The 56,977-nt window shown below is 41.3% G+C and carries 57 protein-coding genes and 1 other RNA gene (2 of these 58 running past the window's edge); 27 read left to right on the top strand and 31 right to left on the bottom strand.

Going from position 1 to position 56,977, the window contains the following annotated elements:
* Positions 1-527: the 5' portion of a site-specific tyrosine recombinase XerD gene (gene xerD, locus ACFOWS_RS03200; protein WP_379762522.1), read on the bottom strand. 370 nt of this gene lie to the left of the window's left edge; the window shows 527 of its 897 coding nt (coding positions 1-527); it begins with the start codon at positions 525-527; the stop codon falls past the left edge of the window.
* A gap of 204 nt (positions 528-731) precedes the next feature.
* On the opposite strand from xerD, the gene ACFOWS_RS03195 reads away from it, so the two are divergent.
* The 3 genes from ACFOWS_RS03195 to aroQ all read left to right on the top strand — a co-directional run bounded on the left by ACFOWS_RS03195 (position 732) and on the right by aroQ (position 2,351).
* Entirely contained in the window at positions 732-1,253 is a 522-nt protein-coding gene (locus ACFOWS_RS03195) for a hypothetical protein (protein ID WP_379762520.1), read from the top strand.
* Between the two features lie 148 nt (positions 1,254-1,401).
* The gene (locus ACFOWS_RS03190) at positions 1,402-1,863 is read left to right on the top strand and encodes a hypothetical protein (RefSeq protein WP_379762518.1); all 462 of its coding nucleotides are present in this window, start codon (positions 1,402-1,404) and stop codon (positions 1,861-1,863) included.
* A 71-nt stretch (positions 1,864-1,934) separates the two neighbouring features.
* Entirely contained in the window at positions 1,935-2,351 is a 417-nt protein-coding gene (aroQ, locus tag ACFOWS_RS03185; RefSeq protein WP_379762516.1) for a type II 3-dehydroquinate dehydratase, read from the top strand.
* On the opposite strand, the gene ACFOWS_RS03180 is transcribed toward aroQ, so the two are convergent.
* The 6 genes from ACFOWS_RS03180 to ACFOWS_RS03155 all read right to left on the bottom strand — a co-directional run bounded on the left by ACFOWS_RS03180 (position 2,343) and on the right by ACFOWS_RS03155 (position 6,317).
* Entirely contained in the window at positions 2,343-2,624 is a 282-nt protein-coding gene (locus tag ACFOWS_RS03180; protein WP_379762514.1) for a DUF3817 domain-containing protein, read from the bottom strand. The two genes, aroQ and ACFOWS_RS03180, sit on opposite strands and share 9 nt — an antisense overlap.
* Before the next feature lie 11 nt (positions 2,625-2,635).
* Positions 2,636-4,027, bottom strand: a complete 1,392-nt coding sequence (gene lpdA, locus ACFOWS_RS03175) for a dihydrolipoyl dehydrogenase (protein ID WP_379762512.1) — start codon at positions 4,025-4,027, stop codon at positions 2,636-2,638.
* Between the two features lie 120 nt (positions 4,028-4,147).
* Positions 4,148-4,684 (bottom strand): DUF1572 family protein, encoded by a 537-nt coding sequence (locus tag ACFOWS_RS03170; protein WP_379762510.1) that lies wholly within the window; start codon positions 4,682-4,684, stop codon positions 4,148-4,150.
* Positions 4,681-5,091 carry a peptide-methionine (R)-S-oxide reductase MsrB gene (msrB, locus tag ACFOWS_RS03165; protein ID WP_379762508.1) on the bottom strand — a complete coding sequence of 137 codons (411 nt, stop codon included), beginning with the start codon at positions 5,089-5,091 and terminating at the stop codon, positions 4,681-4,683. The genes ACFOWS_RS03170 and msrB (ACFOWS_RS03165) overlap by 4 nt, the downstream gene beginning before the upstream one ends.
* Positions 5,092-5,104: 13 nt before the next feature.
* On the bottom strand, positions 5,105-5,596 hold the full coding sequence (msrB, locus tag ACFOWS_RS03160) for a peptide-methionine (R)-S-oxide reductase MsrB (RefSeq protein ID WP_379762506.1): 492 nt from the start codon (positions 5,594-5,596) through the stop codon (positions 5,105-5,107).
* Between the two features lie 115 nt (positions 5,597-5,711).
* Entirely contained in the window at positions 5,712-6,317 is a 606-nt protein-coding gene (locus ACFOWS_RS03155) for a collagen-like protein (protein ID WP_379762504.1), read from the bottom strand.
* Between the two features lie 132 nt (positions 6,318-6,449).
* On the opposite strand from ACFOWS_RS03155, the gene glgB reads away from it, so the two are divergent.
* The 4 genes from glgB to ACFOWS_RS03135 all read left to right on the top strand — a co-directional run bounded on the left by glgB (position 6,450) and on the right by ACFOWS_RS03135 (position 13,136).
* Positions 6,450-8,345 (top strand): 1,4-alpha-glucan branching protein GlgB, encoded by a 1,896-nt coding sequence (gene glgB, locus ACFOWS_RS03150; RefSeq protein WP_379762503.1) that lies wholly within the window; start codon positions 6,450-6,452, stop codon positions 8,343-8,345.
* Between the two features lie 96 nt (positions 8,346-8,441).
* The gene (locus ACFOWS_RS03145) at positions 8,442-10,841 is read left to right on the top strand and encodes a glycoside hydrolase family 31 protein (protein WP_379762502.1); all 2,400 of its coding nucleotides are present in this window, start codon (positions 8,442-8,444) and stop codon (positions 10,839-10,841) included.
* A gap of 42 nt (positions 10,842-10,883) precedes the next feature.
* Complete coding sequence (locus ACFOWS_RS03140) at positions 10,884-11,693, top strand: M48 family metallopeptidase (protein ID WP_379762501.1); 810 nt, start codon at positions 10,884-10,886, stop codon at positions 11,691-11,693.
* Positions 11,694-11,813: 120 nt separating this feature from the next.
* Positions 11,814-13,136: an MFS transporter gene (locus tag ACFOWS_RS03135; RefSeq protein ID WP_379762500.1), complete on the top strand. Its 1,323-nt coding sequence runs from the start codon at positions 11,814-11,816 to the stop codon at positions 13,134-13,136.
* A gap of 69 nt (positions 13,137-13,205) precedes the next feature.
* Here the strand turns inward: ACFOWS_RS03135 and ACFOWS_RS03130 are convergent, their stop codons facing one another.
* From ACFOWS_RS03130 to ACFOWS_RS03115, 4 genes are read right to left on the bottom strand one after another with little or no spacing between them, the layout of a single operon-like run.
* Positions 13,206-13,931, bottom strand: coding sequence for a head GIN domain-containing protein (locus ACFOWS_RS03130; RefSeq protein WP_366590987.1), 726 nt, complete (start codon positions 13,929-13,931; stop codon positions 13,206-13,208).
* Between the two features lie 32 nt (positions 13,932-13,963).
* Positions 13,964-15,055: a hypothetical protein gene (locus tag ACFOWS_RS03125; protein ID WP_379762602.1), complete on the bottom strand. Its 1,092-nt coding sequence runs from the start codon at positions 15,053-15,055 to the stop codon at positions 13,964-13,966.
* The gene (locus ACFOWS_RS03120) at positions 15,036-15,596 is read right to left on the bottom strand and encodes a hypothetical protein (RefSeq protein WP_379762498.1); all 561 of its coding nucleotides are present in this window, start codon (positions 15,594-15,596) and stop codon (positions 15,036-15,038) included. Before ACFOWS_RS03120 ends, ACFOWS_RS03125 begins: the two co-directional genes overlap by 20 nt.
* Before the next feature lie 2 nt (positions 15,597-15,598).
* Positions 15,599-16,156, bottom strand: coding sequence for an RNA polymerase sigma factor (locus ACFOWS_RS03115; RefSeq protein ID WP_379762497.1), 558 nt, complete (start codon positions 16,154-16,156; stop codon positions 15,599-15,601).
* Positions 16,157-16,373: 217 nt separating this feature from the next.
* Here ACFOWS_RS03115 and lon point away from each other — a divergent pair, with 217 nt between their 5' ends.
* The gene (gene lon / locus ACFOWS_RS03110) at positions 16,374-18,824 is read left to right on the top strand and encodes an endopeptidase La (RefSeq protein ID WP_379762496.1); all 2,451 of its coding nucleotides are present in this window, start codon (positions 16,374-16,376) and stop codon (positions 18,822-18,824) included.
* A 116-nt stretch (positions 18,825-18,940) separates the two neighbouring features.
* The gene (gene cmk / locus ACFOWS_RS03105) at positions 18,941-19,633 is read left to right on the top strand and encodes a (d)CMP kinase (RefSeq protein ID WP_379762494.1); all 693 of its coding nucleotides are present in this window, start codon (positions 18,941-18,943) and stop codon (positions 19,631-19,633) included.
* 37 nt (positions 19,634-19,670) lie between these two features.
* Here cmk and ACFOWS_RS03100 read toward each other — a convergent pair whose 3' ends face one another.
* The 3 genes from ACFOWS_RS03100 to ACFOWS_RS03090 form a co-directional block, all read right to left on the bottom strand.
* Positions 19,671-20,246 (bottom strand): hypothetical protein, encoded by a 576-nt coding sequence (locus ACFOWS_RS03100; RefSeq protein WP_379762493.1) that lies wholly within the window; start codon positions 20,244-20,246, stop codon positions 19,671-19,673.
* A 319-nt stretch (positions 20,247-20,565) separates the two neighbouring features.
* Positions 20,566-21,717 carry a serine hydrolase domain-containing protein gene (locus ACFOWS_RS03095; protein ID WP_379762492.1) on the bottom strand — a complete coding sequence of 384 codons (1,152 nt, stop codon included), beginning with the start codon at positions 21,715-21,717 and terminating at the stop codon, positions 20,566-20,568.
* Between the two features lie 275 nt (positions 21,718-21,992).
* The gene (locus ACFOWS_RS03090; RefSeq protein ID WP_379762491.1) at positions 21,993-22,283 is read right to left on the bottom strand and encodes a hypothetical protein; all 291 of its coding nucleotides are present in this window, start codon (positions 22,281-22,283) and stop codon (positions 21,993-21,995) included.
* 349 nt (positions 22,284-22,632) lie between these two features.
* Between ACFOWS_RS03090 and ACFOWS_RS03085 the strand changes: the two genes are divergently transcribed.
* Positions 22,633-23,004: a thiol-disulfide oxidoreductase DCC family protein gene (locus tag ACFOWS_RS03085; protein WP_379762490.1), complete on the top strand. Its 372-nt coding sequence runs from the start codon at positions 22,633-22,635 to the stop codon at positions 23,002-23,004.
* 109 nt (positions 23,005-23,113) lie between these two features.
* On the opposite strand, the gene ACFOWS_RS03080 is transcribed toward ACFOWS_RS03085, so the two are convergent.
* Both ACFOWS_RS03080 and ACFOWS_RS03075 read right to left on the bottom strand, forming a co-directional pair.
* Positions 23,114-23,641 (bottom strand): hypothetical protein, encoded by a 528-nt coding sequence (locus ACFOWS_RS03080; RefSeq protein ID WP_379762488.1) that lies wholly within the window; start codon positions 23,639-23,641, stop codon positions 23,114-23,116.
* Between the two features lie 237 nt (positions 23,642-23,878).
* A complete protein-coding gene (locus ACFOWS_RS03075) occupies positions 23,879-24,259 on the bottom strand; it encodes a LysM peptidoglycan-binding domain-containing protein (protein ID WP_366590997.1) in 381 nt (126 codons plus the stop codon).
* Between the two features lie 260 nt (positions 24,260-24,519).
* Between ACFOWS_RS03075 and rpsA the strand changes: the two genes are divergently transcribed.
* From rpsA to ACFOWS_RS03030, 9 genes are all read left to right on the top strand, one after another.
* Positions 24,520-26,358 (top strand): 30S ribosomal protein S1, encoded by a 1,839-nt coding sequence (rpsA, locus tag ACFOWS_RS03070; protein ID WP_379762487.1) that lies wholly within the window; start codon positions 24,520-24,522, stop codon positions 26,356-26,358.
* 117 nt (positions 26,359-26,475) lie between these two features.
* Positions 26,476-27,012 carry a bifunctional pyr operon transcriptional regulator/uracil phosphoribosyltransferase PyrR gene (gene pyrR / locus ACFOWS_RS03065; protein WP_366590999.1) on the top strand — a complete coding sequence of 179 codons (537 nt, stop codon included), beginning with the start codon at positions 26,476-26,478 and terminating at the stop codon, positions 27,010-27,012.
* 6 nt (positions 27,013-27,018) lie between these two features.
* On the top strand, positions 27,019-27,945 hold the full coding sequence (locus ACFOWS_RS03060; RefSeq protein ID WP_366591000.1) for an aspartate carbamoyltransferase catalytic subunit: 927 nt from the start codon (positions 27,019-27,021) through the stop codon (positions 27,943-27,945).
* Position 27,946: 1 nt separating this feature from the next.
* Positions 27,947-28,279 (top strand): ribonuclease Z, encoded by a 333-nt coding sequence (locus ACFOWS_RS03055; protein ID WP_366591001.1) that lies wholly within the window; start codon positions 27,947-27,949, stop codon positions 28,277-28,279.
* Positions 28,280-28,412: 133 nt separating this feature from the next.
* A complete protein-coding gene (locus ACFOWS_RS03050; RefSeq protein ID WP_379762486.1) occupies positions 28,413-29,318 on the top strand; it encodes a ribonuclease Z in 906 nt (301 codons plus the stop codon).
* Positions 29,319-29,501: 183 nt separating this feature from the next.
* Positions 29,502-30,149 (top strand): pyridoxamine 5'-phosphate oxidase, encoded by a 648-nt coding sequence (gene pdxH / locus ACFOWS_RS03045; RefSeq protein WP_379762485.1) that lies wholly within the window; start codon positions 29,502-29,504, stop codon positions 30,147-30,149.
* A gap of 10 nt (positions 30,150-30,159) precedes the next feature.
* Entirely contained in the window at positions 30,160-30,648 is a 489-nt protein-coding gene (locus ACFOWS_RS03040) for a SixA phosphatase family protein (protein ID WP_379762483.1), read from the top strand.
* Positions 30,649-32,724, top strand: a complete 2,076-nt coding sequence (ppk1, locus tag ACFOWS_RS03035) for a polyphosphate kinase 1 (RefSeq protein ID WP_379762482.1) — start codon at positions 30,649-30,651, stop codon at positions 32,722-32,724.
* Positions 32,725-32,735: 11 nt separating this feature from the next.
* Entirely contained in the window at positions 32,736-33,617 is an 882-nt protein-coding gene (locus tag ACFOWS_RS03030) for a Ppx/GppA phosphatase family protein (RefSeq protein ID WP_379762481.1), read from the top strand.
* Here the strand turns inward: ACFOWS_RS03030 and miaE are convergent, their stop codons facing one another.
* Both miaE and ACFOWS_RS03020 read right to left on the bottom strand, forming a co-directional pair.
* The gene (miaE, locus tag ACFOWS_RS03025; RefSeq protein WP_366591007.1) at positions 33,618-34,199 is read right to left on the bottom strand and encodes a tRNA-(ms[2]io[6]A)-hydroxylase; all 582 of its coding nucleotides are present in this window, start codon (positions 34,197-34,199) and stop codon (positions 33,618-33,620) included. It abuts the gene before it with no gap.
* A gap of 53 nt (positions 34,200-34,252) precedes the next feature.
* On the bottom strand, positions 34,253-35,992 hold the full coding sequence (locus ACFOWS_RS03020) for a DNA polymerase III subunit gamma/tau (protein ID WP_379762480.1): 1,740 nt from the start codon (positions 35,990-35,992) through the stop codon (positions 34,253-34,255).
* 109 nt (positions 35,993-36,101) lie between these two features.
* Between ACFOWS_RS03020 and rnpB the strand changes: the two genes are divergently transcribed.
* An RNA gene (rnpB, locus tag ACFOWS_RS03015) (RNase P RNA component class A) lies at positions 36,102-36,395 on the top strand.
* On the opposite strand, the gene ACFOWS_RS03010 is transcribed toward rnpB, so the two are convergent.
* From ACFOWS_RS03010 to ACFOWS_RS03000, 3 genes are read right to left on the bottom strand one after another with little or no spacing between them, the layout of a single operon-like run.
* Positions 36,391-36,924, bottom strand: coding sequence for an RsmD family RNA methyltransferase (locus tag ACFOWS_RS03010; protein ID WP_379762479.1), 534 nt, complete (start codon positions 36,922-36,924; stop codon positions 36,391-36,393). The two genes, rnpB and ACFOWS_RS03010, sit on opposite strands and share 5 nt — an antisense overlap.
* On the bottom strand, positions 36,924-37,757 hold the full coding sequence (locus tag ACFOWS_RS03005) for a DUF3822 family protein (RefSeq protein ID WP_379762478.1): 834 nt from the start codon (positions 37,755-37,757) through the stop codon (positions 36,924-36,926). Before ACFOWS_RS03005 ends, ACFOWS_RS03010 begins: the two co-directional genes overlap by 1 nt.
* Complete coding sequence (locus tag ACFOWS_RS03000) at positions 37,738-38,472, bottom strand: hypothetical protein (protein ID WP_379762477.1); 735 nt, start codon at positions 38,470-38,472, stop codon at positions 37,738-37,740. Before ACFOWS_RS03000 ends, ACFOWS_RS03005 begins: the two co-directional genes overlap by 20 nt.
* Positions 38,473-38,580: 108 nt before the next feature.
* On the opposite strand from ACFOWS_RS03000, the gene ACFOWS_RS02995 reads away from it, so the two are divergent.
* The 6 genes from ACFOWS_RS02995 to ACFOWS_RS02970 are packed head-to-tail and all read left to right on the top strand — an operon-like array spanning position 38,581 to position 43,761.
* Positions 38,581-40,014, top strand: coding sequence for an ATP-dependent DNA helicase (locus ACFOWS_RS02995; RefSeq protein WP_379762476.1), 1,434 nt, complete (start codon positions 38,581-38,583; stop codon positions 40,012-40,014).
* A gap of 30 nt (positions 40,015-40,044) precedes the next feature.
* The gene (locus ACFOWS_RS02990) at positions 40,045-40,614 is read left to right on the top strand and encodes a DUF4126 domain-containing protein (RefSeq protein ID WP_379762601.1); all 570 of its coding nucleotides are present in this window, start codon (positions 40,045-40,047) and stop codon (positions 40,612-40,614) included.
* Between the two features lie 37 nt (positions 40,615-40,651).
* Positions 40,652-41,365, top strand: coding sequence for a 3-deoxy-manno-octulosonate cytidylyltransferase (gene kdsB, locus ACFOWS_RS02985; RefSeq protein WP_379762475.1), 714 nt, complete (start codon positions 40,652-40,654; stop codon positions 41,363-41,365).
* Entirely contained in the window at positions 41,356-42,063 is a 708-nt protein-coding gene (locus tag ACFOWS_RS02980; RefSeq protein WP_366591013.1) for an HAD family hydrolase, read from the top strand. Before kdsB ends, ACFOWS_RS02980 begins: the two co-directional genes overlap by 10 nt.
* Positions 42,060-43,187, top strand: coding sequence for an iron-containing alcohol dehydrogenase family protein (locus ACFOWS_RS02975; protein WP_379762474.1), 1,128 nt, complete (start codon positions 42,060-42,062; stop codon positions 43,185-43,187). The genes ACFOWS_RS02980 and ACFOWS_RS02975 overlap by 4 nt, the downstream gene beginning before the upstream one ends.
* 37 nt (positions 43,188-43,224) lie before the next feature.
* Complete coding sequence (locus ACFOWS_RS02970) at positions 43,225-43,761, top strand: 1-acyl-sn-glycerol-3-phosphate acyltransferase (RefSeq protein WP_379762473.1); 537 nt, start codon at positions 43,225-43,227, stop codon at positions 43,759-43,761.
* 154 nt (positions 43,762-43,915) lie between these two features.
* Here the strand turns inward: ACFOWS_RS02970 and ACFOWS_RS02965 are convergent, their stop codons facing one another.
* The 7 genes from ACFOWS_RS02965 to thrA form a co-directional block, all read right to left on the bottom strand.
* Positions 43,916-44,626 (bottom strand): YebC/PmpR family DNA-binding transcriptional regulator, encoded by a 711-nt coding sequence (locus ACFOWS_RS02965; protein WP_366591015.1) that lies wholly within the window; start codon positions 44,624-44,626, stop codon positions 43,916-43,918.
* Positions 44,627-44,705: 79 nt separating this feature from the next.
* On the bottom strand, positions 44,706-44,990 hold the full coding sequence (locus ACFOWS_RS02960; RefSeq protein WP_379762472.1) for a 4a-hydroxytetrahydrobiopterin dehydratase: 285 nt from the start codon (positions 44,988-44,990) through the stop codon (positions 44,706-44,708).
* A 65-nt stretch (positions 44,991-45,055) separates the two neighbouring features.
* Positions 45,056-45,880, bottom strand: a complete 825-nt coding sequence (locus tag ACFOWS_RS02955; protein WP_379762471.1) for a sugar nucleotide-binding protein — start codon at positions 45,878-45,880, stop codon at positions 45,056-45,058.
* Between the two features lie 6 nt (positions 45,881-45,886).
* Positions 45,887-46,975, bottom strand: coding sequence for a glycine cleavage system aminomethyltransferase GcvT (gcvT, locus tag ACFOWS_RS02950; protein ID WP_379762470.1), 1,089 nt, complete (start codon positions 46,973-46,975; stop codon positions 45,887-45,889).
* Between the two features lie 103 nt (positions 46,976-47,078).
* Positions 47,079-48,374, bottom strand: a complete 1,296-nt coding sequence (gene thrC / locus ACFOWS_RS02945) for a threonine synthase (protein WP_379762469.1) — start codon at positions 48,372-48,374, stop codon at positions 47,079-47,081.
* A 4-nt stretch (positions 48,375-48,378) separates the two neighbouring features.
* Complete coding sequence (locus ACFOWS_RS02940; RefSeq protein WP_379762468.1) at positions 48,379-49,302, bottom strand: homoserine kinase; 924 nt, start codon at positions 49,300-49,302, stop codon at positions 48,379-48,381.
* A 2-nt stretch (positions 49,303-49,304) separates the two neighbouring features.
* Entirely contained in the window at positions 49,305-51,749 is a 2,445-nt protein-coding gene (gene thrA / locus ACFOWS_RS02935) for a bifunctional aspartate kinase/homoserine dehydrogenase I (RefSeq protein WP_379762467.1), read from the bottom strand.
* A gap of 261 nt (positions 51,750-52,010) precedes the next feature.
* Between thrA and ACFOWS_RS02930 the strand changes: the two genes are divergently transcribed.
* Complete coding sequence (locus ACFOWS_RS02930; RefSeq protein WP_379762466.1) at positions 52,011-53,549, top strand: NAD(P)H-hydrate dehydratase; 1,539 nt, start codon at positions 52,011-52,013, stop codon at positions 53,547-53,549.
* Between the two features lie 3 nt (positions 53,550-53,552).
* Here the strand turns inward: ACFOWS_RS02930 and ACFOWS_RS02925 are convergent, their stop codons facing one another.
* The 3 genes from ACFOWS_RS02925 to ACFOWS_RS02915 form a co-directional block, all read right to left on the bottom strand.
* Complete coding sequence (locus ACFOWS_RS02925; RefSeq protein ID WP_379762465.1) at positions 53,553-53,966, bottom strand: STAS/SEC14 domain-containing protein; 414 nt, start codon at positions 53,964-53,966, stop codon at positions 53,553-53,555.
* Between the two features lie 197 nt (positions 53,967-54,163).
* A complete protein-coding gene (locus ACFOWS_RS02920; RefSeq protein WP_379762464.1) occupies positions 54,164-54,604 on the bottom strand; it encodes a BLUF domain-containing protein in 441 nt (146 codons plus the stop codon).
* Positions 54,605-54,806: 202 nt separating this feature from the next.
* On the bottom strand, positions 54,807-56,977 hold the 3' portion of the coding sequence (locus tag ACFOWS_RS02915) for an ATP-dependent Clp protease ATP-binding subunit (RefSeq protein WP_379762463.1). 385 nt of this gene lie beyond the right edge of the window; only the last 2,171 of its 2,556 coding nucleotides appear in the window; its start codon lies beyond the right edge, outside the window; it ends in the stop codon at positions 54,807-54,809.

The following is a 56,977-nucleotide window of genomic DNA, read 5'->3' as shown; positions in this document are numbered from 1 at the left end:
TGTTTGTTCCCTTTGCCCGTAACCTTAATGAAATCCTCATCAAAGTACAGGTCGGACAATCGCAAGTTCACCAGTTCAGATACACGAAGTCCACAGCCATATAAGGTTTCCAAGATAGCTCTGTTGCGTTCTCCCTCTGGCTTGGAGAGGTCTATCGCGGAAATGAGGTCATTTATTTCATCAACGGACAAGGTGTCTGGTAACTTTCTGCCAATTTTAGGAGTTTCAATCAAATCCATGGGATTATCAGAACGATAGTCCTCAAAGACCAAATAATTAAAAAACCCTTTTAAACCCGAGATAATTCGGGCTTGTGATCTTGGGTTTATTGCTTTGGCCACATCATAAATGAACTGCTGTACTGTTTCTTGGCCTATTTGTACTGGTGATTCGGAAATATTGTGCTCATCAAGGTAATCCTTTAGCTTTTGCAGGTCCAAACTGTAATTGGAAATGGAATTGGCACTGAGTCCCCGCTCAATTTTTAGGTAGTTTTTATAATCCTGTGATGCTTGTTGCCAGTTCATGGTTTAAAGATAACCACAATAATTTTTGACCACTAGGCTCTTTTTTGGCGATTGGTCAATTGATATGGCTTTTTGGTCAATTTGTGATGGACACGGAAGTCGGGTTTGAATACATTCATCACTTGTTTGACATTAGGTTTTTAACATTTGGAAATACTATATCCATTGAAGACCCGTTTAAATGTTTAGCAAATTTTAACAACTATGAACAAGACATTTTTATTGGTGGTCATAGCAATGATTGCCATTAGTTTTTCGTCAATGGCCCAATATGTGGACCGCACTAATTTTAAAGCCGGATTAAATGCAGGTCTTCCTGTGGGAGATGCCGGGGATGTTTCCAGTTTCAGCCTTGGTTTGGATATCGCCTACCATATTGGGGCCTCCGAATTGTTGGATTTAGGTTTTGCAACAGGGTTTATCAATGCCTTTGGGGATACCACAACCATTTCAGGAGGAGGTGTAAGTGTGGAAACTGAGTTCGAGGACTTTCAGTTTTTGCCAGTAGCCGCATCACTTCGATTATATCCGACCTATGATTTTAAATTGGGAGCCGATGTAGGCTATGCCGTAGGCATAAACGAAGGCAACGAGGGAGGATTTTATTTGAGACCCCTAATTGGATACAACATTACCGGAAACACTGAATTGAACATCTCTTATGTGAATATTAACAATGACGGGAATTTTTCAATTGCAACCTTGGGAATCTTGTTTTTGTTCTGATTATTGTCCAAAGTAGTGGTACATCAGAAATAAATTGAAGCTAGTAAGTACATCAAGATTGAATTATGAATATATAATCATAAACTGTTTATAACCCCAAATCCAAAAACAGTTTGAATCATGAATATTAACCAATAAATACTTAGAAATGAAAAAATTACTGTTTGTTTTTACGATTGTTCTCTTGTTTTCAGTGTCGCTAAAGGCCCAAACCAGTTATAAAGCGGCATTGGGACTGGGGGTGGATGCCATAGATAATGCCACATTTGTTGGTGCCACGGGCAAGTATTTTTTTACCTCCAACCATGTTGGTCAAGCCGATCTGGGTTTTGAGGACAATGCAACCATTATCACGGCATTGTATTCGTATCACAAAGGGTTTGCCCGTGCAGCTGGATTGCGTTGGTATGTGGGGGCAGGACCGAGTATCATCCTTTTGGATGGCGGTGAAAATGGTTTTGCGTTGCGACCTCATGCCGGGCTTGACTTTAAAATGAACGGAGTACCATTTGTCATTAATTTTGACTGGAGACCTTTTATTGGTCTTAGTGATGATTGGGGAAATGAGGTAGGATCCTTTGGCTTTGGTCTGCAATTTGCCTTTAATTGATTGTGAACATAATTAAATGATATGAAGGGCAGGGTATCCTGCCCTTTTCTTTTTATTGTATTTTTAGCCCCATGAAACTAATGATCATCAATGGACCGAATTTAAACCTGTTGGGCAAACGGGAACCAGAGGTCTACGGAAACACAACTTTTGAGGACTACTTCGGAAAATTGAAGCAAAAGTTTCCAAAGGTAGAACTGGAATATTATCAATCTAACATAGAAGGGGAACTTATTCAAAAGATTCAAGAAGTTGGGTTTGATTATGACGGTATCATCTTAAATGCCGCTGCCTATACCCATACTTCTGTTGGAATTGGAGATGCCATTAAAGCAGTGACCACCCCGGTTGTTGAAGTGCACATTTCAAACACACATCAGCGGGAAGAATACCGCCATGTTTCCTACATATCCCCAGTTGCCAAAGGCGTTATTTTGGGGTTTGGACTACAAAGCTATGACTTGGCGATACAAAGTTTTCTAGCCTAAGGGGTCCAAATATTTTTTATCCGCATAAAAGGTTCCGAAGGGTAAAAGGGAGGCTATGAAAAGGACAATGAATCTTTTAATACTCCATTTGTGTTCCCAACAGAACACAACCGCCACTACCACATACAAAATGAAGAGAACGCCATGAGCCATTCCAACCACTTTGTTCGGTTCTGGGATATCGGCCCAATGCTTCAAAGGCATGGTCATGCCAAAAAGCAATAAATAGGAAATTCCTTCAAGAATGGCAGTGGCCCTAAAAAGCTTCAGCATAGTGTTGAGACTTAAAGATGGATTACTTCATCATAAGCATCGGCTACAGCTTCCATAACTGCCTCGCTCATCGTTGGGTGAGGGTGAACAGCCTTTAGCACCTCATGCCCTGTGGTTTCCAATTTACGGGCCACAACAGCTTCCGCGATCATATCGGTAACACCAACGCCAATCATATGGCAACCCAGCCATTCGCCATATTTGGCATCAAAAATCACTTTTACAAAACCATCAGGGGTTCCAGCAGCTTTTGCCTTTCCGCTTACGGAAAATGGAAACTTGCCTATTTTCAGTTCATATCCTTTTTCTTTGGCCTGTTTTTCGGTCAATCCAACTGAGGCTACTTCAGGAATACAGTAGGTACATCCAGGAATGTTACCGTAGTCAAGTGGTTCTACGTGCATACCAGCAATTTTTTCAACACAAAGAATCCCTTCAGCAGATGCTACGTGAGCCAAAGCTTGACCCGGGGTGACATCGCCAATGGCATAATAGCCAGGAATGTTGGTCTGGTAGTAATCGTTTACCAGGATTTTATCGCGATCTACGGCAATACCTACATCTTCCAATCCAATATTTTCAATGTTGGTCTTTATCCCCACTGCGGAAAGTACGATGTCAGCTTCCAATACTTCCTCACCTTTTGAAGTTTTAACGGTAGCTTTTACGCCATCCCCAGAAGTGTCCACTTTGGTAACCTCTGCAGAAGTCATGATTTTCACCCCAGCCTTTTTAAAGCTGCGCTCCAATTGCTTGGATACGTCTTCATCTTCAACAGGAACAATATGGGGCATATATTCAACCACGGTCACCTCGGTTCCCATGGAGTTGTAGAAATAGGCAAATTCAATACCAATGGCACCACTTCCCACAACAATCATTTTCTTGGGTTGTTTTTCCAAAGACATGGCTTCACGATACCCAATCACTTTTTTGCCGTCTTGTGGTAAACTGGGCAATTCGCGGCTTCGGGCACCAGTTGCAATAATGATGTGGTCTGCCGTGTACTCGGCAGTATCACCATGCTCACCTTTTACCAAAACTTTTTTCCCAGGCAGGACCTTACCAAATCCGTTGAGCACCTCAATTTTATTCTTCTTCATCAGGAACTGAACCCCTTTGCTCATTCCTTCCGCAACACCACGACTTCTTTTAACCACGGCACCAAAATCGTGTTCTACGTTTTTAGCGCTTAGGCCATAGTCTTCTGCATGCTTTAAATATTCAAAAACCTGAGCTGATTTCAATAGCGCTTTGGTTGGGATACATCCCCAGTTAAGACAAACACCACCTAAACTTTCCTTTTCCACAAGGGCTGTTTTGAATCCAAGTTGTGAGGCTCTGATTGCAGTAACATATCCTCCGGGACCACTTCCCACAACAATTATATCGAACTTGCTCATTAGATTTTGATTTTAGTTGTTAGCATTGAAGCCTGCTTTATGGCGGGCAGGTGCAAAAGTACGGAATTCAATCCCCAAATCCCAAGTACAACAAAGTCAAAAATCACTTAGTTTGTGAAATCAGATTTTATCCTCGCCAAACATCTTTTTATTGAAGGTCTCAGAGGCTCCTTTTGGAATGGAAAGCGATTTCCACTGTGTGCCTTTTATCATTTTTCCGATAAAAACCAATTGCCCCACATGACTAGCATAATGGGCCAATTGCCGGTTGACGGCCTCTACAAGGGTATGCTCTTCCTTTCTTATTTTGATTTTGGCATCAAAATTCAAGGTTTTCATTTTTTTGAGTGCATCGAACAAGCATTTCCAACCCTTTTCCCAAGCATCGAGCATTTCATTTTTGGTAGTGTAGGGTGCTTCAAATTCCATCTCCCGATTGCGCCAAGGTTTCTCACCATCCTCGGTTAAAAAATTGGTCCACCGACTCAGCATATTTCCTACCATATGCTTCACAATGATGGCAATGGAATTATCCGTGTCTGAATAGGTCCAAAGGATATCATCATCGGTTAGTTGTGCAAAAGTTTTATCGCCCATGGTCTTATACCGATGGAATTCAAAAATGACGTTGGATAGGTAGTTTTCTTGGAAGTTCATTGGTTTTCTGAGGGGTCAAAGCCAATACTGATAGAGTTGATACAATACCGTTGCCCGGTAGTTTCCCGTGGACCATCATTAAAAACATGACCCAAGTGACTGCCACAATTGGCACACACCGTCTCAGTTCGAATCATACCATGTGAAGTATCCCGAATGTATTCAATGGCCCCTTCAACTGCTTGGTCAAAAGAGGGCCAACCGCAGCCACTTTCAAATTTATGTTCGCTTTCAAAAAGTTTGGCGTTACAGGCTTTACAATGGTAATCACCATTTTCAAAATGGAGGTTGTACTGTCCTGTAAATGGGCGTTCGGTTCCCTTTTGGCGCAATACGTAGTATTCTTCTGGGGAGAGTTTTTTTTGCCACTCCTCCTCCGTTTTTCGGATGTCGTATTTCTTGGTCATGTAAGCATTAAAATTAGTTCCCGTCCGGAATGAAGTCCAGAGCCACCCCATTGATGCAATGTCTTTTTCCGGTAGTATTTCTTGGACCATCGTTAAAAACATGCCCCAAATGTCCACCACAGGTAGCGCAGTGTTCCTCGGTGCGTGCAACTCCTATTTTATAATCCACATCATAGGCCACGTTGCCCTCAATTTCACGGTCAAAACTTGGCCATCCAGTTCCAGAATTGAACTTGTGCTCACTTCTAAAAACAGGGGTCCCGCATCCGGCGCAAACATAGGTTCCTTTCTGTTTGTTGTCCAAAAGGTCACTGGTAAAAGCGTTTTCGGTAGCTTCTTTTCTAAGAACATAATATTCCATATCCGTAAGTTCGGCTTTCCATTCCGCATCGGTTTTAGTGACTTTAAAAGTGGTTTCTTGTTTAGATTCCTTTTTTTCTTCTTGCGATGTGCCCTTGCAGCCCACAAAGCCCAAAAGCATGATCAATAGCAATTTTCTTCCCATTTCTTCTTCGTTTGTTGAAATAGACGTGGTTTTTTGCCTATCCTTTCAAAAATACCAAAAAGAAAAGTCCCACGGGCAACCCATCGGACTTTGAAAATTTAGTTTTGGATTGACATTAATTCAATTCCATTTTTTGAACTTGATTTTCCTCGATACCCAAAGCGGACATTACATTTTTAATATTGGAAGTATCCATTTTAGAGGAATTGGCAAAAACGCTGGGTACAAATACAATTCTAAAGATTTGATCGTCCGTAAAATCGGTACTCAAGGTAGATAGGTCAAAGTTACCCTCAATAAAGAGTTCGGCATCAACAAAAGTGTGCTCAAATACATATTGGATGGTCCCTTCGGGAAGGAAAAAGTTTTGAGGGATTTGACTCCAAAGGTCGGCATCACTGCCATCTTGCAAACCAACAGTACCGGCCCAGCGATACACCAAAACAGCATCAGCTTCAAAAACTTCAAAGTCGGTTACATCGCTAAAATTGATAAGGGTGCTGAAAAGGTTTGCATCCCCATCATACCCAAAGTTTACGCCTTCTACTTCCACTACTTGTCCTTGGATGCCATCTGCCCCGTCCAAACCGTCAAGGCCATCAAACCCCGGAGGTCCTGGAGGTCCTGCTGGACCCTCACAGGCTGCGGTAAATAATACGAGCAAGGCTCCGATAATTGTGTTGAATTTATTCATGATTTTGGATTTTTGATTTGTTTTCATTTTTTTCTGTTTTTCAATAAAAATCAAAAAGCATTCCATTTTTTCAAAAGAACTGGATTTATTTGATAGGATTCAGCTAAAATCGTAATCTTGAGCAAAGATGTGTTATATTGTAAATGTTAAATGTAGTTTATGTCCAACGTAATTGTCCATAGTTTATTTTCAGAATTTGATATCAATCTTTTTAAAACCGGAAAGCATTTTCGACTTTATAATAAATTGGGGTCACACCTTATTGAGGTTGATGGGGTCAAGGGGACTTATTTTGCCGTTTGGGCCCCTTCGGCAAAGTCAGTATCGGTGATTGGTGATTTCAATTACTGGAATGCAGGGGAGCATGAACTCAATGTTCGCTGGGATGCAAGTGGAATTTGGGAAGGCTTTATTCCCGGTGTGGACAAAGGCACCAAATACAAGTATAAAATTCATTCGCACAACAATGATATTTGGACCGAAAAAGCTGACCCATTTGCACGATTCTGTGAGCATCCCCCCAATACGGCTTCACTTGTCTGGGATGCGCCTTATGACTGGAAGGATAAGAAATGGATGGACACCCGCGAGGAAAAAAATGGTCTGGACAAACCGTATTCGGTCTATGAAGTTCATTTGGGCTCATGGAAAAAGAAAAATGGCTGGGAATCGCTCACATACATTGAAATGGCGGACCAGTTGGTGGACTATGTGGACAAAATGGGATTCACCCATGTGGAGTTCATGCCTGTGATGGAATATCCGTACGATCCTTCATGGGGGTATCAAATCACCGGATATTTTGCACCTACCTCCCGTTTTGGAAAACCAGAGGATTTTAAGGTTTTGGTGGACAAGTTCCACCAAAAAGGAATAGGAGTAATACTTGACTGGGTACCGTCCCATTTTCCAGAAGATGCCCACGGTCTTGGTTTTTTTGATGGCTCTCATTTGTATGAACACCCAGACCGAAGAAGGGGATACCACCCCGATTGGAAAAGTTTGATCTTCAATTACGGAAGAAATGAGGTGAGGGCCTTTTTAATCAGCAATGCCATTTTTTGGTTGGACCACTACCATGTTGACGGACTTCGGGTCGACGCCGTGGCTTCCATGTTATATCTGGATTATTCACGTGAAGATGGCGAGTGGGAACCCAACATGTATGGAAATAATGAGAATTTAGAGGCACTTTCCTTTCTTCGGGAGATGAACCAAGAGGTCTATGCCAGTTTTAAAGGGGTACAGACCATTGCAGAGGAATCAACGGCATTTTCTGGAGTTACCAAACCTGTACATTTTGGCGGATTGGGCTTTGGCATGAAATGGATGATGGGTTGGATGCACGATACCTTGGAGTTCTTTAAAAAAGAACCCATTCATCGTTCGTATGATTTAAATGACATCACCTTCAGTATGACTTACGCATTTACTGAAAACTTTGTGTTGCCGTTTTCGCATGATGAGGTGGTGTACGGGAAACAATCACTTTTATACCGAATGCCAGGGGATGAGTGGCAACGTTTTGCGAATCTGAGGCTCTTATTTGGATACATGTTCACGCACCCAGGAGGTAATCTGTTGTTTATGGGCGGTGAATTTGGTCAATCTTCAGAATGGAATTTTCAAGAAAGCTTGGCTTGGCATCTTACCCAATACGATTTTCATTCTGGAATTCAAGAAGTTATCAAGGATCTTAACAAGTTATATAAAAGCAATCCTGCACTGTATCAAAAACAATTCAGTTCGGAGGGGTTCCAATGGATTGAGTATAACGATAAGGAGAATACCGTGATAACGTACCTTAGAAAAGGTGAGGATCCCAAAGATGACCTGATTATTGCGTGTAATTTTACGCCTGTACCCCGCGAAAATTATAGGGTTGGAGTGCCCAAGAGTACTCAACTGAAACTGGTTTTTAATAGTGATGAAACCAAATATTCCGGAAGTGGAATAGGTAAGAAAACCCTGAAACCCTCAAAAACTTCATGGAATGGGCATCCTCAATCGGTTGTAATGACACTTCCCCCTTTAGCCGTAGTAGTTTACAAGTAGTGAACAAACTATAACGTTGTAGTTGGGTTCTTGTTCAAAATATCTTTTTATTTTGTCAAGGTAAAGTATTTCTTTTGTCAGTCTGATAAGCCAGCTATGATTACCAACACGGAAATTGAAAAGAGAGGGAATCAGGTTCCCAACCATATAGTCGATTTCAAGCAGGAAAACGACAAACTATATTTTACCACACAGAACGGGGTAATTTTGCAAGTGACCATATTGCGAGACAGTGCCATTCGTTTTAGATATGCCACAGAATACGTTTTTGAACCCGACTTTTCCTATGCCATCAGTGAAGATGTAAGTTTAGGTTATAATGAACTTGATGTCAAGGAAGAAATCCCAGAGTATGTCATCACAACCTCCAAAATTAAAATCTATATCAACAAGGCAGACCTAAAGGTTCAAATTGTAGATTTGGAAGACATGGTGATTCTGGAAGATGAACTCGGTTTTCATTGGGAAGAGAATTACGATTACGGGGGCAACATTGTAAAAATGAGCAAGACCTGTCATTCCGGTGAAAGCTATTACGGAATGGGAGACAAGGCGTCCCATACCAACCTGAAAGGAAAACGGGTGAACAATTGGGTTACGGATTCTTATGCTTATGGCAAGGACCAAGAACCGCTTTACAAAGCCATTCCCTTTTATGTGGGCCTTAAGGAAGGCGCTGCATATGGAGTTTTCTTTGATAACTCCTTCAGTACCTATTTTGATTTTGCCAACGAGAAACGCAATGTGACCAGTTTTTGGGCCGATGGGGGCGAGATGAACTATTATTTCTTCTATGGGCCAAAAATGAGCCAGGTGGTTGAAGCTTATACGGATTTGACCGGAGTACCTGAGCTTCCGCCGTTATGGGCATTGGGCTTTCATCAATCCAAATGGAGTTACTACCCAGAAAAAAAAGTAAAAAAGATAGCCTCAACTTTTAGAAAACTCAATATCCCATGTGATGCCATTTACTTGGATATTGATTATATGGAAGGCTTCCGCTGCTTTACGTGGAACAACCGATACTTCCCGAATCCAAAAAAAATGGTCGAAGAGATGGAAGAGGATGGCTTTAAGGTCATTACCATGATCGATCCAGGGATTAAAATAGACCGAGATTATTGGGTGTACCAACAAGCCATGGACAATGGCTTTTTCTGTAGACGTGCCGATGGTCCTCACTTTAAAGGAAAAGTCTGGCCAGGGGAATGCAAATTCCCGGATTTTACAGACCCTGAAGTCCGCGAATGGTGGGCAGGCCTGTACAAAGAAATGATAGCCGGAATGGGTGTTAGGGGTGTATGGAACGATATGAACGAGCCTGCCGTTATGGAAGTCCCTACAAAAACGGCCAATTTAGATGTCCGCCATGATTATGATGGCCATCCTTGCAGTCATAGAAAAGCCCACAATGTCTATGGAATGCAGATGGTTAGGGCCACCTATGAGGGGGTAAAGAAGTTCACCTTTCCTAGAAGACCTTTTGTACTTACCCGTGCGGCATACGCAGGAACCCAACGGTACTGCGCCACATGGACGGGTGACAATGTGGCAACCTGGGAACATTTATGGATTGCCAATGTGCAGATGCAACGAATGTGTATGAGTGGATACTCTTTCGTTGGGTCTGATATCGGAGGTTTTGCAGAGCAACCCAACGGCGAACTATTCGCTAGATGGGTACAGTTGGCCATATTCCATCCATTTTGTAGAGTACACTCCAGTGGTGACCACGGTGATCAAGAACCTTGGTCTTTTGGGGAGGAGATTACCAATATAGTTCGAAAATACATCGAACTAAGGTACCAGCTATTGCCCTATTTGTATACCATGTTCTACAAGTATATCAAAGAGGGAATGCCCATGCTTCAATCCCTAGTGTTCTATGATCAAGAGGATACCCAGACCCATTTTAGGACGGATGAGTTCCTATTTGGCGAAAAAATATTGGTATGTCCAGTCCAGGAACCCAATGCCCAGGGCAGAAGAATGTATTTCCCAAGAGGTAAGTGGTACAGCTATTGGACAGATGAGGTAATTACTGGAGGTATGGAAAAGTGGGTGCCTGCTGAGATTTACAAGATTCCACTGTTTGTAAAAGAAGGCGCTATGATTCCAAAGTATCCGGTTCAGCAGTATGTTGGCGAAAAAGAGATCAAGGAACTACGGATTGATGTCTATTACAAGGAAGGACTTGAAACATCAACCGTGTACGAAGACCAACAAGACGGGTATGATTATAAAAAGGGACGTTTCAGCCTAAGAAACTTTAGGTTGCGAGGAAAGCCAAATGAAGTGATTATTCAACAGTTCAAAGATGGTAACTTTATTACTCCATATGAAAAATTCCAGTTGTATTTCCATGGTTTGCCCTTTGAAATTGGAATGGTGGAACTGGACAATGAGGAGGTAGACCCAAAAGACATTAAATTGAACGGAAGCAACTCCATTGAGGTGAGCAAGGATTTTACGGCACTCCATATTTTTGGAAAATAATTTTGTAATTTCCCTACTACTAAACACTATTAAAAATTACGTATGAAAAGGTTGATTTTGACAGTGGCTGTATTCTTTGCGGTTGCTGCATGCAAGACAAATCCGTTTACGGGAAAAAGCACTTTGAATTTTTATCCCAATAGTCAAATCTTTCCCATGGCGTTTGCTCAATATGATCAGTTTTTGGATGAAAATAAAGTAATCACGGGCACATCAGACGCGCAAATGATAACAAGGGTAGGTCAGCGTATATCTTCTGCTGCTGAACGATGGTTGGATGCCAACGGATACCCGGGATACCTGAAGGATTATAAATGGGAGTACAATCTGGTGGATGATGAAACGGTGAACGCATGGTGTATGCCCGGAGGAAAAATCGTCTTTTATACAGGAATACTTCCCATTACACAGAATGAAACAGGCGTAGCAGTTGTTATGGGGCATGAGGTGGCCCACGCCTTGGCCGATCACGGTGCGCAACGTATGAGTGCCGGAATGCTACAACAGATAGGAGCTGTTGCAGGAAATGTGGCCATACAAGACCCCGAGAAAAGAAATATGTTTAACCAAGCCTATGGATTGGGCTCAACAGTAGGGGTGATGCTACCCTTTAGCAGAAGTCATGAGACTGAAGCGGACCGAATAGGATTGCAGATTATGGCCATTGCCGGCTACAATCCAGATGAAGCAGCCCAACTTTGGCAGCGTATGAAAGCGAAGGCGGGAGGACAGGCACCACCGGAATTTTTGAGCACACACCCATCCAATGATACCCGAATCAGCAATTTAACGGCATGGGCTCCGGCCGCAAAACAAGAAGCCCGTAAATTTGGGGTGACATCATTCAAATAAATTGGGATTCAACAAAAACCAAAAATGTCATTTAGAGCTACCGGAAAATCCAGATCACCAAAAGAAAGGGTTTCCGCACAGTTTCAAATGACATTTTCTTTTTAACCAACCACAACCACTATGGCGCAAGTACTGGCATTAAAAGGAAGCAAGAAACTATTGAATGCGTGGGCATTTTACGATTGGGCCAACTCGGTCTATAGCTTGGTCATTTCTTCTGCGGTCTTCCCCATTTTTTACGGAGCCTTATTCCGCGTGGCAGGGATTGAAAAAGTGACTGTTTTTGGTGGTGAAATAGCCCGTGCACCCTTGATCAGTTATGTGACCTCCTTGGCTTTTGTGTTCATAGCTATTGTAACCCCATTGGTGTCCGGTATTGCAGATTATATGGGGAACAAGAAGATTTTCCTGAAGTTTTTCTGCTACTTGGGTGCCCTTTCCTGTATTGGTTTGTACTGGTTCTCCTTGGAAAACATTTATTTTGGGTTAACCTGCTATTTCTTTGGATTAGTAGGCTTTTGGGTCAGTTTTGCTATCAATAATTCATATCTACCAGATATAGCCTATCCCGAACAGCAAGACGGCATTAGCGCTAAGGGGTTTTCCTTGGGCTATGTGGGCAGTGTTATTTTGTTGGTGTTCAATTTGGCTATGGTCATGCAGCCTAATGTTTTTGGAATTACCGATAGTGGGGGAGAAGTTGCTGAAATCAAGGCCATGAAATACTCTTTTATTTCTGTGGGTATTTGGTGGATTCTTTTTAGCCAATACACCTTTACACATCTTCCTAAAGGCTATAAGCGGGAAGGAGAACGAAAAAATATTATCATGAACGGGTTTCAAGAACTCCAAAGTGTTTGGAGACAATTAGGAAATCAAACCCGGTTGAAACGCTATTTGGGAGCCTTTTTTGTATACAGTATGGCCGTACAGACTGTAATGTTAATAGCCACTTATTTTGGTGAGGAAGAAATAGCTTGGGGGTCCGATAGTGAACGAACCACAGGACTCATTGTGAGTATTTTGGTCATTCAGATTGTGGCCATTTTAGGAGCTACACTTACCGCAAAAGCTTCTGGTAAGTACGGAAACATTAAAACATTGATGGTCATAAACTGTATTTGGGTAATGCTTTGCGTGTACGCCTATTTCTTGCAAACCCCAATGGATTTTTATATTGCTGCTGGTTTGGTGGGTATGGTTATGGGTGGTATTCAAGCCCTTTCAAGATCAACGTACTCCAAATTTTTGCCAGAAACAACGGACACAACTTCTTTTTTCAGTTTTTATGATGTGGCTGAGAAGATAGGGATCATCATAGGAACCTTTATGTACGGATTTGTCTCTCAGGTAACCGGAAGCATGAGGAATAGCATTATATTTTTAGGACTTTTCTTTTTAATGGGAATATTTCTGTTGGCACGGGTCAACCACAAAGAATAGGGTTCCAAAAAAAAGCCCCGATGATAATCGGGGCCCTTACGTTTTTTGATTGGTAGTGATAAACTCCTTTTAACCTTTGGAAATGTCTCCAGACCCAGAGGACTTACTATTGATTTTCTTTGGATTTCCACGATAATGGATGTCCCCAGACCCAGACACCCGGGCATCTATGGATTGATTGGCGGTAACTTTTATATCTGCAGAACCTGAGACCGCAGCCGTAACAAACTCCGCCTCCAGATCATACGCCTTAATATCACCAGACCCAGAAACCTGAACTTTGAAATCTGTGGTTCTTCCAGAAAGGTTAATATCCCCGGAACCAGAAAGGGATGCTTCAACACTTTGGGCTTCAACGGTAAGGCTAACATCCCCAGAACCTGCAATCCGAGTGCTAAAATTGTTGGCTTTGATTGTGGTTTGCCCAACAATATCTCCAGAACCGGATAGTGAAACTTCACTAATGGACTCAACAGGAACGGTTATGTGAATTCCCTTACCCCATGTGGAGGGCCTAAGATTGAGTCCTTTTTCCACCTTAATCACCAAGGTTCCATTCTTAACTTCTGTTTTAATGTGCTCCAATAGGTTGGATTCTCCCTCAAGGGTAATCTCACCTTCATTACCGTTCACCAAGTCAACATCGAACCAGCCGGCCAAGGCAACACCATCATAATTCCCAACTGAGCGTTCAATGGTTACATAATTTCCATCCCCTTTAATTCTTCTGCCCCACTGGGCGCTTGTAATGGCAACTGTACAAAGTGCCAATAGTAATGTGATACCTTTTTTCATGACTTTGGTTTGTTTATTGTTTTTGATATGATTTAATTTTTAAAAAATGTGATGCCTCCGTAATCGGTGGTGATGTTGATCTTGTTCCCGGAGTTTTCTTTTCCGTAATAGCCTTTGTAATATTTTTCGTTGGATTTTTCCCTGCTGATATTGATTTCAAAATCGTCTTTTCCACTCACGCCAGCGTATTCCGCCACAATCTCGAAATCAAAGTAATATTCAGGATGGTATCCAATTTTTATTCCTGTATAATCGGTTCTAATTTCCACGTTTCCGGCATCCGGGGCCAGCTCATCAATCCGCAGGGAACCATAATCACTGGTGATGCTCACATTTCCGTGGACCTTTCCCAGTTTTACTCCGATGTAATCGCCATTTCCATTCACATTTTTCACTTTGTGGGCCTCTAGCGACCCATAATCGCTTGAATAGTCCAAATTGCCCATCTCCTCGATTACGGCATTGGTATAATCCGCTTTTACAGTAAGGTCTCCAGCTTTTTCAACAGTAAAACCAGAATAATCTGCAACAATTTCGGCGCTGTTTATGTAGCCAAAATGGGATCTAGAAGTATAATCGAATTTAAGTTCATTGTTTCTTCCGCGAAGTTCCCCGGCATCTATTTTACCATAATCGCACTTGATTTTGGCATGGCCATCAATACGATCTAAAAAGATATTGCCATAATCATTGCTGAGATTAACGCTGTTCTTCACGGGCAATTTAATGGTGTAGTTTACCTGTACATTGACGTTTCTGCGTTTGCCCCAGTTCCATCCCCAGCTATTACCACGATCACCAAAAAGAGTTCTGGCAGACACCATACTGGAACTGTTCTCAAAATCAACATCAATTTCATTCAACCGATCTTGTACACGATCCTCATCGTTACCGTTGGCTTTTATATGAACCTCTATCAGTACCCTGTTTTCGTTCCACGAGGTAATGTTGAGGTTACCGTAGCTGTTGTTCACCTTGAAAAGGGCATCTGAGTTTACATTGAACTCCCGTTTTATGGTCTTTTCTTTGGTATATTTCCCATTCATGCCATCGGTAAGTGCGCTCATCGTTAGGGGAAAGAGCGTCATGGCCAAAAGGAACCTCTTAAATAGTAATGTTTTCATCATTGTACGATTTTAAATTTTTAATATTCTCTATTTGGCTCAAAACATCTTTTAAAAGATCAATTCTCGTTTGGAAGTTAAATATCATGGCGTTCAAAATAATCTTACTATCTCCGCCATTAACAAGGTCTTGTTCCAAACTTTTATAATCTTTTTCCAATTTTTTCAGTTGCAATAATGTGTCATCCACCAATCTTGCAGTTTCGGGGGATTTTTCATTTTTCAATTGGGCCACCTGCTCTTCAATGAGGTTGGCAAAATAGAACTCGGTTTGCGACACTTCCGGGGAAATCTCTACAACCTGTTGCTCTATGCTGGGATTTGTGTTGAAAACCTGAAAGGCCAATACCCCAATGATTGCAATGGATGCCGCAATGGATAGGGGTTTCCACCAACTTGTCTTTTTACTTTGAATGGAAACCGTACCATGGGCTTGGTTCAGTTTTTCCAAAAAACGATCTTGGTGTCCATTTTGTGGTTCTTCAAGGTCTAACTGTCCTTGAAGCCTATTAAACAATTGATCTAATTTATCTTCCTTCATGGTCAAGCATTTAATGTCAATTTTTTTCTAAGGCTATCCTTGGCCCTGGAAATTGTAGTTCTGCAATTGGCATAACTAATGTTCATTATTTCACTTATTTCTTCGTAATCGTACCCTTCAATTAAATGTAAGGTCAAAGAAACTCTGTAGTTGTCTTTCAAACTTTTCATGGTTTCCATCACTTTTTGAGCCTTTAGTTCAGCAAAACCATTTTGATTCGAATCAACTTCATCATTATCTTCGACCTTGTACATTATGTCATCCAAGTCCACAGCCCTTCTTTTTTGCTGTTTTTTGTAATGATGGATGCTGTTGTTGATCACAATTCGCTTTAACCATGCACCAAAGGCAACCTCCCCTTTAAATGTGTGCAGTTTCGTAAACGCGCTCAAGAACGATTCCTGCATTACATCCTCTGCTTCGGCGGAGTCCTTTACAATTCTAAAAGCAGTATTGTACATAGCTTTGTAATAGCGATTGTAAATCTCCAATTGTGCACTTTGTTTCCCCTGCATGCACGATTTCAGCAGTTCATCAATATGTTCATTTTGGTGGCTCAAAAAATGATTGATTTGTCTTATAGAGGTATGAATTTATCAATTGTTACACTTTTTTCGCAAAATTTCAATTTTAATGGCATAGGAATTGCCTAATTAGGAGTGTAGTTAAGCCTAAATCTCCCTACATCGTTTGAAAATGAGGGAGTTGTACCGGCTTTTGGATTTAATAAACAAGGTCGAATTTTGTGGTTTCTGACAAAATGACCGATATGACGATATGAAAGAGATGAAAATTTCAAGTTTTGACAATATAGATTTTCAAGGACTGGATGAGGAAGCGGAACTGATACCGTTGCTTACGCCGGAAGACGAAGAACAAATGAACAAGGAGAGCCTGCCACAGGTTCTGCCAATTTTACCTCTTCGGAATACCGTACTTTTTCCGGGTGTGGTAATTCCCATTACGGCCGGAAGGGATAAATCCATCAATCTCATCAAGGACGCCAATAATGGGTCAAAAACCATTGGCGTGGTTTCCCAAAAGGATGAGGAAACCGAAAATCCGGGGGTGGATGATATCAATACATTGGGTACCGTAGCTAGAATTTTACGTGTACTTCAAATGCCAGATGGAAATACTACGGTTATTATTCAGGGGAAAAAACGTTTTCAGATTGACAGCATTGTTTCTGAAAAACCTTACTTGACAGCTACTGTAAAGGAAGCGCAAGAAGCACGACCCGATGAGACAAGCGAGGAATTTGGAGCCATTATCGATTCTATTAAAGATTTGGCCTTTAAGATCATCAAGGATAACCCCAATATTCCAAGTGAGGCCACTTTTGCCATTAAGAACATCCAAAGTAATTCGTTTCTGATCAATTTTGTGTCCTCCAACCTTAACCTTAGTGTTGCTGAGAAACAACAATTGTTAGAGATTCCCAACTTACAGGAACGTGCATTGACCACCTTGCGGTATATGAACATGGAGCTGCAGCGTTTGGAACTAAAAAACGATATTCAGTCCAAGGTGCGTAGCGATATGGACCAACAACAGCGTGAATATTTCCTTCACCAGCAGATGAAGACCATCCAAGAAGAATTGGGCGGGCTGTCCTATGAGCAGGAAGTGGATGAAATGCGTGAACGGGCCAAAAAGAAAAAGTGGAGCAAGAAAGTTGAGGAGCATTTTGAGCGTGAGCTTGGAAAAATGCAACGCATGAACCCGCAAGTGGCTGAGTATTCCATTCAACGTAATTATTTGGACCTGATTCTGGATTTGCCTTGGAACGAGTATTCAAAAGATAAGTTCGATTTAAAACGAGCCGAACAAATTTTGGACCGTGACCATTATGGACTTGAAGATGTAAAGCGTAGGATTATTGAGTATTTGGCAGTGTTGAAGCTACGAAACGATATGAAATCTCCTATACTTTGTCTGTATGGACCTCCTGGCGTGGGTAAAACCTCCTTGGGAAAATCTGTGGCAGAGGCTTTGGGCCGAGAATATGTGCGTATGTCCTTAGGCGGATTGCGTGATGAAGCTGAAATCCGAGGTCATAGAAAAACCTATATCGGCGCCATGCCCGGACGAATCATACAAAGTTTGAAAAAGGCAGGAACGTCCAATCCTGTTTTTATCTTGGATGAGATTGATAAATTGTCCAACAGCCATCAAGGAGACCCCTCTTCGGCCATGCTGGAGGTTTTGGACCCAGAACAGAACAGCGAATTCCATGATAATTTCTTGGAAATGGGCTATGATCTATCTAAAGTAATGTTCATTGCCACAGCCAATAACTTGTCCACCATTCAACCTGCACTTCGGGATAGAATGGAGATTATTAACGTAACCGGTTATACCATCGAGGAGAAAGTGGAAATCGCCAAACGCCATTTACTTCCCAAACAATTAAAGGAACATGGCCTTTCCAATAAAGATTTGAAGATTGGTAAACGTCAATTAGAGAAGATTGTGGAAGGATACACCCGAGAATCAGGGGTGCGTGGCTTGGAGAAGCAAATTGCCAAAGTGGTTCGTTTCGCAGCCAAATCCATTGCTATGGAGGAGGAGTACAACATCAAAATCACTAATGAGGATATTGAAAAAATACTCGGCCCAGCACGATTGGAGCGCGACAAATATGAACACAACCAAGTGGCCGGTGTGGTCACTGGATTGGCTTGGACCAGCGTGGGAGGTGATATTCTGTTTATTGAATCCATACTTTCCAAAGGAAAGGGAACCCTGAATATTACTGGAAACCTTGGTAAAGTGATGAAGGAATCCGCCACCATTGCCATGGAATACATTAAATCCAATGCCGATACCTTTGGTATTGCACCTGAGGTGTTCGATAAATATAATGTACACATCCACGTGCCTGAAGGTGCCACGCCCAAAGATGGCCCCAGTGCAGGAATCACCATGCTGACGTCTTTGGTATCCCTCTTTACACAGCGCAAAGTCAAGAAAAGTTTGGCCATGACTGGTGAAATTACGCTTCGGGGCAAAGTATTGCCGGTTGGTGGAATCAAAGAGAAGATTTTGGCGGCCAAGCGCGCTCGAATCAAAGAAATTATTCTGTGTGCGGACAATCGTAAGGACATCGAAGAAATCAAAGAAGAATATCTTAAAGGTCTTACGTTTCACTACGTGACGGATATGAGCGAGGTAATCGATATTGCCATTACGGACCAAAAGGTGAAAAATGCCAAGGCCCTATAAAATTTTTGATAATATCCGTTAAGAATTGCCCATTGGAGAAATGATGTCATCCTGAGCGCAGTCGAAGGATAATTTTTGGAGACAAAAGTTCTGTCAATTCCATTATTTTTGCTCCAATGGGAAAAATTACAATCGCCGTTGATGGCTATTCCTCAACTGGAAAAAGCACTATCGCCAAACGTTTGGCCACCGCTTTGGGCTATATATATGTGGATACCGGTGCAATGTACCGTGCCGTTACGCTTTATGCTTTGGATAATGGGTACATCGGAACCAAAGATGATATTGCTGGGTTGGTTAAGGAGTTGCCAAAAATCAAGTTGAAGTTTGTACCAAATAAAGAAACGGGCCGTTCTGAAATGTACCTGAACGGTGAAAACGTGGAGCAGGAAATCCGCACCATGAAAGTCTCCCGACAAGTGAGTAAAGTAGCGGCTATTGGTGAGGTACGCACCAAGTTGGTGGAGATGCAGCAACAAATGGGCAAGGACAAGGGCATTGTTATGGATGGTAGGGACATTGGTACAGTGGTTTTCCCAGATGCCGAACTAAAATTGTTTATGACCGCTTCCGCTGAAATTCGTGCTACGCGTCGCTATAAGGAACTGTTGGAGAAAGGGGAGAACGTCACGTTTGCTGAAGTCTTAAAAAATGTTCAGGAACGGGACCGCATTGACTCCACCCGAAGTATTTCACCTCTTAAAAAAGCCAAGGATGCCATAGAATTTGATAACAGCGATATGGGTCTGGAAGAGCAATTTGAGCGTATCCATGAGTTTGCCAAACGGGTTATTGCCAATAAAAGATAAAAAGGCAATTTTGACTTCGGGTACAAAGGGATAGTGTCTAGGGTTCCAGCTTATGCATTAATTTATAACAATGGGCAATAATTCTATTTTCCAAGCAAAATCTTGACTCGATTGTTAGGTCTTGTTCCAGCTTATTGTTATCAAGCCATAGGAAAAGTTTTTCATTCTCAAAATAGTACCTATCCTCTTTAATTATTGTTTTTTTATAGTCAAATACTTCATTTTTTTCATTTTCCTTATCTATATTTTCGTTCTTGTAAACAGGTCGGTTGTATGTGAAATTTTGTTCAAATGCGAAGATTAATTCACCATCATTAAAATAGTATTCAATATGTTTTTTGCCTGACTCTCCCAGCAACACAACTTCTATTAATTTAATCTCGGTAACACTATAGTAGGCTGTTGCCTGTCCACCTTCAGCTGATTGGCCCCGTATTTCAATCTTGGTGGTTTCATAAGAGTCAAGTTGGGCTCTTATTTCAGAATAATTTCTTCTAATCTCATTAAGTAAAGAATCTTTTTCTTGAGCGGATATCAAGTTATTTGTTAAGACAACAAATAGGATCAAAAACTTTATCATTTTTAGATTGATGGTTACCAATAAACCGAACATAGTTTTACCGAGTTTTATGTGTTTAGTGAAAGTCAAGTTTTTCACCATAAAAACCATAGCCTAATTGATGGATATGCTTTTTGGATTCATACATGCTTGATTGATAATAGCAATATGGGTCTGGAAGAACAATTTGAGCGTATCCACGAATTTGCCAAACGGGTGATTGCGAAGGAGGGTTGAGGGAAAAGTGATTTTTTGAATCAAGTACCGGTCTCGGCTAAGAGTAGTAGCGGGGCTAGCACTTAACTTTTCAAGCCTGCCTGCCTTCAGGTTTACATCGAGCTGAAAATCATCGAGTTACAGCAATTGCTTTTTATCAGTTTACAGCTAAAAAATTAATTAGGTCAATTAGTATTGGATTTTTAAACATATTATTCCAATTAATGATTATACGTTCACTATCTATGTAGCGAATTGCAAAACTGCTACCCATTCCAGCACCACCATGCGCAACTGCTTTTGCACTATTAGTATTATCATAAGGTAGTTCCATGATTGAAAATCCATATCCATATGGGTCTTGGTGTGGTGGTGGCCAAGCATCTTCAGGGACTTCTTTTGGAAATGAATGAGGTGTAAATGCCAAAGTCCACATTTGAGGTGACAATAGCTCCACAGAACCCAAAGCCGACATGAATTTATGCATATCCTCCAAGGTCGATATTTCACCACCATCACCTCCGAAATCATCACCTATTAATTTGTCGATACTTCCATCACTTTTAAAATAATCAGATACTTGATTTGAGTCAAGTTCAGACTTTGGAAAAGTATTTTTCATTTCCAGAACATTGAAAATTCTTTCCTCCATTACCTCATAGAAGTTTTTCTCTCTATACTTTTCAACTATTAGACTGAGTAATATGTAACCCGTATTACTGTAATTAAACTTTGTTCCCGGTTTAAACTTTAGGTCCATATTAGCCACTTCTATTAGCATTTCTTCTTTACTAATGTCAAAAGGCATTTCACCATTCAGCTGTAAAAGAAAATAATCCCTAATTCCAGAACGATGAGCCAATAAATCATGTAGTGTTATTTCAGAAGCTTCTGGGTGTTTGAAATCTTTGAGCAAATCATTGAGGTTGTCATCTAAAGAAATAATCCCTTCATCTACCAATTGTAAAATTAGAATAGAAGTAAACATTTTTCCCATACTATTTATCGAAAACAGTTCATTGCCATTTAGTGAAGTATGGTCTTCTTTTTTCGCAATTCCCCATGCGTCTTTGTAAATTATGTCTTCGCTATTTGCAATTAAAACACCTCCGTGTATTTTTCCTTCTACATAAAGTCTTCCAATAAAATCAGACAATTCACTAGTATTCGATTTTTGCCCAAAAGTGATTTGAGTTGTAAATACTAATAGGATGTACCATACATATAATTTCATAGCGTTTTCTTTTTGGTCATTATGTGCTACAACTTCAAGGATATGAATCCGTTTTAACACTTGGACTGCACTCAACACAGGTGATTTATATCCAACGATACCGAAACGTGTTCAGCGCTGGTACATGACTGTCGGCAGACAAGCGTGAAGTTAGAATTTTTCAACCAAAAAATCCAGCTATAATTAAGGGAGGGGGTATTTGAATTCGTAAAACACGAAACAAACAAAAAGGTGCCTAGACGTAAAATAGCGTCAGTCACAGGAAGAACAATTTGAGCGTATCCACGAATTTGCCAAACGGGTGATTGAAAGCAAGAATAAGTAACTCGGGTAGAACAGGGTTCTAAAACTTAGTCAACGATTAACTTTCCCTTGTTCCTTTCTGGGAAAACACCCATTACGCCATCATGGTGTTCGCTGCAATAAAAGCCGTATTCGCTGCCATCATGTGTTCCCAAATGTTTATGGATTTCAACACATTCATCCAAATCTAATCTCTCGGAGAGTGAAACAGCATCGATAAAACAGTCGTAGTACACCCACTCTCGACAGTTTTTAGACCAAACTTGTCCTCGATACGTTTCCTTGATTCCTTTTTCAAGGATGAGTTGTTCAATGGGTTGTAGGTGTTTGCAGATCATATTTTGGTTTCAAGAAGATATTGATACATGAATTCTAATCCTGAATGAAGATAGTAAGTTCTGCTTCTATCGTAGTGTGGAAATTGATGGATGTCTATTTTGGATATATAGGATGATTGAGAGGACGTTTGTTTTTAGGATTTCACGTATCGTTGTAAGATATGATTCGTTCTTGAATGAATCATATCGACCGATACCTGCCTGTCCGCAGACAGGCGTGAAGTTAGCCTTTTTCACACAAAATAGCCCATAAATAGAGTTTCCCAAATCATAAATCTTTATGAAAATTGTGCTTGCTATGAAATGTGCCCCAGGGCTTTCCGACTGACCTAGTAGAAAACCAATCCTTATGGGAAAGAGTATCATAGTTTTTGATGGAGAGTGCAATCTATGCAACGGTGTTATTGGTTGGTTGATACGTTTAGCTCCCCATAATGTATTTGAGTTGGTTCCTTTTCAATCTCCAAAGGGGCATGATATACTGTTGGCCCAAGGCTTCCCAACCGAAGAGCTAACTACGGTAATCCTCGTAGATGAGTTGGGGTACCATACCCATTCCGATGGTTTTTTAAGAATTGTAGAAAAAATTCCGAAATGGCGTTTGGTCGCACATGTATTGGCCTATGTACCGCTCATTATTCGGGACACCCTCTACAACTTGGCTTCAAAGAATAGGGTTAAATGGTTTGGTAAGTCAAAGGCCTGTTTTATCAGCTTCTAGGAAAAGTGGAATCGAGCCTAAAATCATGAAGTTCAGCACAGGTGTTTCTGCACCAAACAACAACAGGTTGTTTTAACACTTGTACTGAGTATGCCATACACACCGGGAGTTAGTCTTTTTCTAATTGTGCAATCATTTTTTTCGCTCGACCCGAAACAGATTTTCGTCCATCTGTTGTCAATCTTTCCAAGTGAGGCACAATAAAATCTTTTAGCTTCGTGTCCTTTTTAGACCATTTGGTTAGCGTGGCCATTGTTTCGTTCAGTACAATCCAGTCGTTGTGATTTGCGAGATTTCGCTTCATGATTTTTTTCGCCTCTTCAATTTGATTTTCAGTCATATCTTTTTCAAGCATTTCAAACAGTTGGGACAAAGTCCATTGGGTTGAAGCTTGGTCAATTTGGGCAATCTCTGTTAAAAACTGGTCTATGTATGGAATTAAAATCGATTTCTTCGCTTTGCAAATCCGTTTTATTGCGTTTGAAGTCCGGAGCCGTACAACTTCATCATCACTGAAATAGCAATTAAAAAGTTCATTGAAGTGTTTGTTTTCAGCCAAAACTTCTTCAACAATTTCAATGGTATTTCCCAAAGAATTTGGATGCCCGCCTTTTAATCGTTCCTCAAAATTTTTCATTCCATCGCCATATTGGTTTATAGATGTACCCCAGTTCTAAGATATGAATCGTTTCAACAATTCATTTCCAAGGGCAAGTTAAGGTAGCATTTTTCCTTTAGAGCTTCCCAAAAACAAAAAACGCCACAAGGGCGCTTTTTGATTGTTGCATACTGTCAGTTCGAGCGCAGTCGAGAACTCAAGTATATCTCGACTGCGCCTGTCTGCCGTCAAAGGCAGACTCGAACTGACACTATTCTACAAATTCGGGATTACCAACACCTGATCTGGATGAATCAAGTCTGGATTCTTCAACTGATCTGTATTTGCTTCAAAAATTTGCTTGTATTTCATGGGGTCACCATAATAATGCTTGGCAATCTTGCTTAAAGATTCACCGCTTTTTACGGTATGTCGGGCGTAGACAGATTCATCCGCAACGGTAATGTTGGCTTTAATATCGGATGGGCTTTGTCCGCCGATTTCCTTGATTTTGTCCCATAGCAGGTTTTTCTCATATTGGGTGGAAGCTTGCCCCTTTATTTTTAGGACGCCGTTTTCCTCAGAAACATCCCCATCCTTTATGTTCAATTTTTGACCTAGATCCAATACGGGTTGATACTTTGCTTTTACACTCATAATGCAATATTTACAGTTAATAGTTAAGACTTTCAAGATAACCATTATGGTAACATTCCACTATTAAATTTTTGTAATACTTTTTTCATTGCAAACCTTTGGAGCAGATACTTTGTGAATCAAGAATTTAATTGTATTTTTGCACTCCTTTTTTAGCAAAGCAGTAAGAGGAAAAAGGAACTGAAAATCAAATGTAAAAACCACTTCCGCGGTAATTGCCAGCTCTTATAAAACGTGGAATACAAATTTTAGGTCAGCACATGGCTGAAGAAAAAGCAAACGTTGCAGAGGTTGAAGAGACCACTGCGGCACCAGAAACAAAAAAAGAAACCCAACCCCAACAAGACCCACAGGAGTATCTTGAGAATTTTGATTGGGAAAAGTACGAAGAAGGAATTGAGCGCGTAGATGACAAAAAGCTCAAGGAATTTGAAACACTTGTAGAGGAAAATTTTGTGGACACTGCCGATGAGGAAGTAGTGGAAGGAAAAGTGGTTCACATGACCGACCGTGAAGCTATCATCGACATCAACGCGAAGTCTGAAGGTGTTATTTCGCTGAACGAGTTCCGCTACAATCCCGATCTTAAAGTGGGTGACAAAGTTGAGGTACTTATAGATATCCGTGAAGACAAGACCGGTCAATTGGTATTGTCCCACAGAAAAGCAAGGACCATCAAAGCTTGGGAGCGTGTTAACAACGCCCATGACAAAGAAGAAATCGTTACTGGTTTCGTTAAATGCCGTACCAAAGGTGGTATGATCGTTGACGTTTTTGGAATTGAGGCGTTCTTGCCCGGTTCCCAAATCGATGTGAAACCTATTCGTGACTACGATCAGTACGTAGGGAAGACCATGGAGTTCAAGGTGGTGAAAATCAACCACGAGTTCAAGAACGTAGTGGTATCGCACAAAGCGTTGATCGAGGCCGATATCGAAGAGCAGAAAAAAGAAATCATTGGTCAATTGGAGAAAGGCCAAGTATTGGAAGGTATCGTCAAGAACATTACATCGTACGGTGTATTTATCGATCTTGGCGGTGTGGACGGATTGGTTCACATTACCGACCTTTCTTGGAGCCGTATCAACCACCCCAACGAAGTTGTTGAGTTGGATCAGAAATTGAATGTGGTTATCCTTGACTTTGATGATAACAAATCAAGAATCCAATTGGGTCTTAAGCAGTTGGAGAAACACCCATGGGATGCCCTTGGAGATGAGATCAAAGTTGGTGACAAAGTAAAAGGTAAGGTCGTTGTAATCGCAGATTACGGTGCCTTTATTGAAGTTGCCGAAGGTGTTGAAGGTCTTATCCACGTTTCTGAAATGTCTTGGTCCACGCACTTGCGTTCTGCCCAGGATTTCGTAAACGTTGGTGACGAGGTTGAAGCGGTTGTTTTGACCCTGGATAGAGAAGATCGTAAAATGTCTTTGGGCATCAAGCAATTGTCTCCAGACCCATGGACAGACATCACTTCCAAGTATCCTGTTGGATCTAAACACAAAGGAATCGTTAGAAACTTTACCAACTTTGGTGTTTTTGTGGAGTTGGAAGAAGGAATCGACGGTTTGATCTATATCTCTGACCTTTCTTGGACCAAGAAAATCAAACACCCATCTGAGTTTGTGACCGTAGGTGACACCTTGGAGGTTGAAGTATTGGAATTGGATGTTGAAGGTCGTAAGTTGAGTTTGGGTCATAAGCAAACCACAGAGAACCCTTGGGACAAGTATTCTGAAGAATTTGCTGAAGGAACCATCCATAAAGCAGCTATCGCTGAAGTGGTTGACAAGGGAGCTACCATCAACTTCAATGAGGACATTGTAGGATTCGTTCCGCAACGTCACATGGAAAAAGAAGATGGTAAGAAACTTCAAAAAGGAGAAGAGGCAGAATTCAAGATCATCGAGTTCAACAAAGATTTTAAACGCGTTGTGGCCAGCCACACTGCCATCTTTAGAGAGCAAGAAGAGAAGAATGTAAAAGCCGCCAAGAAAAGGTCTTCATCTTCAGATGAAGCAGCACCGACCCTTGGTGATGCCAATTCACAATTGCAAGCATTGAAGGATAAAATGGAAGCTGATTCCAAGAAAAAGTAATCAGGTTTTCCCAATAGCACAAAAAGCCCCCGCTGGAAACAGTCGGGGCTTTTTTATGCCTTTTGCATTCTAAAGAATTGTTTACTTTTGCATTCAACAGAGTCGGTTGCATAGCATATGAGTCAAAGAGTACTGCTTACTTCAAAAGAAATCAACATCATACTGCACCGGTTGGCTTGTCAACTGTTGGAAAACCATTTAGACTTTTCGAATACCGCCCTTATCGGCATTCAGCCAAGAGGTATTTTTTTGGCGGAAAGGCTTGCTAAAATTCTCAAAGAGGAGTATAAGGTGAAGGATATACCCCTTGGATTTTTGGACATCACCTTTTTTAGGGATGATTTTGGAAGAGGAGAAATTTTAAAGGCCAACTCCACAAAAATGAACTTTTTAGTAGAAGATAAAAAAGTGGTCTTTATTGATGATGTACTCTACACAGGAAGGAGCATTAGATCAGCTTTAACGGCCATTCAGTCTTTTGGCAGACCCAAAAGTATAGAATTATTAACGCTGATTGACCGACGTTTTAGCAGACATTTGCCCATTCAACCTAATTATCGAGGTAGGCAAGTAGATGCAATAAATGAAGAAAAAGTAAAGGTGATGTGGGAGGAAAATGATGGTGAAGACATGGTATATTTGGTAAGTAAATAAGTTGAAATGAGTGAATTGAGTGTAAATCACCTGTTGGGAATAAAATATCTGAACAAAAAGGATATCGCACTCATTTTTGAAACCGCAGACCATTTTAAGGAGGTCATTAACCGATCTATTAAAAAGGTGCCTACGCTTCGCGATATCACCATCGCCAATATCTTTTTTGAAAATAGTACAAGAACACGACTCTCCTTTGAACTCGCTGAAAAGCGTTTGTCCGCCGATGTAGTTAATTTTTCTGCGGCATCATCTTCCGTGAAAAAAGGGGAAACCCTTATCGATACGGTCAACAATATCCTGTCTATGAAAGTGGATATGGTGGTGATGCGACATCCCAATCCGGGAGCAGGGATTTTCCTGTCAAAACATGTTAAGGCATCCATTGTCAATGCTGGGGATGGAGCCCATGAACACCCAACCCAAGCCTTGTTGGATTCGTATTCGATTCGCGAGAAATTTGGGGATGTAGGTGGAAAAAATGTGGTCATTGTGGGGGATATTCTCCATTCTAGAGTGGCACTCTCCAACATTTTTGCCTTAAAGTTGCAAGGAGCCAACGTAAAAGTCTGCGGCCCCAAGACATTGATTCCAAAGTATATTGAATCGCTCGGGGTTACCGTGGAAACCAACCTGAGAAAAGCTTTGGAATGGTGTGATGTGGCCAACATGCTCCGTATTCAGAATGAGCGGATGGATATCAGTTATTTTCCTTCCACTCGGGAATACACCCAACAATTTGGGGTGAACAAACAGCTACTGGACAGCTTGGATAAACAAATTGTGATTATGCACCCTGGACCAATCAATAGGGGTGTAGAGATTACAAGTGATGTTGCGGATTCTGATCAATCCATAATTCTGCACCAAGTGGAGAATGGGGTGGCCATCCGTATGGCAGTATTATATTTATTGGCATCAAAAATCAACTAATATGATTTTCGACAAAGAGGGCACAACCACAATCGTTTTTCAAGAGAAAACTTCACTTTCCACCTTCATGGAAAATTTGAACAACGCCTATCCAAAAATCAAGCACGACAATATTATTATTAATCTTTTTTCTTTTAAAAAACTGACAGAGGCAGATATTTTAGAGTTTTTGGATATTTCCAACACCCATAAAGCTTCTGGGCAATCCTTTGTTTTGGTAACTGATAAGGTTTCTTATGATGAAGTTCCGGATGAAATCAGCGTGGTGCCTACCATTCAAGAAGCCAAAGACCTCATTGAAATGGAAGAAATAGAACGTGATCTCGGAATTTAGAAATCGGACATCAGATTTCTGACTTCCGACTTCCAACTTCTGACCCTGAGTCCAGCTATCCAAGAATCTAAGCACCCAATTATCTATTTTCCAATTTCAATTAGTAACTTTCCGTTTTAATTTTCAATTATTCGTGAAGCTTACCATTCTGGGCTGTTATTCAGCAACCCCAAGAACCTTTACCAATCCCACCTCCCAGGTGCTCGAAGCAAAAAATCATCTTTTTTTGATTGATTGTGGTGAAGGTACCCAAGTACAGTTACGTAGATACAAGGTCAAATTTTCCAGAATCAAGCATATTTTTATTTCACATTTGCATGGTGACCATTTTTTTGGATTGCCAGGACTGGTTTCTACGTTTAGACTGCTGGGTCGGGAGAACGAACTGCACATTTATGGCCCAAAAGGCATTAAAGAGGCTGTTACACTTCTCCTAAAATTGGGTGATAGTTGGACCAATTACCCTCTGGTTTTTCATGAATTGGATTCCAAGGAATCTGAATTGCTGTTTGAGGATGAAAAAATAAGTGTGCGCACCATTCCTTTGGAACATAGGGTCTATACCAATGGTTTTTTGTTTCAGGAAAAGCCTGCTCCACGGACGCTGGATATTGAAATGGCCAGAAAATTTGAAATAGACAAGAGCCAGTTCAACAAAATAAAGAACGGCGCAGATGGGTTGTCCAAAAACGGGGAGGTCATTTCTAACAAGCAAATAACCTTACCACCTCCAAAGCCCAAAAGCTATGCTTTTTGCAGTGATACGGTGTACAAAGAATCCATAGTACCTATTATAAAAAACGTGGATGCTTTATATCATGAATCCACTTTTTTGGAAACGGAGGAACATTTGTGTGCCAAAACAAAACATTCCACCGCTAAACAAGCAGCCCAGATTGCCAAAAAAGCTAATGTGGATACATTGATATTGGGGCACTATTCCACGCGATACAAGTCTTTGGAACTTTTTAGGGAGGAAGCACAGCAGGTTTTTCCGAATGTGGAGCTATCAGATGATGGTAAAATCTTCAGTTTGTGAGTTTTTCGGTCATTTCGAAATAAAAAGTGAAGCTTTGATTGAGAAATCCCAAATAATAGATTTCCCACATATGTTCTACGTGACAAATAACTCATTGAAACCAATTTAGGTGAAAACTCAAAAAGCATAACTTTTCCATTCACCGTGCTTTGTTGCCATTTGAATTTTACCGAAATTCACATCATGCAAAAAAACTTGGGCAACTATAGGAAATCATACGAAAAAAACAGCTTGACAGAGGGGGCTATTAAAGAAAACCCCCTAGAGCAGTTTCAAAAATGGTTTTATGAAGTTGAAGCAACCGAAGGTGTGGATGAACCCAATGCCATGACCATTTCCACCATAGGCTTAGACGGTTTTCCAAAGAGTAGGGTGGTGCTGCTTAAAAAGTATACCCACGAAGGATTCATTTTTTACACCAATTATAATAGCGAGAAGGGAAAGGCCATTGCCCAGAACCCTTCAGTTTGCCTCTCGTTTTTTTGGCCCAACTTGGAACGTCAGGTGATTATAAAAGGCACAGCGGAAAAAATAGCCGAAAATCTTTCAGATGGTTACTTTGAGTCGAGACCCGTTGGGAGTCAATTGGGCGCTGTGGTTTCCAACCAAAGTGAAGTGATAGGCTCCCGCGAAGTTTTGGAAAGGGAACTGGAAGCTTTGGAAAAAAAATACGAAGGTAAGTCTATTGAGAGGCCAAAACACTGGGGAGGATATTTGATAAGGCCCATTTCCATGGAGTTTTGGCAAGGACGTCCCAATAGGTTACATGACCGAATCAGATACACTCTTCAAGAGGATTACGACTGGAAAATAGAACGTTTGGCACCCTAATTCAACGCGAATGAAACAATTGATATTAATGAGGCACGGCAAATCCTCTTGGGAGTATGAGGTCTCGGACAAGGATAGACCACTCCAACAAAGAGGTATAAAAGATGCCCACTTGGTTGCAAAGGCATTCAAGGAGAGTGGACCGGTTATCGACTTTGCCTTTTCCAGCCCTGCAAATAGAGCATTGCACACAAGTATGATTTTTCTAAGGGATATTGATTTTGACCTTACCCGTTTTAAGGTGGACAAACATCTTTATGACTTTTCTGGGGATAGTGTGGATGGCTTTATAAAACGATTGAACAACGAATGGGATACAGTGGCGATTTTTGGACACAATTATGCCTTTACATCCCTTGCAAATACTTGGGGAGATCAGTATATTGAGAACGTTCCCACCGCTGGGCTGGTCCACGTCACATTCGATGTGGACGATTGGTCTAAAATTTCAAAGGGAACCACTAAAAAAACAATCTTTCCTAAAGACTTAAAACAATAAATGGTCAAAACAAAGAATGAATATATAAATAGAGAAATCAGTTGGTTACATTTTAACGCACGGGTACTTCAGGAATGTGATGACCCCAACGTACCACTGATTGACCGTCTTCGGTTTCTGGGAATCTTCAGTAATAATTTGGATGAATTTTTCAAGGTGAGATATGCTACGGTAAAGCGTATTGTGGATGCTGGGAAAAGCGGCAAAAGTGTATTGGGGGGTGAAAAAGCCAATGACCTTTTAGAGGAGATCACCAAAATAGTGATTGCACAACAGGCCAGGAGCCTGGAAATTTTTACGGGAATAGAGGATGAACTTGCCGCTGAGAATATCTTCATCATCAATGAGAATGAAGTAAGTGAAAGTCAGGCAGAGTTTATACGGGATTATTTCTTTAGCAAGGTCAACCAAGAGTTGATGACCATTATTTTGAACGATCTTACCGAGTTTCCTTTGTTGAAGGACACTGCTGCCTATTTGGCCGTTAAAATCGTAATGAAAAACGGCTCTGAAAAGGGCAGGCACAACCGGTACGCACTTATAGAAATTCCAAAAGGAATTGATCGCTTTGTGGTATTGCCCAAAGAAGGGGACAAGAATTACATCATTATTCTGGATGACCTGATCCGTTTTTGTTTGGATAATGTCTTCACCATGTTCGAGTTTGAATCCATCACAGCGCATATGATCAAGATTACCCGTGATGCAGAACTCGATATTGATAATGACTTGAGCAAGAGTTTTATCGAGAAAATATCATCCAGTGTAGAGCACCGGAAAATCAGTGATCCCGTACGTTTTGTGTACGACAAGAAAATTGATAAGGACACGCTACAGTTTCTTAAGGAGAAAATGGACATTATGGGCACGGATAGCGTAATTCCTGGTGGGCGGTATCACAACCGAAGGGATTATATGGGCTTTCCCAGTTTGGGACGGCATGACCTTATGTATGAGAAAATAGATCCCCTACCTGTAAAGGGACTCAGTATGAAGGGAAGTCTATTGGAAATGATTGCCCACAAAGACTATATGATCTATGCTCCCTATCACACTTTTAGCTATGTTACCAAGTTTTTGCGTGAAGCCGCCCTGGACCCCAAGGTTAGGACGATACAGATTACGGTATATCGACTAGCAAGTGATAGTCAGATTGCATCTGCATTGATCAATGCTGTGAAAAATGGAAAACAGGTCACCGTGCAGATTGAATTACAGGCCCGTTTTGATGAGCAGGCCAATATTGAGTATGCGAACCAGTTGCAAGCTGAGGGAATCCGATTGATTTTTGGTGTTTCTGGTTTAAAAGTGCACAGTAAAATCTGTATGATTGAACGGGAAGAGGCCGAAGGTATAAAACGCTACGGGTTTATTAGTACAGGTAACTTTAATGAATCCACGGCTAAAATTTATACCGATTATACATTGTTCACAGCCCATGAAGGCATTTTAAAAGATATGAGTAAAGTATTTGCCTTCTTTGAAACCAATTATAAAATCAACAAGTACAAACATCTCATTGTATCGCCCCATTACACCAAGTCTACTTTCCTAAAGTTGATTGATAAGGAAATTACCAATGCAAAAGCTGGGAGAGAAGCGTATATCAAGATAAAGATGAACAGTCTTACGTCATATAAAATGGTGGACAAGCTCTATGAAGCCAGTAGGGCAGGGGTAAAGATTCAAATGATCATTAGGGGTATATGTTGCCTTATTCCTGGAGTTGAAGGTATGAGTGAGAATATTGAGGCCATAAGTGTTGTGGATAAGTTTTTGGAGCATCCCCGACTCTTTATTTTTGCGAATGGAGGAAATCCCAAAATTTATATTTCCTCTGCAGATTGGATGACCCGTAACCTCGATTTTAGGGTAGAAGTGGGCTGCCCTATTTATGACCCCGATATAAGACAGGAACTATTGGATACCTTTGATATTTCATGGAGGGATAACCTGAAAGCTCGCATTTTTTCGGATAAGCAGGACAACGCCTATAGAAAAAGAGATGAGAACGAGCCCGAGTTACGATCTCAATTTGAAATGTACTACTATTATCAAAATAAGCTGGAATCCTAATACCTCCTAACTTGGTCATACGAAAATTTGCTGCTATTGATATTGGGTCAAACGCCATACGGTTATTGATTCATAATGTTATTGAACACAAAGAAAAACCAACCGTATTCAAAAAAAGTGAACTGGTGCGGGTACCTGTGCGCTTGGGTGAGGATTCGTTTTTAAGAGGGGAGATATCAGAACACAATCTAAAGCGCCTTGTAAAAACCATGCGTTCCTTTGACCTTTTGATGCAGGTTTACGGTGTTGAAAAGTACATGGCATGTGCTACCTCCGCACTTCGTGAAGCCAAAAACGGCCAAGAAGTTATTGAAAAAGTACAAAAGGAGTCTGGGGTGCAAATCCAGATAATTGATGGTAAAAAGGAGGCTTCCATCATTGCTTCCACGGATTTAAAAGACCTTATCCAGAATGACCGATTCTATCTGTATGTGGATGTTGGGGGAGGAAGCACGGAGTTTACTATTTTTGACAAAGGAAAACCTATTATGTCCAGGTCATTTGAGATAGGAACCGTTCGTATTCTAAATGATTTGGTGAAGGATTCGGTTTGGGATGAAATCAAACAATGGATTACCTCAAATATGAACGTGGAAAACAAGGTTGAAATCATCGGTTCAGGTGGAAACATCAACAAGCTTCATAAAATGTCGGGAAGAAAAGTGGGGCAGCCGTTGTCCTACATCTGGTTGAATGCCCAATACCACTTTTTGAATAGTATGGATTATGAGGATCGCGTTTCAGAATTGGGACTAAACCAAGATAGAGCAGATGTTATCATTCCCGCCACCAAAATCTTTTTGAATGCCGCCAAATGGAGCAAGGCGAAGAAAATTCACGTCCCTAAAATTGGTTTGGCCGATGGAATGATCAAAACGTTGTACTATCAATAACTAGCCGTGCATGGTTTCTCTTTTGCCCAAGTCTTTCATTAAGCTGGCTTCATACTCCAAAAGGTCTTGCCATTTTTTATCCACCTCTTCCTTATTACCATATTTACGGGCAAATTTTAAGAACATGGTATAATGATTGGCTTCACTGGCCATAAGATTGCGATAGAATTCGGAGAGCTCTTCATCTTGTATTTCTTCAGAAAGTAACCGGAACCGCTCACAACTTCGAGCTTCAATCAAGGCCGCGTACAGCAACTTGTGCACCAAATGGGTATCACGACTTCCGCCTTTAGGAAAGAATTTCATCAGCTCCAAAACATATTCGTCCTTACGCTCGCGCCCCAAGACCCAACCACGTTTCAAAATTTTATCATGGACCATATTAAAATGCCCCATTTCTTCACGAGCCAAAGCGGTCATTTCCTTTACCAATTCTGATTTTTCAGGGAAACCAATGATGAGGGATATGGCCGTACTCGCTGCTTTTTGCTCGCAATAGGCATGGTCGGTCAGGATTTCTTCTATATTCTTTTCAACAATGTTTACCCAACGTGGGTCCGTAGGTAGTTTAAGCCCTAACATGTTTGTATGTTTAAATTCTGTGGTGCAAAGATAGGAGTATTGGGGAAAGCAGCTTAGAAATCAAGGTCAAACTCCTTCCGTAAAAGGTCTATGGCCGGATTTTTCTCTTTAAGTTTTTCGTACTTCTCCTGTGGTGTAAAGGCAAATTTCTTTGCAACCTCTTCATTTACCGTAATGTGAAGTGTAATAGAATAGTTGTTCAGTTTTTGTTTGAGGTGGTCCAGCATTAGACTTTGTTCCCGTTCTACTTCCTTTTTCATGGTGCTGTTGGGCAGCTCAATCCAAATGGTGTTTTCATTTTTAAGTTTGGGTACATCGGTCTGAAGATTACTGGCCAAGATTTTTCGGCCTTTGCCTTCTAGGATATGGACAAAATCGTCCCAATGCTGTTGCATATCGGCCTCAGTGAAGGACTCACTTGGTAGCTCTTCATGGGGAACATCTGGAGACTTGGTTTGTTCGTGGGCCTTTTTTGCTTTGATACTGGACAAGGAGAGACCAGAAACCCGTTTCTCAGGGTTCTTTATTTGAATCTTTTTGGCTGGCTGGTAATTTTCCTTTGGTTCTTGAACAGTAACTTCTTGTGGTTCTGCAACTTCAACAATTTCTTCTTTGCTCTGCTCTTCAACCGGTTTTGGAGAGGTACCATTTGTTTTGGGTACTACTGTTCCATTTTTGGTGGAATTAGAAGTAAAATGGGAAGCGGGGATTATGAAATTAGCGTTTTTTTTTTCTCCATCGAAAGTGATGGATGCTAATTTCATTAAGGTAAGTTCTACCAACAACCGCTGATTTTTACTGGTTTTGTATTGAAGGTCGCAATCATTGGCCATATCTATGGCTTTGAGCAAGAATTCTTTTGATGTTTTCTTCGCCTGCTCTTGATAGTGTTTTTGTACATCTTCACCCACTTCCAATAGGGGTAGGGTGTCGGGATGTTGACATACCATCAAATCCCTAAAATGTGAAGCCAATCCTGTGATAAAATGGTGTCCATCAAAACCAAGAGACAAGGTTTTGTTGAAAAGTACCAAAAGCTCCGGAATCTTGTTTTCCAAAATCAAATCTGTTGCCGAGAAGTATGTGTCGTAATCAAGCACATTGAGATTATCCGTCACAGCTTTTCGAGTCAACTGCTTTCCAGAAAAACTCACCACGCGGTCAAAAATGGAAAGTGCATCCCGCATGGCGCCATCCGCTTTTTGAGCAATGATGTGCAATGCACTTTCTTCCGCTTCAACCCCTTGCTGCTCAGCGATATATTTTAGATAATCCGCGGCATCCTTTACAGTAATACGTTTAAAATCAAATATTTGGCATCGGGACAGGATGGTGGGAATGATTTTATGCTTTTCTGTAGTGGCCAAAATAAAGATGGCGTGCTTTGGCGGTTCTTCCAAGGTCTTCAAAAAAGCATTGAATGCCGATTGGGACAACATGTGGACCTCGTCTATGATGTAGACCTTATATTTTCCAACCTGCGGGGGTATACGAACTTGGTCAATAAGACTTCGGATGTCATCCACTGAATTGTTAGAAGCTGCATCCAACTCAAAGATGTTGAAAGCAAAGTCCTCATCTTCCCGTTCAGTACCATCTTGATTGATTTTTTTGGCGAGAATTCGGGCACAAGTGGTTTTACCCACACCTCTGGGGCCACAGAACAAAAGGGCTTGCGCCAAGTGGTTATTCTCAATGGCATTCAGCAGGGTATTGGTAATGGATTCCTGGCCCACAACATCCTTAAATGTCTGGGGACGGTATTTTCGCGCTGATACTACAAAAGGTTCCAAAATCTGGGAAAAGATTGTATTACTACAAATATAAAAATAGCTACTCGCAAAGCTATCAATACACCCTATTCTAGCCCTTTTTTTATTAACAATTAGGTTACCTTTGCGGTCAGCAGGCCACCTTATCGCTCCGATAACCTTTGGGGAGGAAAGTCCGGACACCGTAGTGCAGCATAGCGGGTAACGCCCGTCCGTCGAAAGGCGAGGACCAGTGCAACAGAAAGGATGTACAGTTCGGCTGTAGTGAAATCAGGTAAACTCTATGCGGTGAAACGTCACGTAAACCAGCGTTTTAAGGGCTGCACGCCCAAGCTGGAGGGTAGGCGGTTAGAGCTTTTGGGCAACCAAAAGTCTAGATAAATGGTAAGGCTCGACAGAATCCGGCTTATGGCCTGCTTTTATTCAAAAAAACTAAAAATACTCCCACCGTATTTTCTACTTTCCGTAAAATGTTCATGCTTGGATAAGTCCGTCTGGTCTGAATGTTCAATGATTAAAAGGCCATCTTCCAACAAGAATTCATTTTGAAAGACAAGATCGGCAATGTTCAAAAATTGCGTTGTTTCAAAATCGTAGGGAGGGTCGGCAAAAACAAGGTTGAACTTTTCCGGGGTTCGCTGCAGATATTTAAACACATCCGATTTAATGGGTGTGATGGAAAAACCCAATTCTTGCGCTGTTTTGGAAATAAACTGTACACAGCCTGCAAACCCATCTACGGCAATAATATCTTCCGTACCCCTTGAAGCGAATTCAAAACTGATATTGCCCGTACCCGAGAACAGGTCCAAAACCCTGAGTTCATCCAAATAATAGCGATTGTTCAAAATGTTGAAGAGGCCTTCCTTGGCCATATCGGTTGTAGGGCGAACGGGAAGTTTCTTAGGGGCAATAAGTCTTCTGCCTTTATATTTTCCCGATATAATTCGCATTACAGGGCACTAAGTATGGAAAAATCAATGGCGTCGTTCTCCAATTCATCCAAAGGTAAGGAAGGGTTGTTTGGGATGAAAACCGAAATGTGTTTTATGTATTGGTAGCACAGATCATAAATAGGGTCACCTTCCTCAATTTTGCCAAACAATTTCAATTGAATCTTTTCAGGGTTCATCTGCAATTGCTCTAAACTGAACAACAAATAGTAAAGAAAATCTTCTTTTGTCTTGAATTCAAACTGGTTGTAGAAGGTTAGTTTTTTTTCTGAAACCACCATCATTTCCATTTCTTTTTCAGCGACTTGAACATAGCATATGGGTTCTGGGGAAACCCGGGTTTGGTTTAGCAGTTTGTTGATCAGAACTGTACCGCTATGCTTGAACTCAAACTCACCGAAAAGGTCAAAGATATAGTTATTGATGTTGGTGTAGGGCACATAAACGTTAACCATCTCCTGATTGGGAATTTCATCAAAAGCAATAAGGTCATTTGCCATTATCTTAGCATTGAACTTTAGATAATTGGGAAGTTCATCAACGTTAAAAAGTGGTTTTGGAACCAAACTGAACATATTGTTTTTGTGGATGACCACCACTTCGGAAAAGTTACTCCCAATATCACTCTTTTGATTTAAAATTGCTTTCAATTCCTTGAGCATCAAATACGGAGTGGAAGGGGTTTTAAAGGACACTTTCTCAAATGCAAGGATTTTGTTTGATATTGTGTCCAGCACACAAAAAGAAAGTCCATTCAAGCCGACTTGAATGGACAATTTTCTAAAGGTGTTATTTTCTTCGGATTGTACTATCCTAGTTGTTTTTTCTGTCATAGATGGGAGGCCAGTTACCATTTGTACTTACATCGGTAAGTGAACCAACTTTTATTTCGGTTCCGTTGACTTCCTCTACACTTTGGTGGGCATTCTCCCTTGCCAATAAATCTTCAGGCTGGTCGTAAAGTACAACGTTCTTTTTGACCTTCACCTCAAAAACAGGAGCTTTGTAACCACTTTTGTCGATGATGTCAGCCTTCATTTCAAACTTTTCATCATTTTGGGCAAAAGGAACATTCATCATACTCTTATAACGATCATCGGCCCCAAAAAGAGAATCCTTCACCTTAACCTGTCCAAGGGTGTCAATGATGGTGGTGTCTTGTTGAAGCTCAATTTGATATACCTTATCATAACGCATGAAAGAAGAATCTCTTTGCGTAGTAATGGTGTAGTTTCCAGTATCGATGAACTGAATCAGGCTGTTGAAGTTGTCCGCATATTTACCGTTAACGGTCTTGTAAGCTTCTTGGGCATCCCTAATATCTTTCAATTTGGAAATAACCTGGGAAAATCTTTCTTGACGAACTTTGTTAAATTCAATGGGTGCATTAACGGATTGGTAGATTTTATAGCCCAGAAAAATGCTCAAAAGTCCAAAAAGGATTACAAGTACGGGCTTAACTTTTTGGGGTAAAAACCTGTCAATCAGGAAAACAAGGCCTATGGTCAGAAGGCATATTAATACTACAATAAGAATTAAGTTTAACATATCTGCTATTGTCTTTCTAAGTTAATTTAGTGGTTACAGACAAATCTACAATTTTTTTTTAATCACGAAACTTTTTGCTTTAAAAAACCATGCTATCTTTAGGAGCCCATGGACAAGCCCACAGCATCTAATTTTTTATCGATTTTAACCCAAAAATTTCCCCATTCCCCAACCCTAAAACAGGAAATGGCCTTGGAAAAGCTGTCCCAATTTGTGGTAGATGGTGCAAATGATGAGATTTTTCTATTAAAAGGTTTTGCCGGTACAGGTAAGACTACGATTGTAGCCACCATTGTAAGCAGTCTTTGGAAGATTAGAATGAGCTCCATTCTTATGGCCCCAACTGGAAGGGCGGCCAAAGTCATGTCCGTTTATTCCGGGAATAAGGCCTTTACCATTCACAAGAAGATTTATTATCCTAAAAAGCAAGCTGGTGGTGGTGTGCAGTTTGTCTTGGCGCCCAATAAGCATAGGAATACCATTTTTATTGTGGATGAGGCTTCTATGATTCCGGACACCCCTGCAGATTCCAAGCTTTTTGAAAATGGATCATTACTGGATGACCTTATGTTTTATGTGCATTCAGGTCATAATTGCAAATTGGTTTTGATAGGAGACACCGCACAGTTACCTCCCGTAAAGCTTGAACTCAGTCCAGCTTTGGAGGAAGACCGACTTTCCCTAAACTATAATAAGGAGGTAAAGTATTTGGAGTTGGATGAAGTGATGCGCCAGAGCGATGATTCCGGTATTCTTCACAATGCAACTAACTTAAGAGAACAACTGCAAGGTGAGTTTTTTGATGGTTTTAAGTTTGAAGTAGGACCCTTTACGGATATTAAAAGGCTCATTGAAGGAATGGAAATTCAAGAAGCCATTGATTCATCGTACAGTGAAAATGGCAAGGAAGAGACAGTGATTATTGTACGGTCCAATAAAAGAGCTAACCTGTACAATCAGAACATTAGGGAGCGTATCCTCTTTTTGGACAATGATATTGCTGTTGGGGATTATATGATGGTGGTGAAGAACAACTATTTTTGGTTGAAGCCCACTTCGGAGGCCGGTTTCATTGCCAATGGGGATATCATTGAAATCCTGGAACTTTTCGCGATCAAAGAATTGTATGGATTTCGATTTGCCGAGGTAAAGGTGAAAATGGTGGATTATCCCAATCAAAAACCGTTTGAGACAGTGCTAATGTTGGACACCATTAACGCGCAGACCCCCTCACTTTCCTATGAAGATGGCAATAGGCTCTACCAAGAGGTTATGAAGGATTATGCCCATGAAAAATCTAAATACAAACAGTTTTTGGGGGTAAAGAACAACAAGTATTTTAATGCCTTGCAAGTAAAATTTTCCTATGCCATCACCTGTCATAAGTCGCAAGGCGGGCAATGGAACACCGTATTTGTGGAACAGCCCTATCTGCCCAATGGTGTGGACAAAGATTATCTTCGTTGGCTCTACACAGCGGTGACCCGGGCCAAGCAGCAACTCTTTTTAATTGGTTTTAAGGATGATTTTTTTCTTGACTAGGAATACCCTATTTTAGACCATGCCATGAATATGACTCCAGACACCATAATAAGTATATTTTTGGGCATTGGCCTCGCCGCCTCAGTGGGGTTTAGGGTTTTTTTGCCCTTGTTCGCCCTTAGTTTTGCAGCATATTTGGGCGTATGGGAACTGAACGCCAATTGGCAATGGATAGGAAGTCTAGCTGCATTGATTACCTTGGGTGTGGCTACTTTGGTTGAGATTTTTGCCTATTTTATCCCTTGGGTGGACAATGCTTTGGACAGTTTGGCCATCCCCTTGGCGGGAATTGCAGGAACCGCAGTTATGGTTTCCACTGTGGCCAACTTAGATCCTGTGGTAACTTGGTCGTTGGCCATTATAGCTGGAGGAGGAACAGCAACCGCCATTAAGGGAGCGAATGCCACGGGCAGATTGACCTCCACTGTAACAACAGGTGGAATAGCCAATCCTATCGTATCAACAGTTGAAACAGGCACTGCTGTGGTCGTTTCAACCGCTTCGATTTTGGTGCCACCCATTGCGGCAATTTTGGTAATCATAATTTTGATTTTCATCTTTAGGATTTATCGCAAATTGCGACCTAAAGCAAAACAATAACATCAATCAATAGTTCAAAAAAGTGAGAATAATTTCCATGATCCCGGCTCGGTACCAAGCCTCAAGATTCCCTGCAAAATTAATGCAGGACCTTTGCGGAAAACCGGTCATTGTCCGTACATACGAAGCAGCCATTAACACGGGGCTATTTGATGCCGTATATGTGGTTTCTGATAGTTCTATAATTTCAGATGTTATTTCAGAAATTGGAGGTAACGTCATTATGAGCAAAAAGGAACATCAAAGCGGAAGTGATAGAATCGCCGAGGCGGTGGAGGATATGGATGTGGATATTGTAATCAACGTACAAGGGGATGAACCTTTCATTGACGGTGAAAGTCTTGGGAAAATTATTGAGGTTTTCAAAAAAGATGAAATGGAAGAAATAGATTTGGCCTCATTAATGACCCCCATCACCGATTGGGAGGAAATTTCAAACCCCAACACAGTGAAGGTTATAGTGGACAATCAAAATTGTGCGCTTTACTTTTCCCGTTCCCCTATACCGTTTCCTCGCGATAAAGAAGTTGAGGCCACATATTACAAACACAAAGGAATCTATGCCTTTAGAAAAAGGGCGTTGATGGATTTTCAAAGATTGCCCATGCTGCCCTTGGAAGCCAAGGAAAAAATTGAGGCCATTCGATTTTTGGAATATGGAAAAAAAATAAAAATGGTGGAAACCCACGTTACCGGAATTGAAATTGATACCCCCGAAGATTTAGAACGAGCCGTAAAAGCATGGAAGTAGATTTTAGCAATATAAAAGTAATCGGCTTTGATGCTGATGATACTCTCTGGGTGAACGAAACCTATTTTAGGGAAACCGAAGAGCGTTTTGCCGATTTATTGGAAGGATATGAAACCAAGAACAAGGTGGACCAAGAACTGTTCAAAAAAGAAATGGACAACCTTGAAATCTATGGGTATGGTATAAAAGGCTTTATGCTCTCCATGATAGAATCGGCATTGGAACTGTCCAACAACAGGGTTCCCCAAGAAACCATTTCCGAAATATTGAAATTGGGAAAGGATATGATTTCCCACCCTGTAGAACTGCTGGATGGTGTGGAAGAGGTGCTATCGGCATTGGTGGACAAATACCGATTGATCGTACTTACCAAAGGAGATCTTCTCGATCAAGAACGCAAATTGGAAAAGTCGGGTCTCTCTAAATATTTTCACCATGTGGAGGTGCTCAGTGATAAAAAAGAAAGCAATTACAGCAACCTTTTGGAGCATTTAAATATCCAAGTAGATCAATTTTTAATGATTGGGAATTCTCTAAAGTCAGATGTATTACCTATCTTGAATATTGGTGCCAAAGCTGTACATGTACCTTTTCATACCACTTGGGCCCATGAAATGGTTTCTGAAACAGAACAAATAAACGGCCACCTCAAACTCAACAACCTAAAGGATATTTTAAAGTATTTGAATAAACATTGAAGACCGAAAGCAACTTGAAAAAAGAAGAGATTACATCGCACCAAAAAACAGTGTATCGCAATTTTCCAATGGTACCTCGCGTAGTTTTTGGACAAGGAAGTTTTTCGCAGTTGGGTGAAATATTGTTGCCGAAACGAAAAAATGCAGATGCACCATTCATCTTTTTGATAGATGATTATTTTGAAACCCGGGATTTGGTTGCACAAATTCCATTGATGTTCAATGATAAGATCATTTTCGTTTCCGCTGATGAAGAACCAAAGACGGCACAAGTGGATGCGTTGGTCAAAATGATCAAAGAAGAATATGATGAGCAACCTTCGGGAATTATTGGAATAGGAGGTGGTACGCTTCTGGATTTGGCAAAAGCCGTTGCCATTCTGTTGAGCAACAAAGGGCTTGCCGAAAAGTATCAAGGATGGGATTTGGTGCATAAACCTGCGCTTTATCATGTTGGAATTCCCACGATCAGCGGTACTGGAGCAGAAGTTTCCCGTACAACGGTTTTGTTGGGGCCCGAAAAGAAATTAGGTATCAATTCAGATTATACCACCTATGATCAGGTTTTGCTTGACCCTGATCTCACCAAAACCGTACCCAAAGAACAGTGGTTTTACACGGGTATGGATTGCTACATCCACTGTATAGAATCTTTAACGGGAACTTATTTAAATGCCTTTAGTCAGAGTTATGGTGAGAAAGCGCTAGAACTTTGTAAAGATGTGTTTTTAGAAGATATTCCAGATGAAGAATCTCGTGATAAGCTAATGATGGCCTCATGGCACGGGGGCATGAGCATTGCGTATTCACAAGTGGGGATTGCCCATGCCATGAGCTACGGGTTGTCTTACCTCCTCGGAATTAAACACGGGGTTGGAAACTGTATGGTCTTTCAACACTTGGAAGAATTTTATCCAGAAGGTGTAGCACTCTTCAAGAAAATGGTTGAAAAGCATGCCATCAACATACCTAAAGACGTTTGTGCCAACCTTACTCAGACCGATTTTGATGTTATGATAAATGTTGCCTTGGGATTGGATGCCCTTTGGGAAAATGCGCTTGGTAAGGAATGGAAATCCATAATGACACCAGAGCGTCTTCAGGCTTTGTACCAAAAAATGTAAAGGTAGCGCCTTTTAACTGTCTACTTCCATTGAAAAAATGCATGCACTGGCCAAGCTTATCTATTTTAAAATCCTCGGCTGGAAACTGAACGGCTCATTTCCTAAGTTGGATAAATGCGTGGTGATTGTTGTTCCCCATACTCATTGGATTGATTTTTTCTTGGGATTGTTGGTCAGAAAAGTGGTCAACGAGGAAATCAATTACATAGGTAAAAAAAGCCTTTTTAAACCTCCGTTTGGGTGGTTTTTTCGTTGGACAGGGGGAGCGCCTGTAGACCGTTCCAAAAATTCCAATACTGTGGAGAGTGTGGTACAAATCTTTAATCAACGAAACGTGTTTCGATTTGCTTTGGCTCCTGAGGGTACTCGTAAAAAAGTAGATCAACTAAGAACAGGCTTCTATCATATTGCCACTAAAGCCAACGTTCCCATTGTCATGGTCGCTTTTGATTTCGGAAAAAAAGAAGTGAAAATCGCTGAACCTTTTTACCCATCCAATCTTCAAAACGACTTCAAAAAAATACAAGATTTCTATAAAGGGGTTGTAGGTAAAATCCCGGAATGTAGTTTTTGAGATGCTTTCCTCAAACCATCTATGGTAATTTTTTTCAAAAGATGAAAACCCACTTTGGTAATTTTCCGTAGGTATGGGAAACAAAGAAGTTTAGGTTGGTAATTAGGTTCTTAAGGGTTCGCATTATGCGGGCCCTTTTGATTTTTTATTCTATCTATTCCTGCATGGTGTGGTACACGTTCTGAACATCATCATCCTCTTCAATCTTTTCGAGGAGCTTTTCCACATCGGCCACTTCCTCTTCGGAAAGTTCTTTGGTCACCTGGGGGATACGATCAAAACCGGAGGAGAGAATCTCAATGTCCCTTGATTCCAATTCCTTTTGAATGGCACCAAAGCTTTCAAAGGGGGCATAAATATGAATGCCTTCCTCATCCGTAAAGACCTCTTCGGCACCAAAGTCAATCATTTCCAGTTCCAGTTCTTCTGGGTCAATGCCTTCACCGTTGATGGTAAAGTTGCAGGTATGGTCAAACATAAACTCTACAGAACCTGAAGTTCCCAAACTGCCATTACATTTGTTGAAATAGCTCCGAATATTGGCTACGGTGCGGGTATTGTTGTCTGTAGCTGTCTCAATCAATATGGCAATTCCATGTGGTGCATAACCTTCAAAAAGCACCTCTTTATAATCCCCAAGGCTTTTGTCCGATGCTCTTTTAATGGCCCGCTCAATATTGTCCTTGGGCATGTTCACTGCCTTGGCATTCTGAATCACCGCACGAAGCTTTGAATTGGCATCTGGGTCAGGGCCTCCTTCTTTGACGGCCATTACAATATCCTTTCCAATTCTGGTAAATGCTTTGGACATGGCTGCCCAACGCTTCAATTTACGTCCCTTTCTAAATTCAAATGCTCTTCCCATACAAATTATTGGTTACGGCTGGGGGCAAATTTAGCAAAAAAAGCACCGTTGTCAAGAGGGTAAATGGGTGGTGGAAATATTAGTTATTGACAATATTTTCGATGGTTTTGGCCAGATGAATATCTTTTTCGGTTACGCCACCGGCATCGTGCGTATTTAATTTTATGGTGAGGTTGTTGTAGACATTTTCCCAATTGGGATGGTGGTTTTGCTGCTCACATTCAAAAGCAATTCGGGTCATTACCGAAAAAGCTTCCTTGAAATTTTTGAATTTGAAGGATTTCTCGATCATATCATTTTTTAAAGACCATCCCGAAAGGTTTTTAAGGGATTCTTCAATTTTTGCAGTGTTCAACTTTTCCATAAACTTTTTGATTTATTGAAAGGTAACCAAATGAACACGAAAAAGCGAAAAGAATAGGTTGAATATCAATCCACGTGAAGGTGGTGGTCAATAATTTCTTGACAGCTTACCCTTAAATTCTTTGGTAATGGGTTGTCTTTTGGAAGTGCGGCCAAATAGCGGTCTTCATTGGTGGTAAAAACCCGCTTGAATATGGGCTTTTGGTTAGTGCCCATGCGTTCAACAATCTCTTTGACGAACTCCTCATGATGGATAAGGTCCGTGCTGCCCAAATGAAAAATCCCAGTTTTATCCCTGTTGATGAGATAATGTATCTGCTGGGTGAGCTTGTCATCATTGGTAACGTTGATGATGAGGTTCGGGAATACTTCAATGGGTTCCTTATTTTCCAAATTTGCTTTGATTTCCCTGATTCTCGGTGAAGTATTGCCAAAGACCATAGGAACGCGGAGGATGGTTGTTTTATCCTTGGGCATGCGCATCAACATGTTTTCTATCTTGATCTTGAGTCGACCATACACACTTTCCGAAAGAGTTTTGTCAAACTCGTAGGAGGGAAACTTGCTGTAGGCATCAAAAACATTGGCAGATGAGATGAAATACAATTTGGCATGGTTTTTCATCAAGTACTCCATTAAATGATGGTGCGCTTGTATTTGGGCGGGGAAATTTCCTCTAAGCGAAGAAATAATGACATCTGGCTTTATTTTATGTAGTATCCCAAAAATATCATCCTCCTCCAAATCATATCGGAAAAACTGTTTGTTATTGGAAAAACTTCTGTTGGAATAATAGGTGCCGTAGGTGTCAAAATAAGAGCAGAGTTCCTTGTATATGGCGTTTCCCACAAATCCACTCGCTCCCAATATCAATATCTTCTTTTTATCCAAACGCTGTTATGAAGTTTTATAAAATGGCAATTTTACCAGGGTAGCCGGAACTTTGTTGATGCGTATCTGAATATAAACAGTGCTATCCGGCTGGGCATTTTCCGTGGTCACGTAGCCCAAGCCTATGCCTTTGGATAGGGAAGGGGACATGGTTCCTGAGGTTACTTTCCCGATTTCATTTCCTTGGGCATCTAAAATGGAATATCCATTTCTGGGGATGCCTCTTTCTTCCATTTGAAAAGCGACCAATTTTCGTTTTGGACCCTCTTCTTTTTCTTTGGCAAGAGCATCGCTGTTCACAAAATCCTTTGTGAATTTGGTAATCCATCCCAGTCCAGCTTCAAAAGGAGAGGTGGTGTCGTCTATGTCATTTCCGTAAAGGCAATAGCCCATTTCCAAGCGTAAGGTATCACGGGCTGCCAATCCAATAGGTTTGATTTCAAAATCAGCTCCAGCTTCCAACACCTTGTCCCAAACCTGCTGCGCTTCTTCATTCTTGCAATAGATTTCAAAACCGCCAGAACCAGTATAGCCTGTGGCGGAAATAATGACATGGTCGATTCCAGCAAAATCACCTACTACAAAATTGTAGAATTTAATGGAGGAAAGGTCAACCGAAGACAAAGACTGCATGGCTTCAACCGCTTTTGGCCCTTGAATGGCCAACAAGGAATAATTATCCGAAATATTCCGCATCTCAGCCCCAATGGACGCATTGTATTTTGAAATATGGTCCCAATCCTTTTGAATATTGGAAGCATTGACCACCAAAAGATAGGTTTCGTCCTTAACGCGGTACACGATTAAATCATCCACAATACCTCCCGTTTCATTGGGCATACAGCTGTATTGCGCTTTGCCAACGGTCAATTTGGAGGCATCATTGGAGCTCACTTTTTGAATCAGTTCCAAAGCTTTTGGCCCCTCGATTAAAAACTCGCCCATGTGGGACACATCAAAAACCCCAACACTTTTCCTAACAGTTTCATGTTCAATGTTTACGCCTTCATAGGATACAGGCATGTTGTAGCCCGCAAAGGGAACCATTTTAGCGCCCAATGCAATGTGGGTGTCGGTCAACGCAGTCGTTTTCATTCCTTTTGGTTTATGGGGTAAATTTATTGAATTCGCACAAGACAGGGCTTTATCCTTGCTAATGTTTTGAACAACCCACTGTTAAATTCAAACTAAGAAAATGCTAGTTGCCCTGTAGATAGTCTTTTAAGTCTTCGTAGGTTTTTATTTTGATGGAATGTTTTTCCTTGCCCATCACTTTTTGGATTTGGGATGGAATTTCTGGACTTAACCCAAGCGTTTCTTCAACCACATCCAAAAACTTTACGGGATGAGCCGTTTCCAAGAAAATACCGTAGGTATGGGCTTTGCTTTTTTGATACGCCTTCAATCCCAAATAGCCCACAGCGCCGTGGGGGTCCATAACATATCCGGTTTGGGCATACACCTCTTTCATAGCGGCTCTGGTTGCTTCATCCGTAAAGGCATAGGAGGAAAGATTTCCCTGAAGTGTGGACAAATCATCTTGATATAAATGCCTGATGCGAACAAAGTTGCTGGGGTCACCCACATCCATGGCATTGGAAATAGTGGCAATGGACGGCACGGGGTTGTAAATACCCTGTTGCATGAATTTGGGCACCACATCGTTTACATTGGTGGAGGCTACAAAATGGTTTACGGGCATACCCAGTTTTTGAGCCACCATTCCAGCGCAGATATTCCCGAAATTTCCAGAGGGTACAGAGAATACAATCTCTTTCCCTTTGGATTTAGCTTGCTTGTAGGCAAATAAAAAGTAAAACAACTGTGGTAACCATCGTGCCACATTAATACTATTGGCCGAGGTCAATTTTCGGTTGTCTGTAATTTCTTCATCCAAAAAAGCTGTTTTCACCATACGTTGACAATCGTCAAAAGTACCATCCACTTCCATGGCCACAATATTTTGACCTAGGGTGGTCAACTGCTTTTCCTGAATGTCGCTGACCTTCCCGCTGGGATACAGTATAACCACATTGACACCATCAACCCCTAAAAACCCATTGGCCACAGCACCACCGGTATCCCCAGAGGTGGCGACCAATACGGTGACTTCTTCTTTTTCGTCTTGTGAAAAATACCCCAAGCAATTGGCCATAAATCGTGCACCGACATCTTTAAAAGCCATGGTTGGGCCGTGAAAAAGTTCCAATGTGGCCACATTTTCTTCAATCTCGACTACTGGGAAGTCAAAATCCAATGTATTTTCCAAGATTTCTTTCAGAACATGATCTGAAATGTCATCGCTTACAAATTGTCGAATGGCCTGAAATGCGATGTCTAAGTTGGATAACTTTTCTATGGAATCGAAGAAATTGGAGGGAAGCGGGGTTATGCTTTCGGGAAAATATAATCCTTTATCGGGTGCAATTCCGGCAATAACAGCTTCTTTGAACGAAGTATTTGGGATAAGTTGGTTTAAACTGTAAAATTTCATGGGATTAAGCGATTTTTTTTACGCCTTGGGTGTTCACTTTAGAGATATGGATATCAAAAGGAACACCGATATTTTTATAGGTTTCTTGCATGGAAGCGGCCACTTTTTTGGCATTGGATTCCCCTTTGCTCAACGCAAAAATGGAAGGCCCTGAACCGGATATGCCGCAGCCCAATGCCCCGGCTTCAATGGCATTGGCCTTTATTTTATCAAACGCCGGGATTAAAATGGAACGGATAGGCTCCACAATATAATCATGTAAGGAACGCCCGATGAGGTCGTAATCACTTTGGTACAATCCAGCGATAAGTCCTCCCAAATTACCCCACTGCTGAATACCCTGCGCCAAGGAAATGGTGGTCCGAAGGATTTTTCTTGAATCTGAGGTTTTGATTTCTATTTGTGGATGAATCACGGTGGCATACAATTCCGAAGGGGTGGGAATGGGAATAATGTCCAACGGCTCGTAACTCCGTACCAAAGTGAAGCCACCATAAATGGCAGGAGCCACATTATCAGCATGCGCTACATCACTGGCCAACTTTTCGCCTTGCATGGCGAATTGTACCAACTCCAATTTAGAAAATGGCTTACCCAACAATTCGTTCATGGCCCAAACGGCACCGGCTGAACTCGCAGCACTGCTTCCAATCCCACTTCCGGGTTTGATTCGTTTGTCAATTTCGATTTCAAAACCGCCCTCGTAATCACTTTTGGTCAATAAAGCCAATCCAGCCACGCCGGAAACATTTTTTTCCGTTTCCAACGGCAAATCCTGACCTAAAATTTTGGTGATACGGATGCTGTTTTCTGGAATCTTTCTAACGGTCATCTCATCGCCCACAGAATCCAAAGCCAAACCTAGGACATCAAATCCGCAGGAAACGTTGGCAATGGTTGCTGGACAAAAAACTTTGATTTCTTCCATGATCAGAAATTTCCAATTCGAATGATATCCGCAAAGATACCCGAAGCGGTGACATCTGCGCCGGCACCAGCGCCTTTTATGATCATCGGCTGGTTTGGATAGCGCTCCGTATAGAACAAAACGATATTGTCGCTTCCTTCCAGATTGTAAAAATCATGACCTTTTGGAATTTTCTGCAGTCCCACTTTGGCCTTCCCGTCTTCAAATTGGGCTACGTACTTGAGCTTGCTATCTGCATTGGCCGCCTCTTTGTACATTTTTTGAAAATCATTCTCGTACTTTTTCAAGGATTCAAAAAACGCTTCATTGGAATCTGTTTCCAGACTTTCTTTCGGCAAAAAGGCTTCGTTGGCGATGTCGTCAATATCCAATTCATATCCACTTTCCCGTGCCAAAATCAATATTTTTCGCATCACATCCACACCACTCAAATCAATGGTGGGGTCAGGCTCGGTGTATCCCTGTTCTTGGGCTTGTTTTACCACATCGTGAAAGGTCACCGAATCATTGAAGGTATTGAATACGAAATTTAGACTTCCAGAAAGCACGGCTTGAATCTTTTTGATCTTATCTCCTGATGCAATCAAATGCTTAAGGGTGTCTATAATGGGTAATCCGGCTCCCACGTTGGTCTCAAACAGGAAAGGCGAATTGTACTGCTTTGCCAATTGTTTCAGTTCTTTGTAATAGGTGTAGTCCGAAGAACAAGCAATTTTGTTGCAAGTCACTACCGAAATGCTATTGTGCAGGTAATCCGCATACGTTTTGGAAACCTCGGCGCTAGCTGTATTGTCCACGAAAACACTATTGCGGTAGTTGAGCGATTTTATACGGTCAAAAAAGGTCTGTTTGTCCGCTTTTTCCCCGTTGGCCAAAACGGTTTCCCACTCTTTTAAGGGAATTCCGTTTTCATCAAAGGCCATGGTTCTGGAGTTACTGATGCCAATGACCCTTACGTTCAGTTTCAACTCTTCTTTAAGGTACTTTTTCTGCTGGCGAATCTGGTCCAAGAATTTAGAACCAACGTTGCCCACACCCATCACAAAGAGGTTGAGTTGCTTGATGTTTTCCTCAAAAAAGGTTTCGTGCAATGAATTGAGCGCTTTTTTTACATCGTCTTTTTTGATGACGGCAGAAATATTTCGCTCCGACGCGCCTTGTGCAATAGCACGAATGTTCACGTTGTTCTTTCCAAGGGTACTGAACATTTTTCCGCTCAGACCTTGATGACTTTTCATATTGTCGCCCACTAAAGCAATAATGGTAAGGTCTTTTTCAACGATGACCGGTTTTATTTTTTTGGTTGAGATTTCATACTCGAAAGTCTCGTTTACGGCTTCGGCGGCAACATCCACGTCTTCATCGGCAATGCCCACACAAATGGAATGCTCAGATGAAGCCTGTGTGATGAGCACAATACTGATGTTTTTTAGTGAAAGAGTTTCAAAGAACCGTTTTGATATACCTGGAATACCAATCATTCCTGGACCTTCCAAAGACAACAAGCTTATGTTGCCTACATGGCTGATTCCCCGCACGGTTTTCCCATTTCCATTGGTGTTTTTAGTAATCAGCGTCCCCGGGTTTTCTGGGTCAAAGGTATTTTTAATGGCAATGGGAATTCCCTTGCCCAATACGGGCTGAATGGTAGGGGGGAACAACACCTTCGCGCCAAAATGAGAAAGTTCCATGGCTTCCTCATAGCTAATATGGGCTACGCATTTAGCCTGTTTCACCAGCCTTGGATTGGCGGTGTACATACCACTTACATCGGTCCATATTTCAAGTATATCAGCTTCCACCGCACCGGCAATAATGGCTGCGGTGTAATCAGAGCCACCTCTGCCAAGGGTAGTGGAATCTCCAGACTTGCTGGAAGACACAAATCCGGGCAAAACAACAATTTGGTGCTTGTTCTCCTTGAAAAAATCTATGCAGTTTTGATTGGTCTTTTCAAAATTTACGTTGGCTTTACCAAAATTATTGTCGGTAATAATTAGCTCACGGCTGTCCTTAAAAATGGCATCAAGGCCTTCGGACTTAAAAAATTCACTGATGATGTAAGAGGACAACAATTCCCCGTAGCTCACAATCTTATCAGATAGTTTTGGGGTCAATTCCCCTATCAAAAATGAGCCTTCCAAAAGAGTTTCGAGCACATTCATATCACTTTTTACCTTGCTCAAGGCTGAGCTTTGGTTTTGAACAGGAATTAATTCCCGAATAGCGGTGATGTGTTTGTCCTCAATGGTTTTTAAGGATTCCTTGTAGGCTGTATCTTGTCTAGCCGCCAAGGCAGATGTGTTCAGAAGAAGGTCCGTAACTCCACCAAAGGCGGATACCACAACGGCTACTTTTTCTTTGTCCAATTTTTGAACTATGGACTTGACTTTATTGATATTCTCTGGATTGGCCACTGAAGTGCCTCCAAATTTTAAGACTTTCATGATGAAATTGTATTGTAAAAACTAATTGAAAAATTGCATTAAAGAACGGACGGAAATATATAGCAGACTTACCCCAAAGGGGTGGTGGTAATCACAGTGAAGATAGATGAAAAAGATGCCATCTGAAGAAGATTACTATCCGTTTGTTTAACTTGCATTGTTCTATTATGAGGTGATAAAAGTAGTACTTTTGGGTACTTCATCAAATGCTGCGAAGTGTTTTTTGCGAAATCCGTACAAATAACCCAATTTTTGTGTTGAATGAAAATTTTTTCCGCCCAACAAATCTATAACGCTGACAAATTCACAATAGAAAAACAGCAAATAACCAGCGATGTCCTCATGGAACAGGCCGCTACTAAGTTGTTCGAGTGGATACATGCCCGATTGCGGGGTACCCAAGTCAATATAAAGTTGTTCTGCGGTATTGGCAACAATGGGGGCGATGGGATAGCCTTGGCCCGGCTGCTTCATGAGCATGGGTATTCCATTCAGGTGCACGTTGTGAATTATAGTGAAAAGCGCTCCAAGGATTTTTTGTTGAATCTGGAACGGATAAAAGAAAATAAGATTTGGCCTGATTTTATTAATGAAGACAGTGATTTACCTGAAATTTCCCCAAACGATATAGTGGTGGATGCCATTTTTGGCATTGGTCTCAATCGTACGCCAGATAAATGGGTTGGACGTTTGATACAGCACATCAATGCGTCCCAAGCGTTTGTGCTGGCGGTAGACATCCCTTCGGGATTGCCTATGGATAGGAGCCCCTGGAATACTTACTATGTGATTGAAGCCAGTTATGTTTTGAGTTTTCAAGTGCCCAAATTGGTGTTCTTTCTTCCAGAGACCGGAGTTTATGTAAATCAGTGGGAGCTTTTGGATATTGGATTGGACGCGGAAATTTTGGAGAAAACCGATGCGGCCTATGAGTTAGTGGGAAGACAGGAAATACTTCCGCTATATCGCCCTAGACTTAAATTTTCGCACAAGGGAACGTATGGTCACTCCATGATCATTGGAGGCAGTTATGGTAAAATTGGGGCGGTGCAATTGGCGAGCAATGCGTGTTTAACCACGGGTAGTGGATTGGTGACGGCCTTTGTGCCGAAATGCGGGTATCAGTCCTTACAAACTTCCGTTCCAGAGGTTATGGTATTGACTGATGAAGATGAACGGAACATTTCCAAGATTACACTTCCTTTTGTTCCTGATGTCATTGGGATTGGTATGGGAATCGGCACTGAAGAGAAAACGGCTAAAGCTTTTGGTAATCTTCTCAAAGAGATGAAGGCACCAATGGTCATCGATGCGGATGCACTCAATATATTGGCCAAAAATCCCAAAATGCTGAAGGATATTCCCGAAAAATCCATTTTAACGCCCCATCCCAAAGAATTGGAGCGACTCATTGGAGCTTGGGAGGATGATTTTGATAAATTGGAAAAAGCCAAAACTTTTGCAAAGGAGCATGAAGTGATTTTGGTCATAAAGGGAGCTCATACCATCATTTTATATAATGGTAAAGGGTATGTGAACACTACAGGTAATCCTGGAATGGCCACGGCTGGCAGTGGAGATGTCCTCACAGGCATTATAACCGGGTTGGTGGCTCAGGGATATGAGCCCCTTTATGCGACTATTTTTGGCGTATACTTACATGGCCTTGCTGGTGATATATTTGCCTCACAACAAGGTTATGAAGCTGTAAAAGCATCCGAAATAAGTACTATGATAGGGCGGGGATTTATGGATATCCTCAGTCCGCCAGAAGTGGTGGAGGATAGGGAAAAAGGATAGGCTTTAATTCTTTCCTTTGATAGATTTCACCCTTTTCTTTATCCAAGCCAAAGCATTGTCGAACTCAATAAAGAACTCCATAGGTTTTTTGTAGAACAATTTCTCAATCTTGAAATTGTGCATATCTATTTCCTTTTTGGAGACAATGGCAAACGCCTTTAAGTTTTCCAACCCTCTCAAGTAGTTGTATATGGTTGGGTCAACGGCATACGAATTTCTACGTAGGCTTATGTAGCCAAAATTCTTGTCCCTAAAATGTATTTCCGAAATCCCAATGATTTGATAGGCACGCTCTAGCGTTACTGTGGCACCTTCATCAAAGGTAGCGACCATGTAGTTGTCAAAAACCTGTACGGTTCCGATGTCCAGATGGTATTCGCGTACCACAACGGTCTTCTTCGTAGAAGTAAATTTCATTCCCCAAATAGTTATAGTGTCTCGAGACGAAAGTATGATGAACACTAGGAGACCTGAAAAATATTAGATTAAAAGCAATATTATCGTTTGTATTACAATTTGGCATAAAAAAACCTGACACTGGTCAGCATTTTTGAAGTTTAGTTGGAACTATTTTTTCTGCTGATCAATTAGATTTGGTCATCTTAAAATTTGATCTAAAAGTCTTTTGGAGGATTGGTTATTAAAAATTTTATTCTATCCCAGAACAATTTTGCAGTTAGGTGTTTTGGTTCGGTCAAATCGGCCAATAGCAATAAATTTCTTTTAAACTGTTCAAATTCGCTTTTGTTCGTGGTATTGGCGTCAATGGGATAATATGCCATACCCCAATTCGGAAAACTCCTTTCAACGTTGGCATCCTCGGAAAACATATGGATGTTTTTGTGACGTCCGTCCATCTTTATCTTTTTGTAAAGTGCACTAACCTTTTCCCTGTCCCCTTCAAGAACCTGTATAAATCCGCCCATATAGTATATAAGGCAACCTGTAATATTGTCGCGTTTGTTGTTTTTACGAGATTGTTCCAATAAATTTCCCATTTCGTGTTCGCTCATTGGTTTAACAATTTCCGACTCGTAGGTTAGTGTATAAATCATGTTTGTGTATGAATAAAATTCAAACATAATTTTTTAGTGCTCCATGGGCAAGCTGTTCTATAAGATTCTGCTTTTTTTTTGTGGAAATATGAAAAATTGGAATTGTGGTTTAAGTTTTAAGACTTATTTGGCCACGGGCTGTAAATCAAGGAAATAAAAAAAAGCTGACACATGTCAGCTTTTTGTATAGGGTATTGTGATTTTACTTTTCAGTTTCTGGAGACTTTTCGGTTTTCTTTATTTTAATAGTGAGTTCTTCTTTTTTCTCATCCAAATCCATAAAGATACTGTCACCTTCCTCCAGTTTGGAGTTTACAATTTCCTCTGCCAAAGCATCCTCAATATACTTTTGGATGGCTCTTTTAAGAGGTCGCGCTCCGTACTGTTTGTCAAAGCCTTTTTCAGCAATATAATCCTTGGCCTTATCGGAAAGACTGAGGTCATAACCGATATCCTTGATGCGCTTGTAAAGCTTGTTCAACTCAATATCAATGATTTTGTGGATGTCCTCTCTTTCCAATGGGTTGAAGACAATCACATCATCGATACGGTTCAGGAACTCAGGTGCAAATGCCTTTTTAAGGGCATTCTCAATAACACTTTTCTGATGGGTGTCTGCCTGCGCCTTTTTGGCTGCGGTACCGAAACCAATACCTTGCCCGAAATCCTTCAATTGACGTGCTCCAATGTTGGAGGTCATGATGATGATTGTATTTCGGAAATCAATCTTTCTTCCCAGACTATCGGTAAGGAAACCATCATCCAGTACTTGCAACAACATATTGAAGACATCTGGGTGGGCCTTTTCAACCTCGTCCAATAAAATGACAGAGTAGGGCTTTCTTCGAACCTTTTCGGTCAACTGTCCGCCTTCTTCATAACCAACGTATCCCGGAGGTGCTCCCACCAATCTAGAAATGGCGAATTTTTCCATGTATTCACTCATATCTATCCGGATAAGGGCATCTTCAGAATCAAAAAGTTCCTTGGCCAAGATTTTGGCCAACTGTGTTTTTCCAACGCCTGTTTGTCCTAAGAAAATAAATGACCCAATAGGTTTGTTGGGGTCCTTCAGTCCTGCACGGTTCCTTTGGATGGCCTTGGCCACTTTGGCAACAGCTTCATCTTGACCAATGACAAATCCTTTGATCAAATTGGGCAGCTCTGCCAATTTGTTACTTTCAGTCTGGGCAATCTTATTTACAGGAATGCCACTCATCATGGAAACCACATCGGCTACATTGTCCTCGGTTACAGTTTCACGATGGAGTCTGCTTTCCTCTTCCCAACGTTCCTGTGCGGAAGCCAACTCTTTTTCAAGACGCTTTTCGTCATCTCGAAGCTTGGCAGCCTCCTCGTACTTTTGTTTTTTGACCACGCTGTTTTTCAACTCGCGAACATCTTCCAACTGGCTTTCCAGTTCCAAAATCTGTTTGGGAACATCCATGTTGACAATATGTACCCGCGAACCAGCTTCATCCAAGGCATCGATGGCCTTGTCCGGTAAAAAGCGGTCGGTCATATATCTGTTGGTCAACTTTACGCAGGCCAAAATGGCTTCATCGGTATAGTTGACATTGTGGTGATCTTCGTACTTACCTTTGATGTTCATCAAAATTTCAATGGTCTCTTCCACGGAAGTAGGTTCAACCATCACTTTTTGGAAACGACGTTCAAGGGCACCATCTTTTTCGATGTACTGTCTGTATTCATCCAACGTAGTGGCACCGATACATTGTATCTCACCTCGTGCTAATGCAGGCTTGAACATGTTTGAAGCATCCAAACTGCCTGTGGCACCACCGGCTCCAACAATAGTGTGAATCTCGTCAATGAAAAGGATAATGTCGTCATTCTTTTCCAACTCGTTCATCACTGCCTTCATTCGTTCCTCAAACTGACCACGGTACTTGGTACCGGCCACCAATGAGGCCAAATCCAGCGTGACCACGCGCTTGTTATACAGAATCCGTGATACTTTTTTATTGATAATGCGCAAAGCCAAACCTTCGGCAATGGCACTTTTACCCACACCGGGTTCGCCAATGAGCAACGGATTGTTTTTCTTTCGTCGGCTTAATATCTGGGAAACGCGCTCAATTTCCTTTTCACGCCCCACAACAGGGTCTAATTTGTTGTCTTCGGCCAATCGGGTAAGGTCACGCCCAAAATTGTCCAAAACCGGGGTCTTGGATTTTTTGGTGCCTTTTTGTCCGGAGCTTGAACCAAAGGTGCTTTCCTTGGAATCACCAGAATCATCTGGATCACTTGGAAATGATTCGGCCTGTGGTGAATCTATGTAGTCATCATCACTGGTGATCATGGATTTGAATTGTTCTTTTACATTATCGTAGTCCACTTTTAGTTTATGCA

The sequence above is a fragment of the Flagellimonas marina genome (genome assembly GCF_042651185.1).
In the GTDB taxonomy this organism is placed as follows: Bacteria; Bacteroidota; Bacteroidia; order Flavobacteriales; family Flavobacteriaceae; genus Flagellimonas; species Flagellimonas marina.
The sequence above is the reverse complement of the archived record's forward strand: the minus strand, read 5'-3'. Positions and strand labels throughout refer to the sequence as shown.

What these genes read in the sequence shown, in the direction of transcription:
- ACFOWS_RS03195 (WP_379762520.1), top strand. Translation starts at nt 732, where the DNA reads ATGAACAAGACATTTTTATTGGTGGTCATAGCAATGATTGCCATTAGT.
- ACFOWS_RS03190 (WP_379762518.1), top strand. Translation starts at nt 1,402, where the DNA reads ATGAAAAAATTACTGTTTGTTTTTACGATTGTTCTCTTGTTTTCAGTG.
- aroQ (WP_379762516.1), top strand. Translation starts at nt 1,935, where the DNA reads ATGAAACTAATGATCATCAATGGACCGAATTTAAACCTGTTGGGCAAA.
- ACFOWS_RS03180 (WP_379762514.1), bottom strand. Translation starts at nt 2,624, where the DNA reads ATGCTGAAGCTTTTTAGGGCCACTGCCATTCTTGAAGGAATTTCCTAT.
- lpdA (WP_379762512.1), bottom strand. Translation starts at nt 4,027, where the DNA reads ATGAGCAAGTTCGATATAATTGTTGTGGGAAGTGGTCCCGGAGGATAT.
- ACFOWS_RS03170 (WP_379762510.1), bottom strand. Translation starts at nt 4,684, where the DNA reads ATGAACTTCCAAGAAAACTACCTATCCAACGTCATTTTTGAATTCCAT.
- msrB (WP_379762508.1), bottom strand. Translation starts at nt 5,091, where the DNA reads ATGACCAAGAAATACGACATCCGAAAAACGGAGGAGGAGTGGCAAAAA.
- msrB (WP_379762506.1), bottom strand. Translation starts at nt 5,596, where the DNA reads ATGGGAAGAAAATTGCTATTGATCATGCTTTTGGGCTTTGTGGGCTGC.
- ACFOWS_RS03155 (WP_379762504.1), bottom strand. Translation starts at nt 6,317, where the DNA reads ATGAAAACAAATCAAAAATCCAAAATCATGAATAAATTCAACACAATT.
- glgB (WP_379762503.1), top strand. Translation starts at nt 6,450, where the DNA reads ATGTCCAACGTAATTGTCCATAGTTTATTTTCAGAATTTGATATCAAT.
- ACFOWS_RS03145 (WP_379762502.1), top strand. Translation starts at nt 8,442, where the DNA reads ATGATTACCAACACGGAAATTGAAAAGAGAGGGAATCAGGTTCCCAAC.
- ACFOWS_RS03140 (WP_379762501.1), top strand. Translation starts at nt 10,884, where the DNA reads ATGAAAAGGTTGATTTTGACAGTGGCTGTATTCTTTGCGGTTGCTGCA.
- ACFOWS_RS03135 (WP_379762500.1), top strand. Translation starts at nt 11,814, where the DNA reads ATGGCGCAAGTACTGGCATTAAAAGGAAGCAAGAAACTATTGAATGCG.
- ACFOWS_RS03130 (WP_366590987.1), bottom strand. Translation starts at nt 13,931, where the DNA reads ATGAAAAAAGGTATCACATTACTATTGGCACTTTGTACAGTTGCCATT.
- ACFOWS_RS03125 (WP_379762602.1), bottom strand. Translation starts at nt 15,055, where the DNA reads ATGAAAACATTACTATTTAAGAGGTTCCTTTTGGCCATGACGCTCTTT.
- ACFOWS_RS03120 (WP_379762498.1), bottom strand. Translation starts at nt 15,596, where the DNA reads ATGAAGGAAGATAAATTAGATCAATTGTTTAATAGGCTTCAAGGACAG.
- lon (WP_379762496.1), top strand. Translation starts at nt 16,374, where the DNA reads ATGAAAGAGATGAAAATTTCAAGTTTTGACAATATAGATTTTCAAGGA.
- cmk (WP_379762494.1), top strand. Translation starts at nt 18,941, where the DNA reads ATGGGAAAAATTACAATCGCCGTTGATGGCTATTCCTCAACTGGAAAA.
- ACFOWS_RS03100 (WP_379762493.1), bottom strand. Translation starts at nt 20,246, where the DNA reads ATGTTCGGTTTATTGGTAACCATCAATCTAAAAATGATAAAGTTTTTG.
- ACFOWS_RS03090 (WP_379762491.1), bottom strand. Translation starts at nt 22,283, where the DNA reads ATGATCTGCAAACACCTACAACCCATTGAACAACTCATCCTTGAAAAA.
- ACFOWS_RS03085 (WP_379762490.1), top strand. Translation starts at nt 22,633, where the DNA reads ATGGGAAAGAGTATCATAGTTTTTGATGGAGAGTGCAATCTATGCAAC.
- ACFOWS_RS03080 (WP_379762488.1), bottom strand. Translation starts at nt 23,641, where the DNA reads ATGAAAAATTTTGAGGAACGATTAAAAGGCGGGCATCCAAATTCTTTG.
- ACFOWS_RS03075 (WP_366590997.1), bottom strand. Translation starts at nt 24,259, where the DNA reads ATGAGTGTAAAAGCAAAGTATCAACCCGTATTGGATCTAGGTCAAAAA.
- rpsA (WP_379762487.1), top strand. Translation starts at nt 24,520, where the DNA reads ATGGCTGAAGAAAAAGCAAACGTTGCAGAGGTTGAAGAGACCACTGCG.
- pyrR (WP_366590999.1), top strand. Translation starts at nt 26,476, where the DNA reads ATGAGTCAAAGAGTACTGCTTACTTCAAAAGAAATCAACATCATACTG.
- ACFOWS_RS03060 (WP_366591000.1), top strand. Translation starts at nt 27,019, where the DNA reads ATGAGTGAATTGAGTGTAAATCACCTGTTGGGAATAAAATATCTGAAC.
- ACFOWS_RS03055 (WP_366591001.1), top strand. Translation starts at nt 27,947, where the DNA reads ATGATTTTCGACAAAGAGGGCACAACCACAATCGTTTTTCAAGAGAAA.
- pdxH (WP_379762485.1), top strand. Translation starts at nt 29,502, where the DNA reads ATGCAAAAAAACTTGGGCAACTATAGGAAATCATACGAAAAAAACAGC.
- ACFOWS_RS03040 (WP_379762483.1), top strand. Translation starts at nt 30,160, where the DNA reads ATGAAACAATTGATATTAATGAGGCACGGCAAATCCTCTTGGGAGTAT.
- ppk1 (WP_379762482.1), top strand. Translation starts at nt 30,649, where the DNA reads ATGGTCAAAACAAAGAATGAATATATAAATAGAGAAATCAGTTGGTTA.
- miaE (WP_366591007.1), bottom strand. Translation starts at nt 34,199, where the DNA reads ATGTTAGGGCTTAAACTACCTACGGACCCACGTTGGGTAAACATTGTT.
- ACFOWS_RS03010 (WP_379762479.1), bottom strand. Translation starts at nt 36,924, where the DNA reads ATGCGAATTATATCGGGAAAATATAAAGGCAGAAGACTTATTGCCCCT.
- ACFOWS_RS03005 (WP_379762478.1), bottom strand. Translation starts at nt 37,757, where the DNA reads ATGACAGAAAAAACAACTAGGATAGTACAATCCGAAGAAAATAACACC.
- ACFOWS_RS03000 (WP_379762477.1), bottom strand. Translation starts at nt 38,472, where the DNA reads ATGTTAAACTTAATTCTTATTGTAGTATTAATATGCCTTCTGACCATA.
- ACFOWS_RS02995 (WP_379762476.1), top strand. Translation starts at nt 38,581, where the DNA reads ATGGACAAGCCCACAGCATCTAATTTTTTATCGATTTTAACCCAAAAA.
- ACFOWS_RS02990 (WP_379762601.1), top strand. Translation starts at nt 40,045, where the DNA reads ATGACTCCAGACACCATAATAAGTATATTTTTGGGCATTGGCCTCGCC.
- kdsB (WP_379762475.1), top strand. Translation starts at nt 40,652, where the DNA reads ATGATCCCGGCTCGGTACCAAGCCTCAAGATTCCCTGCAAAATTAATG.
- ACFOWS_RS02980 (WP_366591013.1), top strand. Translation starts at nt 41,356, where the DNA reads ATGGAAGTAGATTTTAGCAATATAAAAGTAATCGGCTTTGATGCTGAT.
- ACFOWS_RS02970 (WP_379762473.1), top strand. Translation starts at nt 43,225, where the DNA reads ATGCATGCACTGGCCAAGCTTATCTATTTTAAAATCCTCGGCTGGAAA.
- ACFOWS_RS02965 (WP_366591015.1), bottom strand. Translation starts at nt 44,626, where the DNA reads ATGGGAAGAGCATTTGAATTTAGAAAGGGACGTAAATTGAAGCGTTGG.
- ACFOWS_RS02960 (WP_379762472.1), bottom strand. Translation starts at nt 44,990, where the DNA reads ATGGAAAAGTTGAACACTGCAAAAATTGAAGAATCCCTTAAAAACCTT.
- gcvT (WP_379762470.1), bottom strand. Translation starts at nt 46,975, where the DNA reads ATGAAAACGACTGCGTTGACCGACACCCACATTGCATTGGGCGCTAAA.
- thrC (WP_379762469.1), bottom strand. Translation starts at nt 48,374, where the DNA reads ATGAAATTTTACAGTTTAAACCAACTTATCCCAAATACTTCGTTCAAA.
- ACFOWS_RS02940 (WP_379762468.1), bottom strand. Translation starts at nt 49,302, where the DNA reads ATGGAAGAAATCAAAGTTTTTTGTCCAGCAACCATTGCCAACGTTTCC.
- thrA (WP_379762467.1), bottom strand. Translation starts at nt 51,749, where the DNA reads ATGAAAGTCTTAAAATTTGGAGGCACTTCAGTGGCCAATCCAGAGAAT.
- ACFOWS_RS02930 (WP_379762466.1), top strand. Translation starts at nt 52,011, where the DNA reads ATGAAAATTTTTTCCGCCCAACAAATCTATAACGCTGACAAATTCACA.
- ACFOWS_RS02925 (WP_379762465.1), bottom strand. Translation starts at nt 53,966, where the DNA reads ATGAAATTTACTTCTACGAAGAAGACCGTTGTGGTACGCGAATACCAT.
- ACFOWS_RS02920 (WP_379762464.1), bottom strand. Translation starts at nt 54,604, where the DNA reads ATGATTTATACACTAACCTACGAGTCGGAAATTGTTAAACCAATGAGC.